The sequence below is a fragment of the Halomicrococcus pelagicus genome (genome assembly GCF_050954125.1).
Window position 1 is genome coordinate 277591 of sequence record NZ_JBPBWC010000002.1, and the last position, 52675, is coordinate 330265.

Annotated in this window: 61 protein-coding genes and 2 tRNA genes (2 of these 63 running past the window's edge); 38 read left to right on the forward strand and 25 right to left on the reverse strand. The window is 67.5% G+C overall.

All coding sequences use genetic code 11. The features are described 5' to 3' along the window. Nucleotides 1-1232, reverse strand: the start of a protein-coding gene (gene carB / locus ACRYA2_RS06105) for a carbamoyl-phosphate synthase large subunit (RefSeq protein ID WP_433625318.1). The gene continues 1954 nt to the left of window position 1, outside the view; the window shows 1232 of its 3186 coding nt (coding positions 1-1232); the start codon lies at nt 1230-1232; its stop codon lies beyond the left edge, outside the window. A gap of 255 nt (nt 1233-1487) precedes the next feature. On the opposite strand from carB, the gene larC reads away from it, so the two are divergent. Both larC and ACRYA2_RS06115 read left to right on the forward strand, forming a co-directional pair. After that, nucleotides 1488-2927, forward strand: coding sequence for a nickel pincer cofactor biosynthesis protein LarC (larC, locus tag ACRYA2_RS06110; protein ID WP_433625321.1), 1440 nt, complete (start codon nt 1488-1490; stop codon nt 2925-2927). A 25-nt stretch (nt 2928-2952) separates the two neighbouring features. Beyond that, on the forward strand, nt 2953-3177 hold the full coding sequence (locus tag ACRYA2_RS06115; protein WP_433625324.1) for a hypothetical protein: 225 nt from the start codon (nt 2953-2955) through the stop codon (nt 3175-3177). Between the two features lie 22 nt (nt 3178-3199). On the opposite strand, the gene ACRYA2_RS06120 is transcribed toward ACRYA2_RS06115, so the two are convergent. Next, complete coding sequence (locus ACRYA2_RS06120) at nt 3200-3979, reverse strand: hypothetical protein (protein ID WP_433625327.1); 780 nt, start codon at nt 3977-3979, stop codon at nt 3200-3202. Nucleotides 3980-4177: 198 nt separating this feature from the next. Here ACRYA2_RS06120 and ACRYA2_RS06125 point away from each other — a divergent pair, with 198 nt between their 5' ends. Next, on the forward strand, nt 4178-5488 hold the full coding sequence (locus ACRYA2_RS06125) for a cytochrome P450 (RefSeq protein ID WP_433625330.1): 1311 nt from the start codon (nt 4178-4180) through the stop codon (nt 5486-5488). Nucleotides 5489-5504: 16 nt separating this feature from the next. On the opposite strand, the gene ACRYA2_RS06130 is transcribed toward ACRYA2_RS06125, so the two are convergent. Next, nucleotides 5505-6545 carry a lysylphosphatidylglycerol synthase transmembrane domain-containing protein gene (locus ACRYA2_RS06130; RefSeq protein WP_433625333.1) on the reverse strand — a complete coding sequence of 347 codons (1041 nt, stop codon included), beginning with the start codon at nt 6543-6545 and terminating at the stop codon, nt 5505-5507. A gap of 80 nt (nt 6546-6625) precedes the next feature. Between ACRYA2_RS06130 and thiL the strand changes: the two genes are divergently transcribed. Then, a complete protein-coding gene (gene thiL / locus ACRYA2_RS06135; RefSeq protein WP_433625336.1) occupies nt 6626-7504 on the forward strand; it encodes a thiamine-phosphate kinase in 879 nt (292 codons plus the stop codon). Between the two features lie 12 nt (nt 7505-7516). On the opposite strand, the gene ACRYA2_RS06140 is transcribed toward thiL, so the two are convergent. From ACRYA2_RS06140 to ACRYA2_RS06155, 4 genes are all read right to left on the reverse strand, one after another. Next, nucleotides 7517-8638, reverse strand: coding sequence for a site-2 protease family protein (locus ACRYA2_RS06140; RefSeq protein WP_433625339.1), 1122 nt, complete (start codon nt 8636-8638; stop codon nt 7517-7519). A gap of 104 nt (nt 8639-8742) precedes the next feature. Further along, nucleotides 8743-9696, reverse strand: coding sequence for an AEC family transporter (locus ACRYA2_RS06145; protein ID WP_433625342.1), 954 nt, complete (start codon nt 9694-9696; stop codon nt 8743-8745). Nucleotides 9697-9976: 280 nt separating this feature from the next. Beyond that, entirely contained in the window at nt 9977-10210 is a 234-nt protein-coding gene (locus tag ACRYA2_RS06150) for a DUF7123 family protein (protein ID WP_433625345.1), read from the reverse strand. Nucleotides 10211-10573: 363 nt separating this feature from the next. Further along, nucleotides 10574-11365, reverse strand: a complete 792-nt coding sequence (locus ACRYA2_RS06155; protein WP_433625348.1) for a molybdopterin synthase — start codon at nt 11363-11365, stop codon at nt 10574-10576. A gap of 158 nt (nt 11366-11523) precedes the next feature. On the opposite strand from ACRYA2_RS06155, the gene pyrH reads away from it, so the two are divergent. The 5 genes from pyrH (at nt 11524) to ACRYA2_RS06180 (ending at nt 16594) form a co-directional block, all read left to right on the forward strand. After that, complete coding sequence (gene pyrH / locus ACRYA2_RS06160) at nt 11524-12249, forward strand: UMP kinase (protein WP_433625351.1); 726 nt, start codon at nt 11524-11526, stop codon at nt 12247-12249. Next, nucleotides 12246-14075 carry a lysine--tRNA ligase gene (gene lysS / locus ACRYA2_RS06165; protein WP_433625354.1) on the forward strand — a complete coding sequence of 610 codons (1830 nt, stop codon included), beginning with the start codon at nt 12246-12248 and terminating at the stop codon, nt 14073-14075. Before pyrH ends, lysS begins: the two co-directional genes overlap by 4 nt. A 118-nt stretch (nt 14076-14193) precedes the next feature. Beyond that, nucleotides 14194-14829 (forward strand): DUF1405 domain-containing protein, encoded by a 636-nt coding sequence (locus ACRYA2_RS06170; RefSeq protein WP_433625356.1) that lies wholly within the window; start codon nt 14194-14196, stop codon nt 14827-14829. Nucleotides 14830-14934: 105 nt separating this feature from the next. Beyond that, on the forward strand, nt 14935-15807 hold the full coding sequence (locus tag ACRYA2_RS06175; protein WP_433625359.1) for a DUF7096 domain-containing protein: 873 nt from the start codon (nt 14935-14937) through the stop codon (nt 15805-15807). A 49-nt stretch (nt 15808-15856) separates the two neighbouring features. Beyond that, nucleotides 15857-16594, forward strand: a complete 738-nt coding sequence (locus tag ACRYA2_RS06180; protein WP_433625362.1) for an ArsR/SmtB family transcription factor — start codon at nt 15857-15859, stop codon at nt 16592-16594. 1 nt (nt 16595) lies between these two features. On the opposite strand, the gene ACRYA2_RS06185 is transcribed toward ACRYA2_RS06180, so the two are convergent. Beyond that, nucleotides 16596-17072 carry a hypothetical protein gene (locus tag ACRYA2_RS06185; RefSeq protein WP_433625365.1) on the reverse strand — a complete coding sequence of 159 codons (477 nt, stop codon included), beginning with the start codon at nt 17070-17072 and terminating at the stop codon, nt 16596-16598. A 140-nt stretch (nt 17073-17212) separates the two neighbouring features. Here ACRYA2_RS06185 and ACRYA2_RS06190 point away from each other — a divergent pair, with 140 nt between their 5' ends. The 4 genes from ACRYA2_RS06190 to ACRYA2_RS06205 all read left to right on the forward strand — a co-directional run bounded on the left by ACRYA2_RS06190 (nt 17213) and on the right by ACRYA2_RS06205 (nt 19626). Further along, entirely contained in the window at nt 17213-17482 is a 270-nt protein-coding gene (locus ACRYA2_RS06190; RefSeq protein WP_433625368.1) for a DUF5808 domain-containing protein, read from the forward strand. 104 nt (nt 17483-17586) lie between these two features. Next, on the forward strand, nt 17587-18129 hold the full coding sequence (locus ACRYA2_RS06195; RefSeq protein WP_433625371.1) for an XTP/dITP diphosphatase: 543 nt from the start codon (nt 17587-17589) through the stop codon (nt 18127-18129). A gap of 133 nt (nt 18130-18262) precedes the next feature. Next, nucleotides 18263-18415 (forward strand): hypothetical protein, encoded by a 153-nt coding sequence (locus ACRYA2_RS06200; RefSeq protein WP_433625373.1) that lies wholly within the window; start codon nt 18263-18265, stop codon nt 18413-18415. Continuing rightward, a complete protein-coding gene (locus ACRYA2_RS06205) occupies nt 18412-19626 on the forward strand; it encodes a polysaccharide deacetylase family protein (protein ID WP_433625375.1) in 1215 nt (404 codons plus the stop codon). The genes ACRYA2_RS06200 and ACRYA2_RS06205 overlap by 4 nt, the downstream gene beginning before the upstream one ends. A gap of 25 nt (nt 19627-19651) precedes the next feature. Here ACRYA2_RS06205 and ACRYA2_RS06210 read toward each other — a convergent pair whose 3' ends face one another. After that, on the reverse strand, nt 19652-20122 hold the full coding sequence (locus tag ACRYA2_RS06210; protein WP_433625378.1) for a DUF7384 family protein: 471 nt from the start codon (nt 20120-20122) through the stop codon (nt 19652-19654). A gap of 222 nt (nt 20123-20344) precedes the next feature. Between ACRYA2_RS06210 and ACRYA2_RS06215 the strand changes: the two genes are divergently transcribed. The 3 genes from ACRYA2_RS06215 to ACRYA2_RS06225 all read left to right on the forward strand — a co-directional run bounded on the left by ACRYA2_RS06215 (nt 20345) and on the right by ACRYA2_RS06225 (nt 24727). Further along, complete coding sequence (locus ACRYA2_RS06215) at nt 20345-22276, forward strand: PGF-CTERM sorting domain-containing protein (protein WP_433625381.1); 1932 nt, start codon at nt 20345-20347, stop codon at nt 22274-22276. A 255-nt stretch (nt 22277-22531) separates the two neighbouring features. Next, on the forward strand, nt 22532-22846 hold the full coding sequence (locus tag ACRYA2_RS06220) for a hypothetical protein (RefSeq protein WP_433625383.1): 315 nt from the start codon (nt 22532-22534) through the stop codon (nt 22844-22846). A 78-nt stretch (nt 22847-22924) separates the two neighbouring features. Beyond that, nucleotides 22925-24727 carry a site-2 protease family protein gene (locus ACRYA2_RS06225; protein ID WP_433625386.1) on the forward strand — a complete coding sequence of 601 codons (1803 nt, stop codon included), beginning with the start codon at nt 22925-22927 and terminating at the stop codon, nt 24725-24727. Here ACRYA2_RS06225 and ACRYA2_RS06230 read toward each other — a convergent pair whose 3' ends face one another. Next, nucleotides 24728-25243: a PadR family transcriptional regulator gene (locus tag ACRYA2_RS06230; protein ID WP_113276892.1), complete on the reverse strand. Its 516-nt coding sequence runs from the start codon at nt 25241-25243 to the stop codon at nt 24728-24730. It lies immediately after the preceding gene. A 259-nt stretch (nt 25244-25502) separates the two neighbouring features. Between ACRYA2_RS06230 and ACRYA2_RS06235 the strand changes: the two genes are divergently transcribed. Continuing rightward, on the forward strand, nt 25503-25952 hold the full coding sequence (locus ACRYA2_RS06235; protein WP_433625389.1) for a DUF7575 domain-containing protein: 450 nt from the start codon (nt 25503-25505) through the stop codon (nt 25950-25952). Here the strand turns inward: ACRYA2_RS06235 and ACRYA2_RS06240 are convergent. Both ACRYA2_RS06240 and ACRYA2_RS06245 read right to left on the reverse strand, forming a co-directional pair. After that, entirely contained in the window at nt 25939-27150 is a 1212-nt protein-coding gene (locus ACRYA2_RS06240) for a 3-dehydroquinate synthase II (RefSeq protein WP_433625392.1), read from the reverse strand. The genes ACRYA2_RS06235 and ACRYA2_RS06240 overlap by 14 nt on opposite strands. A gap of 97 nt (nt 27151-27247) precedes the next feature. Continuing rightward, complete coding sequence (locus ACRYA2_RS06245; protein WP_433625395.1) at nt 27248-27589, reverse strand: DUF7573 domain-containing protein; 342 nt, start codon at nt 27587-27589, stop codon at nt 27248-27250. A gap of 72 nt (nt 27590-27661) precedes the next feature. Here ACRYA2_RS06245 and ACRYA2_RS06250 point away from each other — a divergent pair, with 72 nt between their 5' ends. Next, nucleotides 27662-27868 (forward strand): DUF8024 family protein, encoded by a 207-nt coding sequence (locus ACRYA2_RS06250; protein ID WP_433625398.1) that lies wholly within the window; start codon nt 27662-27664, stop codon nt 27866-27868. Here the strand turns inward: ACRYA2_RS06250 and ACRYA2_RS06255 are convergent. From ACRYA2_RS06255 to ACRYA2_RS06265, 3 genes are all read right to left on the reverse strand, one after another. Next, on the reverse strand, nt 27822-28805 hold the full coding sequence (locus ACRYA2_RS06255) for a 5,10-methylenetetrahydromethanopterin reductase (RefSeq protein WP_433625400.1): 984 nt from the start codon (nt 28803-28805) through the stop codon (nt 27822-27824). The genes ACRYA2_RS06250 and ACRYA2_RS06255 overlap by 47 nt on opposite strands. Continuing rightward, entirely contained in the window at nt 28792-29553 is a 762-nt protein-coding gene (locus ACRYA2_RS06260) for a coenzyme F420-0:L-glutamate ligase (protein WP_433625403.1), read from the reverse strand. The genes ACRYA2_RS06255 and ACRYA2_RS06260 overlap by 14 nt, the downstream gene beginning before the upstream one ends. A gap of 111 nt (nt 29554-29664) precedes the next feature. After that, nucleotides 29665-30162, reverse strand: a complete 498-nt coding sequence (locus ACRYA2_RS06265; RefSeq protein ID WP_433625406.1) for a metallophosphoesterase family protein — start codon at nt 30160-30162, stop codon at nt 29665-29667. A 191-nt stretch (nt 30163-30353) separates the two neighbouring features. Here ACRYA2_RS06265 and ACRYA2_RS06270 point away from each other — a divergent pair, with 191 nt between their 5' ends. After that, on the forward strand, nt 30354-31577 hold the full coding sequence (locus ACRYA2_RS06270; RefSeq protein WP_433625409.1) for a putative manganese transporter: 1224 nt from the start codon (nt 30354-30356) through the stop codon (nt 31575-31577). Between the two features lie 102 nt (nt 31578-31679). Here ACRYA2_RS06270 and ACRYA2_RS06275 read toward each other — a convergent pair whose 3' ends face one another. Further along, nucleotides 31680-31814, reverse strand: coding sequence for a hypothetical protein (locus tag ACRYA2_RS06275; RefSeq protein WP_433625411.1), 135 nt, complete (start codon nt 31812-31814; stop codon nt 31680-31682). A 332-nt stretch (nt 31815-32146) separates the two neighbouring features. Here ACRYA2_RS06275 and ACRYA2_RS06280 point away from each other — a divergent pair. Both ACRYA2_RS06280 and ACRYA2_RS06285 read left to right on the forward strand, forming a co-directional pair. Beyond that, nucleotides 32147-32220 (forward strand) — tRNA-Phe (locus ACRYA2_RS06280). Between the two features lie 319 nt (nt 32221-32539). Continuing rightward, on the forward strand, nt 32540-33253 hold the full coding sequence (locus ACRYA2_RS06285; protein ID WP_433625414.1) for a hypothetical protein: 714 nt from the start codon (nt 32540-32542) through the stop codon (nt 33251-33253). A gap of 227 nt (nt 33254-33480) precedes the next feature. On the opposite strand, the gene ACRYA2_RS06290 is transcribed toward ACRYA2_RS06285, so the two are convergent. Next, nucleotides 33481-34626, reverse strand: a complete 1146-nt coding sequence (locus ACRYA2_RS06290; RefSeq protein ID WP_433625417.1) for an MBL fold metallo-hydrolase — start codon at nt 34624-34626, stop codon at nt 33481-33483. A gap of 317 nt (nt 34627-34943) precedes the next feature. Between ACRYA2_RS06290 and ACRYA2_RS06295 the strand changes: the two genes are divergently transcribed. The 5 genes from ACRYA2_RS06295 to ACRYA2_RS06315 all read left to right on the forward strand — a co-directional run bounded on the left by ACRYA2_RS06295 (nt 34944) and on the right by ACRYA2_RS06315 (nt 38626). After that, nucleotides 34944-35384 carry a luciferase domain-containing protein gene (locus ACRYA2_RS06295; protein WP_433625420.1) on the forward strand — a complete coding sequence of 147 codons (441 nt, stop codon included), beginning with the start codon at nt 34944-34946 and terminating at the stop codon, nt 35382-35384. Nucleotides 35385-35542: 158 nt separating this feature from the next. Next, entirely contained in the window at nt 35543-37069 is a 1527-nt protein-coding gene (locus ACRYA2_RS06300) for a lipase maturation factor family protein (RefSeq protein ID WP_433625423.1), read from the forward strand. A gap of 66 nt (nt 37070-37135) precedes the next feature. Then, nucleotides 37136-37810, forward strand: coding sequence for a hypothetical protein (locus ACRYA2_RS06305; protein ID WP_433625426.1), 675 nt, complete (start codon nt 37136-37138; stop codon nt 37808-37810). A 207-nt stretch (nt 37811-38017) separates the two neighbouring features. Continuing rightward, nucleotides 38018-38212, forward strand: a complete 195-nt coding sequence (locus ACRYA2_RS06310) for a cold-shock protein (RefSeq protein ID WP_113276881.1) — start codon at nt 38018-38020, stop codon at nt 38210-38212. 174 nt (nt 38213-38386) lie between these two features. Beyond that, on the forward strand, nt 38387-38626 hold the full coding sequence (locus tag ACRYA2_RS06315) for an aldehyde dehydrogenase family protein (RefSeq protein WP_433625429.1): 240 nt from the start codon (nt 38387-38389) through the stop codon (nt 38624-38626). A gap of 55 nt (nt 38627-38681) precedes the next feature. On the opposite strand, the gene ACRYA2_RS06320 is transcribed toward ACRYA2_RS06315, so the two are convergent. Continuing rightward, nucleotides 38682-40076: a metallophosphoesterase gene (locus ACRYA2_RS06320; protein WP_433625431.1), complete on the reverse strand. Its 1395-nt coding sequence runs from the start codon at nt 40074-40076 to the stop codon at nt 38682-38684. Between the two features lie 111 nt (nt 40077-40187). Between ACRYA2_RS06320 and ACRYA2_RS06325 the strand changes: the two genes are divergently transcribed. After that, nucleotides 40188-40598 (forward strand): RDD family protein, encoded by a 411-nt coding sequence (locus ACRYA2_RS06325; RefSeq protein ID WP_433625434.1) that lies wholly within the window; start codon nt 40188-40190, stop codon nt 40596-40598. Between the two features lie 144 nt (nt 40599-40742). Further along, nucleotides 40743-41135: a 30S ribosomal protein S6e gene (locus ACRYA2_RS06330; RefSeq protein ID WP_433625437.1), complete on the forward strand. Its 393-nt coding sequence runs from the start codon at nt 40743-40745 to the stop codon at nt 41133-41135. Nucleotides 41136-41172: 37 nt separating this feature from the next. Here ACRYA2_RS06330 and ACRYA2_RS06335 read toward each other — a convergent pair whose 3' ends face one another. Next, entirely contained in the window at nt 41173-41628 is a 456-nt protein-coding gene (locus ACRYA2_RS06335; protein ID WP_433625439.1) for a universal stress protein, read from the reverse strand. 255 nt (nt 41629-41883) lie between these two features. On the opposite strand from ACRYA2_RS06335, the gene ACRYA2_RS06340 reads away from it, so the two are divergent. Together ACRYA2_RS06340 and ACRYA2_RS06345 are read left to right on the forward strand one after the other, a co-directional pair. Beyond that, a complete protein-coding gene (locus ACRYA2_RS06340) occupies nt 41884-42243 on the forward strand; it encodes a dihydroneopterin aldolase family protein (protein WP_433625441.1) in 360 nt (119 codons plus the stop codon). A 109-nt stretch (nt 42244-42352) separates the two neighbouring features. After that, the gene (locus ACRYA2_RS06345) at nt 42353-42838 is read left to right on the forward strand and encodes a DUF5790 family protein (protein WP_433625444.1); all 486 of its coding nucleotides are present in this window, start codon (nt 42353-42355) and stop codon (nt 42836-42838) included. Here the strand turns inward: ACRYA2_RS06345 and ACRYA2_RS06350 are convergent, their stop codons facing one another. Then, nucleotides 42839-43576 carry a creatininase family protein gene (locus tag ACRYA2_RS06350; RefSeq protein WP_433625446.1) on the reverse strand — a complete coding sequence of 246 codons (738 nt, stop codon included), beginning with the start codon at nt 43574-43576 and terminating at the stop codon, nt 42839-42841. A gap of 197 nt (nt 43577-43773) precedes the next feature. On the opposite strand from ACRYA2_RS06350, the gene ACRYA2_RS06355 reads away from it, so the two are divergent. Next, a complete protein-coding gene (locus tag ACRYA2_RS06355; RefSeq protein WP_113276872.1) occupies nt 43774-44382 on the forward strand; it encodes a translation initiation factor IF-2 subunit beta in 609 nt (202 codons plus the stop codon). 16 nt (nt 44383-44398) lie between these two features. Here the strand turns inward: ACRYA2_RS06355 and ACRYA2_RS06360 are convergent, their stop codons facing one another. Next, nucleotides 44399-44626 (reverse strand): DUF7860 family protein, encoded by a 228-nt coding sequence (locus ACRYA2_RS06360; protein WP_433625448.1) that lies wholly within the window; start codon nt 44624-44626, stop codon nt 44399-44401. A 97-nt stretch (nt 44627-44723) separates the two neighbouring features. Here ACRYA2_RS06360 and ACRYA2_RS06365 point away from each other — a divergent pair, with 97 nt between their 5' ends. Both ACRYA2_RS06365 and azf read left to right on the forward strand, forming a co-directional pair. Beyond that, entirely contained in the window at nt 44724-44942 is a 219-nt protein-coding gene (locus tag ACRYA2_RS06365) for a DUF8151 family protein (protein ID WP_433625451.1), read from the forward strand. Nucleotides 44943-44992: 50 nt separating this feature from the next. Continuing rightward, the gene (gene azf, locus ACRYA2_RS06370) at nt 44993-45742 is read left to right on the forward strand and encodes an NAD-dependent glucose-6-phosphate dehydrogenase Azf (RefSeq protein ID WP_433625454.1); all 750 of its coding nucleotides are present in this window, start codon (nt 44993-44995) and stop codon (nt 45740-45742) included. A gap of 112 nt (nt 45743-45854) precedes the next feature. Here the strand turns inward: azf and ACRYA2_RS06375 are convergent, their stop codons facing one another. The 3 genes from ACRYA2_RS06375 to ACRYA2_RS06385 form a co-directional block, all read right to left on the reverse strand. After that, nucleotides 45855-47030 (reverse strand): sensor histidine kinase, encoded by a 1176-nt coding sequence (locus ACRYA2_RS06375; protein ID WP_433625457.1) that lies wholly within the window; start codon nt 47028-47030, stop codon nt 45855-45857. Between the two features lie 122 nt (nt 47031-47152). Continuing rightward, entirely contained in the window at nt 47153-47770 is a 618-nt protein-coding gene (locus tag ACRYA2_RS06380) for a DUF309 domain-containing protein (RefSeq protein WP_433625459.1), read from the reverse strand. Nucleotides 47771-48280: 510 nt separating this feature from the next. Further along, a tRNA-Arg gene (locus ACRYA2_RS06385) sits at nt 48281-48353 on the reverse strand. 123 nt (nt 48354-48476) lie between these two features. Between ACRYA2_RS06385 and ACRYA2_RS06390 the strand changes: the two genes are divergently transcribed. From ACRYA2_RS06390 to ACRYA2_RS06400, 3 genes are all read left to right on the forward strand, one after another. Beyond that, nucleotides 48477-49079 carry a hypothetical protein gene (locus ACRYA2_RS06390; RefSeq protein WP_433625461.1) on the forward strand — a complete coding sequence of 201 codons (603 nt, stop codon included), beginning with the start codon at nt 48477-48479 and terminating at the stop codon, nt 49077-49079. Between the two features lie 91 nt (nt 49080-49170). Continuing rightward, nucleotides 49171-49839 carry an NADPH-dependent F420 reductase gene (gene npdG, locus ACRYA2_RS06395; RefSeq protein ID WP_433625464.1) on the forward strand — a complete coding sequence of 223 codons (669 nt, stop codon included), beginning with the start codon at nt 49171-49173 and terminating at the stop codon, nt 49837-49839. Between the two features lie 134 nt (nt 49840-49973). Continuing rightward, the gene (locus tag ACRYA2_RS06400; protein ID WP_433625467.1) at nt 49974-50420 is read left to right on the forward strand and encodes a metal-dependent transcriptional regulator; all 447 of its coding nucleotides are present in this window, start codon (nt 49974-49976) and stop codon (nt 50418-50420) included. Here ACRYA2_RS06400 and ACRYA2_RS06405 read toward each other — a convergent pair. Then, nucleotides 50417-50830 carry a DUF5809 family protein gene (locus ACRYA2_RS06405; RefSeq protein WP_433625469.1) on the reverse strand — a complete coding sequence of 138 codons (414 nt, stop codon included), beginning with the start codon at nt 50828-50830 and terminating at the stop codon, nt 50417-50419. The two genes, ACRYA2_RS06400 and ACRYA2_RS06405, sit on opposite strands and share 4 nt — an antisense overlap. Before the next feature lie 127 nt (nt 50831-50957). On the opposite strand from ACRYA2_RS06405, the gene ACRYA2_RS06410 reads away from it, so the two are divergent. Together ACRYA2_RS06410 and ACRYA2_RS06415 are read left to right on the forward strand one after the other, a co-directional pair. Further along, entirely contained in the window at nt 50958-51281 is a 324-nt protein-coding gene (locus ACRYA2_RS06410; RefSeq protein WP_433625471.1) for a DUF5789 family protein, read from the forward strand. Nucleotides 51282-51478: 197 nt separating this feature from the next. Then, on the forward strand, nt 51479-52675 hold the 5' portion of the coding sequence (locus tag ACRYA2_RS06415) for an alpha,alpha-trehalose-phosphate synthase (UDP-forming) (RefSeq protein WP_433625473.1). It continues 306 nt past the right edge of the window; only the first 1197 of its 1503 coding nucleotides appear in the window; the start codon lies at nt 51479-51481; its stop codon lies off the right edge, out of view.

Below are 52675 nucleotides of genomic sequence, written 5' to 3' on the forward strand. Positions count from 1 at the left end.
AGGCTCTCCTCGAACGTGCGACCGATGGCCATCGCCTCGCCCGTCGACTTCATCGCGGTGCCGAGTTCGAACTCCGTGTCCGGGAACTTGTCCTTCGGCCAGCGCGGCACCTTCGTCACCACGTAGTCGATTGCGGGCTCGAAGGCGGCGGTCGTCTCGCCCGTTATCTCGTTCTCTATCTCGTGGAGGCGCTTGCCGAGCGCGACCTTCGCCGTGACGCGAGCGATGGGGTAGCCCGTCGCCTTCGACGCGAGGGCGGACGAGCGGGAGACGCGGGGGTTCACCTCGACCACCCTGTACTCGCCGCCGGGCGTGCCGTCGTCGCGCCACGCGAACTGGATGTTACAGCCGCCCTGGATGCCGAGGTCCCGGATGACCTCCAGCGCCGCGTCGCGCATCTCCTGGTGGCCGTCGTCGGGGATGACCTGACTGGGCGTGACGACCGTCGACTCGCCGGTGTGGATGCCCATCGGGTCGATGTTCTCCATGTTGCAGATGATGATACAGGAGTCGTCGGCGTCCCGCATCACCTCGTACTCCAGTTCGACCCACCCCGAGATGGACTCGGTGACCAGCACCTCGTCGTTGCGCGAGAGGCGCAGGCCCTTCCGCACGCGCTCTTTCAGCTCCTCCATCTCGTGGACGACGCCCGACCCAGACCCGCCGAGGGTGTAGGTGGTGCGGGCGATGACCGGCAGGCCGCCGACCTCCTCGACCGCCGCCTCGACGCGCTCGGCCAGGTCGTCCTCGGTCAGTTCCGTCGCCACCTCGTCCTCGTCGAGCGTGATGGTCGTCGAGCTCGCGACGGGCTGGCCGAGGTCGTGCATCCGCTGACGGAACAGGTCGCGGTCCTCCGTGGCGTAGATGGTGTCCAGGGGCGTGCCCATGATGTCGACGTCGTACTCGTCCAGCACGCCCTCCTCGGAGAGCTCCGCGGTGACGTTCAGTCCGGTCTGGCCGCCCAGACCGGCGATGACGCCGTCCGGGCGCTCCTCGCGGATTATCTCGGCGATGGCGTCCGTGGTGATGGGTTCGATGTACACCTCGTCGGCCATCTCCGGGTCGGTCATGATGGTCGCCGGGTTGGAGTTCACCAGGACGACCCGCGCCCCCTCCTCCTGGAGCGCTCGGCAGGCCTGTGCGCCCGAATAGTCGAACTCGGCGGCCTGTCCAATCTGTATCGGTCCGCTCCCGATGAGTAGAATCGTACGGTCCTCGGCTTCCTCACTCATGGCTCGTTGTCCGTACTCAGTTCGTACATCGTAATAAGGGCCACGAAAGATTACGAGTAGCGAAACGGAATTTCGAATTTCGGAAGCACGCCGGAGACGACGTGCCAGGGGCGTCTCGCGCGCTCGGCGCGCGGAAGACGGCCTCGCCCGGCCGTCCCCGCCGGACTGCCGTCACCGCCGGGTCCCGTCCGCGATTTCGCCCGGACGACGCCCGTCTTCGTGGGCTTTTTCGCGGTCGGGACCGCCCGGTAGCACATGGAGACTCTCGCGTTCGACGGGCGGATGGGGGCCAGCGGCGACATGATTCTGGCCGCGCTGCTCGACGCCGGTGCCGACCGCGACGCGCTCGCGCCGGTCGAGGACGCGCTCGACGTGGAGTACGCCACCGAGCGCGTCGTGAAGAACGGCATCGCCGCGACCGGCGCGTCGGTGCTGCTGACGGACGGGGACGCCGACGGCGACGGTTCCGACGAGGAGACAGGAGACCGCCACGACGGCCACTCCCACGACGAAGACGGACACAACCACTCCCACGACCACCCGGGCGACGGCCACGGTCACTCCCACGGCCACCGAGAAGGCCACGGTCACTCCCACGGCCACCGAGAAGGCCACGGTCACTCCCACGACCACGACCACCGGCATGCGGAGGGGTCGGGGCCGGAGCGCACGTACCGGGAGGTGATCGAACTGGTCGAGTCGATGGGTCTCGATGCGAGCGTCGACGCCGACGCGAAGGCCGTCTTCCGGATTCTCGGCGAAGCGGAGGCGAGCGTCCACGACACCGACCTCGAATCGACGCACTTCCACGAGGTGGGCGCGGACGACGCCGTCGCCGACGTGGTCGGCGCTGCGCTCCTGTTCGACGACCTCGACGTGGAGCGGGTGGTGACCACGCCGCTGTCGACCGGCGGCGGCGCGGTCGAGATGAGCCACGGCACCTACCCCGTTCCGGCCCCCGCGGTGGTCGAGATCGCGGCGGAGGCCGACTGGTCGCTGCGGGGCGGCCCGGTCGACGCGGAACTGCTGACGCCTACGGGTGCGGCCGTCCTCGCCCACTTCGCGGAGGGCGTCGAGGTGCTGCCGACGCTCGACGTGACGGCGTCGGGCTACGGGGCCGGCGGCTACTCGTTCCCCGAGCATCCAAACGTGCTCCGGGTGCTCGCCGGGGAGCGCGCGGCCCACGGCGGCGCGAACCGAACGAGCGACGAGGCGACGAACCGGGGCCGACTGGTCCGCGACGACGTGACCGTCCTGGAGACGAACCTGGACGACGCGCCGCCGGAGGTGCTGGGCGGCCTCCAGGAGACCCTCGCGGACGCGGGCGCGCGAGACGTTTCGGTCGTTCCCGCGACGATGAAGAAGTCCCGACCCGGCCACCTCGTGAAGGTCATCGTCAAGCCGGAGGACGCCGAGCGCGTCGCCCGGCGGCTCGCCGAGGAGACGGGAACCCTCGGTGTGCGCGAGTCGGGGGCGACCCACCGCTGGATAGCCGAGCGCGAGATGCACACCGTGACGGTCGACGCGGCGGACGAGGAGTACGCGGTGGACGTGAAGGTCGCGAGCGACGACGCCGGGGCGGTCTACGACGTGAGCGCCGAGTTCGACGACGCACTCGCGGTCGCGACGGAGACGGGGGTGCCGGTGCGCGAGGTGATGCGCCGCGCCGAGGACGCCGTTCGGGCAAACCTATAATTTTTCGCACGACTAACCGCCAACCATGGTCCTCGTGCGCGTCCAGTGCCCCTACGACGGCTGTAAAGGGATGGGGGAGTTCGAGACCGACCCCGAGAGCGAGGTGGTCGCCCGCGAGCGGGGCCACGTCGAACTCACGCAGTTCCAGAAGGTCGGCAAACAGCTCCTGTCCGGGGCTATCGTCAAGGAAGAGCACCTCCGGTGTCCCGCCGACGACCACCACCGGTTCACCGTGCTCGTGGAGCTGTGAGTCGCGTCGAGCGCCGCCACCGTCAGTTCCCCGAGCGCCCGTCGCCGCGGTGTTCGTCCAGCGCCTCCTCGATGGTCAACTCGCCGGCTGCGACGCGGCGCGCCAGCTCCTCGTCGATTTCGCGGTTGTCCGGCGAGCGCTCGCGCGACCGGCGCTGGATGACCCCGAGTTCGCCCGCGGTCGGCTCCACGTCGCGCTCCTCGACCGTCTCGCCTTCCAGTCGCGCGATGTTGACCGCCGCGAGCACGTCGCCCATCCCGCGCGCGCCGGTGCCGAGGTACGGCGTCGTCCCCGTCTCGTCGACGAGTTCGACCGTCACGTCCTCCAGGTCCTGGACGATTCTCGCGCTCTGGAGGCGCGCGCCGTCGCCCACGCGGACGACGGGGTCGACGGCGTCGGCCACCTCCTCGCGGATGGTCGCGACGGCGTCAGCGAGCGGGACGTGGAACGCCGCGACCACCACGTCGCCCGAGAGGACGGCGATGCCGGGTCGTGTCCCAGGGTCGACGCCGACGACGATCCTGCCCTCGCCGCTCCGGAGCAGCGCCAGCGCCTCCTCGACCGCCCGGCGCGGGCTGTCGGGGTCGCCGACGACCACCTCGTAGTCGGTCGGGTCGGCCGCCCCCGCGCCGTCGCCAGTGGACTCGTCGCCGACGTCGTCGTCCGCGGACGTGACGAGGACGCGGGTCCCCTCCGGCAGGTCGTCACCCGGTTCGACGGTGGTGAAGTTCACGCCGCGGTCCCGCAGTTCATTGACCACCCCGTGGTACAGTTCGAAGTCTTCCGTGGCGACGACTATCACGACGCGGGGGTTCGGTGGCGTCCTACAAAGCCGCGGCGATTGCCGGAACCGACCCGCGAATCGGGCAGCCGAGCCCGGTACGCTCCCGGTTCGACCGCCCTGGCGCGTCGGGCCGGTCGGCGACCCGTGAACAGCCGCGGTCGAGCACCCCGACAGGATGGGCGGGAACTCTAAGCCGAACGAACACGAACGAAGCGTATGGCAAATCGGGTACCCTCGGGGCCGCCCGGCCTGCCGGTGGTCGGGACGAGCCTCCAGTACGCCGACGACCCGCTGGGGTTCATGGAGCGGGCCGCACGCGAGTTCGGCGACGTGGCGTCGATAGACGTCTACGGCCAGGAGGTCTACCAGGTCGTCGATCCGGACGCCGTCCGGCGCGTGCTGGTCGAGAACGCGGACGACTACCGGAAGCCGACGTTCGGCGAGGACGAGGGGTTGGCCGGCCTGCTCGGCGACGGCCTGCTGACGAGCAACGGCGACGTCTGGCGGCGCCAGCGTAGCGCGCTCCAGCCGGCCTTCTTCGGCGAGCGACTGAACGCCTACGCGGACGAGATGGTCGCGAACGCCGAGCGCACGGGCGCGTCCTGGTCGGACGGTGACGTCCTCGACGTGCACGCCGAGATGTCCGAGCTAACGCTCCGAATCGTCGTCGAGACGCTGCTCGGCGTCGAACTCGACGGAATGGAGCGCGTCGTCCGAGACGCGCTGTTGAACGTCGGCGAACGGTTCCGGCCGGGGCCGCAGGCGTTCGTCCCCGAGGAGGTGCCGACGCCGCGGAACCTGCAGTACCGGCGCTCGGTGCAGCGGCTGGAGCGCGTGCTCCGGGAACTGCGCCGCCAGCACGAGGGTCGCGAGGGCGACGACGTGCTCGCCATCCTCCTGCGGATGCGCGACCAAGACGAGGTCGACGAGGACATGCTCCGCGACGAGATGATGACGATGCTGCTCGCCGGTCACGACACGACGGCGCTGACGCTCACCTACGTCTGGTGGCTCGTCGCCGACAACCCGGCGGTCGAGCGGAAGTTCCACGAGGAGGTGGACGCGCTGGACGGCCCGCCGACCGCCGCCGACCTCGCGGAACTGGACTACCTGGAGAAAATCGTGACGGAGGCGATGCGGCTCTACCCGCCGGCGTACGTCGTCTACCGCGAGGCCACGGTGGACGACGAACTCGCGGGGTTCCGGATTCCCCAGGGGAGCGTCGTCTCCATGCCCCAGTGGGTCGTCCACCGCGACCGCCGCTGGTTCGACGACCCCGAGACGTTCCGGCCGGAGCGCTGGACCGACGAGTTCCGCCGCGACCTTCCGCCGTTCGCGTACTTCCCGTTCGGCGGCGGGCCGCGCAAGTGCATCGGCGACGGGTTCGCGATGCGCGAGGCGAAACTCGTCCTCGCGACGCTCGGCCGGCGCTACGAACTCGACCGCGTCACCGAAGACGTCGACCTCGTGCCGCTGGTGACCCTGCACCCCGACGGCCCCGTCGAGATGCGCGTGACGGAGCGCTGACCGGGCCCGACGGAACTCAGTCGCCGTTGGCGTTGTCGGCCTCCAGCATCGCCGTGGAGACGCCGCCGATGGCCACCGGGAGCCAGTAGGTCGCCGCGCGGTGGATGAACGCGGCCGCGGCCGCCATCGCGCCCGAGATGCCCGCGATGGGACCGAGCAGGAAGACGAGCGCCGCCTCGACCCCGCCGAGGCCGCCCGGGAGCGGCGTCACGCCCGCCATGCTCACGATGGGGACGACGAACAGGACCGCCGCGAACGGGACGACGACGCCGAGCGCGTACAGCGAGAGCCACAGCGACGTCGCCGACAGGAGCCAGCCCAGCGCCGAGAAGAGGAGGGCGAGCAGGAGACTCCGGCGGTCCGACGCCACGCGCTCGATGGCGCGGAAGAAGCCGCGAACGCGCCGCCGGACGGCGTCGTGGGTCGTCGGCGTTATCCGGGGAACCGCGCGGGCGAGCGCGCCGACGACCGGGACGACGGCGCTCGCCACGCCCGCCTCCACGCGGTCGCGCGAGCGCCACAGCAGCGTCGCCGAGAGGGGGACCGCGAGGGCCAGGGTGACGACGGCGAGCGCGACGAACTCTATCTGTAGCCTGTCACCGATGGCGAGCACGGTGGCGTAGTAGACCACGCCGACGAGTCCGAACGAGATGGAGGGGACGAAGTTGATGGAGTCGACGCTGGCGATAGCCGCCAGCCCCGTCTCGTACTCCGCGTCGGTGACCCGGGAGATGAGCAGGGCGCTGAACGGTTCGCCGCCGGCCTGTCCGAACGGCGTGATGTTATTGGCGAAGGTCGCGCCGGCGTAGAGCATGAACGCCCGGACCGGAGAGACGGAGACGCCCAGCGCGGAGAGGACGGTCCGTAGCGCCATCGCCCAGGAGGCCAGCCACGCCAGCGCGACGACGCCGACGAGCGCGACCAGTCTGGTGTCGGCCATCGCGAGTTTGCCCAGTACCTGGTCGATACCGACGACGGCGGCTACGGCGAACAGGACGACGATAGCGGCGACGAACCCGACTACTATCGTCCGAACGTCACCCAGGTCGAGACGCATCAGTTCGGGGCATCTCGGGCGGAGCGCTTGAACCCAGCGAAGACCGGTCGGCTTTTCTCCGGGCGCGAGAGAGTCGACGTATGGACGAGCGGGCGGCGCTGAAACTGCTGGCCGAGGAACTCGACGACGCCGGCGACGACGCCGCGGTCGTCGACGGGCAGGTCGTCACCACCGACATGCTCCACGAGACGACCGACTTCCCGGCGGGGACCACCCGGTACACCGCCGGGTGGCGCGCCGTCGGCGCGTCGCTGTCGGACGTGGCCGCGATGGGCGCGTCGGCGACCGCGGCGGTCGCGGTGTACGCCGCGCCCGCGTTCGACGCCGACGAACTCCGGGACTTCGTCGCCGGAGCGCGAGAGGTCTGCGAGACGGTCGACGCGCGCTACGTCGGCGGCGACCTCGACACGCTCGACGAGTTCACCGCGACGACGACCGCGCTCGGCCGGACCGACGACCCCGTCGCTCGCTCCGGCGCCACCGCCGGGGACGCGCTCTGTGTCACCGGAACGCTGGGGCGGAGCGCGGCGGCCCTCAGACTGTTCGAGCGCGGCGACCACGCGCGCGCCAACGACCTGTTCCGGTTCGAACCGCGAGTCGCCGCCGGTCGCGCGCTCGCACCGCACGCCACGGCGATGATGGACTCGAGCGACGGACTGGCGCGGTCGGTCCACCAGCTGGCCGAGGCGAGCGACTGCGGGTTCGCGCTGGACGGCGACGCGATTCCAGTGGCCGAGAGCGTCCGCGAGGTCGCCGACGACGACGCGGACGAGCGCGAGCTCTCGACGTTCTTCGGCGAGGACTTCGAACTCGTCGTCACCGTCCCGGAGGAGTCGGTCGTCGACGCGCGCGACGCGTCGCCGGTGCCGCTGACCGTCGTCGGCGAAGCGGTCGAGGAGGACATCGAGATGGACGGCGACCCCCTGTCGGACCGGGGGTACACCCACGGCAGAGACTGAGGACGGCAGCTCTCAGGAGATTATCTGTATCGGCGTCGGCGTGAAACAGAGGAGCCCGAGGACGAACGTGACCACGCCCAGCAGCTTCCGCCGGAGGTCGAGTTCGTCGTCGTCGATGGGGGTCGCCGGGCCGACGTAGGCGAAGAACATCGAGAGGAATCCCCAGATGACCCACAGCACCGTCGCGTTGCTCACGTCGAGCACGTAGAAGACGTACGCCGCGAGGCCGAAGAGGACGGCGGGGACGAGCGCGGCGATACTCTCCTGGCGCTTGCCGAGTATCGCCCGCACGATGTGGCCGCCGTCCAGCTGGCCGACGGGGATGAGGTTGAGGAAGGTGACGAACATCCCGACCCAGCCGCCGATGACGACCGGGTTGATGGACTTGGTCGGGTCCCCGTACGTGAGCCGTTCGCCCATCAGCGCCGCAATGCCTTTCAGCAGCGGCGGGTAGCCGAACTTCACCTGCACCACGTTGGGGCCGTTCAGCAGTTGCTGGGAGGCCGTCACCGGCTCCAGCGTCAGACCGATGGCGGTGACGACGACCGTCGCCACGAGGCCGGCCAGCGGACCGGCGACGCCGATGTCGAACAGCGCCTTGCGGTCCGGCATCTGACCCTTCATCCGGATGACCGCGCCCATCGTCCCGATGAGCGTCGGCATGGGGATGAAGTACGGCAGCGTCGCGTCGACGCCGTGGTAGCGACTCATCACGTAGTGACCGAGCTCGTGGGTTCCCAGGACGCCCATCACGGCGAGCGTGAACGGCCACGCCTGCTGGAGCGCCGACAGCGGATTCGCGACGGGGTCGACGTGGTACCACGACGCCCCGGCGAAGAGCGTCGACAGCACCGTGGCGACGAAGAGCAGGACGTTCTTCCAGGGGACGCCGTCCGGTCCGAGGTCGACCGGTTCGGCGACGATGACGTACTCGCCCATCCGCGTCGTCAGCGTCGCCTCGTAGCCCGATTCGCGGAAAAGCGGCCAGATGGTCTTCATGAGACGGTCCTGGGGGACCAGGGGCTCGCCGTAGTAGATCAACTGGTCTCCCTCCCGCTGTACGTCGTACACCCGGAACACCGATTCCAGGCGGTGGAGCGGAGGACCGGCTTCGGGCGGCTCGGTCGAAGCCATTCGCTCGTATTACGAAGCGAACCCGTATAAACCCCTAGACGACGGTGCTCTTTGCGGCGGTGTCGGTCCGCCCGCGCGACCTCGGGTCGCACCTGCGCTGGCGGTCAGACGACGGCCCCGGACTTGAGGACGGCGATGAGCAGCGTGAGGATCGGCACGCTGGCCAGGGTGCTGGCGAAGATGGCCGTGCTGACGTACTCGGGCCCGGAGAGTCCGGTCTCGGGACCGGAGTCGTACTCGATGGTGAGGATGAGCGGCGTGACCGCCGCCGGCATCGCGCATTCGAGGACGAACACGCGCGCGACGGTGTCGTCGGCGAACCCGAGCGCGAGGACGACGCCCACCGCGACGACGGGCGCGACGACGAGCTTCATTGCGTTCGAGACGCCGACGCGGGCGACCGCAGCGCCGGAGTCGGTGTTCGCGAGCTGGATGCCGAGCAGCAACAGCATCACCGGAATGGCGGCGTCGCCGGTGAGTTGCAGCGTCTCCATGGCCGCCGAGTTCTCGGACGGGACGACGCCGAGAACGCGAACTAGACCCGCCGCGAGCACGGCGTAGACGAGCGGGAGCTTGAACACCTCGCGAATCGCTCCGAACCCGGAGGTGTCGTCGCCGCGCGACGCGAGGTAGACGCCCACGGTGTACATGAGCACCGACTGGACGGCGATGTAGAGGATGGCCGTACTCCGACCGACCGCGCCGAACGCGAACTGCGAGAGGGGGATGCCGTAGTTACCGGCGTTGGCGAACGTGCTCGTCAACACGAGCGCGCCGAGCGTCGGTTCGGACTCGCCGAGGAGGCGACCGGCGAACTCGGCGAGCACGACCATGGCCAGCGTGAACGCGACGACGGCCGCGGCCAGCGTGACCGCCGTCTCGCCGTCGATGGACGTGGTCATGAGGCTGTGGAACACCAGCGCGGGCGTGAGCACGTATATCGTGACGGTCCCCAGTCCGCCGACGTCGATGTCGCGGAGAGAGCCGAGCAGGAAGCCGACCGCCGCGACCGACAGAACGGGAACGATGGCGTTGGTCAGCGCAGATAGCAGCGACACGCGTGGACAGAAACGACGGGAACCTACAAAGGCATCGACCGACGGCGACGAGAATCGACCGCAGGCGGTCGGTCGGGAACGCTAGACGGTGGCAAGGGGGAAACCACCGACGGGTGAAGCGGCGGCGGGCCGCGTGCCGGAAGGGGACGGGGAGGGTGGTCGAAGCGGGCGGTCGGGGAGGCTGGTCGGGAAGGCCGGACGGGGGCGGGCGACGGGGAGACTCCGAAAGCGAGGGCTCGGATCGGGGACCGGTTGCCCTGGATCAGGCCGGAGCCACGCGCTAGGTGGTCGCGCTCGTGTACGACCACTTCTCGACCTCGAGCTCCGCGCAGTCTTTCAGCTTCACCATCAGCGCACCGATCTCCTTCGCGGAGAGACCGACTTCGTCGGCGATGAACTTGCTCTTGAAGTACATCTCGCCGTCGCTGGCTTTCTCGCACAGGTACTGTTTCAGGCGTTCCTCTTTGCTCTCCGGTTCAGGGCTTTCAGTGGCGGTCTGCGAGGTTGCGCTCATGTTCTGACTCCATCACCCCCTTTGCCTCGGGGGATGTTATAAAGAAAGGAAGCTTCGGGTCGTTTCGGACCGCTTTCGCCACTTTCGGCCGAAAAGAGACGTAAATCAGAGTAAAAACGACGTTTTATGGACTTTTCTACGAGCGTTAAAAAGTTCAAAAACCGCCACTCTCCTTTTGTTTCCCAGAATATTCTCCGGATTTCAATCCGGGACGAAAAGGACCGAAGTAGTCGCGTTTCCCACGGCTTCGTCCGGGGTCGACCGCGGGACGCGACCGAGTCGACGACGAGCGGAACGTTCGAGGGAACGAGTCGTCCCCGGTCACGGCGAAGACGGGGCGACGAGACCGGAGACAGAGGGGCCTCAGGACCGCTTGTGGACCCAGAACTCCTCGTCGGTCGTCACTTCCTTCTTGAACAGCGGGACTTCCGCCTTGAGCCGGTCGATGCCGTCCTCGACGGTGCGAAAGGCCTCTTCGCGGTGACCTGCGAGGACGACGACGAACACGATGTCCTCGCCCGCTTCGACGACGCCGGTCCGGTGGTGCAAGAGCACCTCGAAGACGCCGTCGCGCGCTTCGAGTTCCTCGCGTATCGCGGCCATGCGTTCGTCCGCGACGCTTTCGTACTTCTGGAACTCGAGGTACTCCGTCGGGTCGTCGTCCGGACCGTCTTTCGCGCGGACGCGCCCGGTGAACGTCGCGATGGCTCCGGAGCGGTCGGCGTCCGGGGAGGATTTCGCACGTTCGACCAGTGACTCCAGGGTCTCGTACGGTTCGACGGCGTCGAGCGCGTCGCTGACGCCGTCGAGGTCGAGCGCGTCGGCGTCGGTCGCGTCGACGAGCACCTCGCCCGCTGGGTCGGCGTCACCGAGCGCGACCTGCGGCACTCGCGCGCCGGGGAAGTCCACGACGACGGCGTAGTCGTGGTCGGGAGCGAGGTCGTCGAGAACCTGGGGGAGGTCGCGTCTACCGCCGCGAGCCCGCCACTGGTCCGCCCGGAGTTCGACGGCGGTGCTTGCGGTCTCGGCAGACGCGTCCGTCGCGTCGACCGCTCCGCGTTCGACGGTTGCGACCCGGCCCGCGTCCCCGAGACGAGCGGCGAGACGGTCGCCGACGCGGTCCGCGCCGGGACCGCAGACGCCCACTATCTGCATGGGCGCAGAGATGGTCGGAAGGGGCTTTTAGCCTTCGGTCGGGACCGGAATCGGCGTCGATTGCGCCCGTCGAACGGCCGACGAGAACGCGGACGGCGGCCGCGTCGCCCCCGAAGTTGAGAACGCTTAAGGCCGCGTCCGGGTAATTCCGCGATAGCATGAAGGTGGTCGTCTCCATTGGCGGTAGCGTGCTCGCGCCAGATCTCGACTCTCGACGCGTTCGCGAGCACGCCGCCGTCATCGAGTCACTTGCTGAGGAGGGGTGTACTATCGGCGCCGTCGTCGGGGGCGGGGGCGTCGCCCGCGATTACATCGGGACCGCCCGGGAACTCGGTGCGAACGAGATAGAACTGGACGACATCGGCATCGACGTTACGCGGTTGAACGCCCGCCTGCTCATCGCGGCGCTCGGCGAACGGGCCGCCCCGAGCCCCGCCGAAACGTACGAGGAGGCCGGGACCGCCATGCACCGCGGCGACGTCGCCATCATGGGCGGCGTGATGCCCGGGCAGACGACCGACGCCGTCAGCGCCGCGCTCGCGGAGTACACGAACGCCGACCTGCTCGTCTACGCGACGAGCGTCCCCGGCGTGTTCAGCGACGACCCCAACGAGGTAGACGACGCCACGAAGTTCGACGAACTGTCGGCGAGCGAACTCGTGGACGTCATCGCCGACCTGGAGATGAACGCCGGGAGTTCCGCACCCGTCGACCTCCTCGCCGCGAAACTCATCGAGCGCTCGGGCGTTCGCACCATCGTCCTCGACGGCACCGAACCGGGGCGCATCGGCGACGCCGTCCGCCGGGGGGACCACGGCGGCACCGACATCATCCCGACGGGCGCGGACGACGAGATGAACTACTGGGTGACAGAGGAGCTATGAGCGACGAGCAGGCCAGCCGCGAACCGCACCCCGACGACGACCCCTACCTCCTCCAGGAGGCCGACGGGCACGCCTTCTGGGCCGAGTCGGTCGCCGACCGAATCCTGGAGCGACTGGCAGACGACCCCGACCGGAGCGACGACCCCGTCGTCATCAAGGGCGGCATCTCGCCGTCCGGCGTCCCGCACCTCGGCAACATGAACGAAATCGTGCGGGGCTACTTCGTCGCGGAAGCGCTTCGCGACCGCGGCCGGGAGGTCCGGCAGGTGTTCACCGCCGACGACCGCGACCCGCTCCGGAAGGTACCCCGGAAACTCGCCGACCTCGACGGCAACGTCGTCGATCTGGGCGATGTGAACGCCGGTGCGCTGGGTCGGAACCTCGGCAAGCCCTACACGGTGATTCCGGACCCCTTCGGCTGCTGTGACTCCTACGGCGACCACTTCTCGAACCTCATCGAGCGCAGCGCGGAACTGCTCGGCATCCCCGTCGAGATGGTCTCGAACACGGAGCTGTACGAGTCCGGCGAGTTCGAGGACGTCACTCGCTACGTTCTGGAACACCGCGAGGAGGCTCGCGAGGTGCTCTCGGCCTACCAAGACAAGGTGGACGAGGAGTACGTCCCGTTCAACCCCATCTGTGGGGAGTGTGGCAAGATAACCGAGACGGTGACCGCGGTCCATCCCGACGAGGGCACCGTCGACTACGTCTGCACGGACATGGAGGCCGGCGACCGGACCATCGAGGGCTGCGGCCACGAGGGAACCGCGACGCTTCGGGAGGGGAAGCTCCCGTGGCGGTTCGAGTGGCCCGCCCAGTGGCGGGTGCTCGGCGTCGACTTCGAGCCGTTCGGCAAGGACCACGCCGAGGGCTCGTGGCCCTCCGGTTCGGACGTCGCGCGGAACGTCTTTGGGGACGTCCCGCCGACGCCGATGGCCTACGAGTGGTTCACGCTCGAAGGCGAACCGTTCTCCTCCTCGGGCGGTCACGTCGTCATGGTCCAGGACGTGCTCGAAACCATCGAGCCGGAGGTCCTCCGGTACTTCTTCACGAAGGACCCGAGCAAGGCCCGGGACTTCAGCGTCGAACACCTGGAGTTCCTCGTCGACGAGTTCGACGAGTTCGAGCAGGTCTACTTCGGCGAGCGCGACGCAGTCGAGGCGACCAGTGACGACGAGGAGACGACGAGAGCCGAGGACGTGGCCGACGCCGCCTACCCGGCGGTCGCCCGCCCGACCGTCGCCGCGCGGTTCGACGCGGGCGGCGACCCGATTCCGACGCCGGACCGCGACAGCGTCCCCCTCGCCGACCACGACGAACGGGCCCGGTACGACGATGTCGTCGACGAGACGTTCGTGGACCGCGTCCGACTCCCCTACACGTTCGCCGCCGTGCTCGGGATGACCGACGACCCCGACCTCCGCGAGGACATCGCCCGCCGCGAGGGCCACCTCGCCGACGACGACCCCGACTGGGCGGTCGAGTACGCCCTCGGCCGCGTCGAACGCGCCAGCGAGTGGGCCGACCGCACCGACAACGCCTACAACTACGACCTGAAGCGCACCGAGATGCCCGACGTCGAACTCGACGCCGAGACGGAGGCGGCGCTGGACGAACTCGCCGACTTCATCGCGGACGGTCACGACCCCGAGGCGGTCCAGGGCGAGATCTACGAGACGGCGAAGCGTCACGACATCGACGTCGGCGACTTCTTCGCCACCGGTTACCGGCTCTTCTTCGACGAGGAGACGGGGCCGAAACTCGGGCCGTTCCTGGCCAGCCTCGACCGCCAGTTCGTCCTCCGACGGCTCCGTCGCGAGGGATAGCCGGCGAACGGCGAACGGTTAACGGCGTCGCGGACGCGGGCGAACCGCACTCGAAGGGGCCGACTCCCGGCCGACTCGTTGCAGTAGACATTTGGTCGTGCTCTGCGCGACACCGACCATGGGGATTCCGGAGCGATACGCGCGTTACTACCTGGAGAACGCGCCGAGCCTCGTCTGGCTGCTCGTCGTCAACGCCGCCGCCATCCTCGTCGGCATTCGGTTCTACGTCGAGACGATGCCGGCGGTGCCGACGTTCCTCTGGCCGCTGTACGCCGACTCGCCGACCGCGCTCGCCCTCGTGGCAGCGTCGCTGGTGACGCTGCTCCCGAACCTCGGGAACCGACTCGACGAGGCACCGCAGAACCGGCCGCTCGCGTACCTCCACACCATCGCCTTCGTCTGGCTGGTGAAGATGGGCCTCTGGACGTTCCTCGCGCTCAACCTCGGATTCCCGGCGTACTTCGGGCCGCCGTGGGACCCCGCGGCGGTGTGGGACTACTGGGGAATCCTCCTCACCCACCTGGCGTTCGTCGCGGAGGCGTACCTCGTCCCGCACTACGGAACGACGACCCGGGGAGCGCTGGCGGCGGCGCTCGCTCTCGCGCTCGTCAACGACGTACTCGACTACTGGTTCGGGTTTCATCCGCCGCTGCGCTACGACCCCGGCCCGCTGCTCGTGGCGGCGACCGTTGCACTGTCGGTGCTGGCCGTCGTCGCCGCGGACCGTTCGCTCGACCGATTACACCGACCCTGACCGGGTTTTAAACGCTTAGCGCTGCTCTCAGCGCTTCGATTCGGCATGTAAACGGAACGAACGAATGTCCGTTTTTTTAAGGAACGGCTGGGTAACGCCGTAGTGATGAACTCCGCTCGAGCCGTCCTGCTGGCGGCGATTGCCATCTGTGGGGCATTCGTCGCGGCGGTGCCCACCGCCGCAGGGCCGACGCCCTCCACGCCCTCCGACGACTTGCGGTCGTTCGAAACGAACGACCAGTCGCTCCAGACGGACGACCGGTCGCTCCAGAAGAACGCCACCAACGATTCGCTCGGAACAGAGATATCGTCGTTCATGCAGGCCAGTTCCACCGAGACGCAGGGTGCGGTCGAGACCGGCATGTGGGTCGCCCGGTTCAACGCGACCGACAATCGGTCGGCCAGACAGAAACTCGTCAGGAGCCAGGTCGACGACCTCGGACGGAAACTCGACACCCTCCAGGAGGAAAAGCAGGCCATCATCGACGCCTACCAGAACGGGAAGATAGATGAACTCCAGTACCGTGCACAGATGAGCGGCGTCGTCAGTCGCATACAGGCTATCCAGCAGGCGATCAACGAAACCGAGCCGAGAGCGCGAACCGTCGGCGCGGAGGTCCAGGCGGTCAGTCGCCTCGAAAACCGCGCCTCGTCGGTGATAGGACCGAAAGCGGCGGCGGTCGCCGGATCGGTCGGCAGCGTCGACGTTCCGGCCGACAACAACTCTACCGGAAACGGGACCGGCGTCGGCCAGGGGAACGGTAATGGGAACGGCGTCGTCTCGGGGAACGAGACCGACGTCGGTCCCGGCAACGATACGGACGTGGGGCCGGGGAACGGCGCGAACGGGTCCGGCAACGACAGCGAACCGGGGACCGGCGTCGGAACGGGCGACGGACAGGGGAACGGGGGCGTGACCCTGCTTTCGACGGGTGAGGAGGTCATCGTCACCGCCGTCGCGGCCAGACCGGTCGTCTGAACGGCGAGAGACACCCTTTTCAGTTCACGCGACTAAACCCCGGACGTGAATGGATTCCGCTGCGCTGCTCGACATCCTCGGTAACGAAAATCGCAGACGCATCCTGCGACTGCTCTCGCACAAGCCCTGCTACGTTACGGAGATAAGCGACTACCTCGGCGTCAGCCCCAAGGCGGTCATCGACCACCTCCGCAAGCTGGAGGAGGCAGGGCTGGTCGAGAGCCGGACCGACGATCAGCGCCGCAAGTACTTCCACATCTCCCGGAACCTGCGCCTGGAGGTGGACGTCTCCCCCTACGAGTTCGGGATGAAGAGCGCCTATCCCGCCAGCGCCAGCCTCGACGTGAGCGCCTGCCGGTATCTCTCGCTGGAGGTCGAGACGGACGGCAACGGCGACGAGGTGATAGTGAACGAACAGGGAGCGTGCGAAGAGACGGCGACCGCTTCCGACGGCGCGCTGGACGACGAGAACGTCGACGAAATCGCGGTTCTCGCGGAACAGCTCAACTGCCTGGAGGAGCTCAAAGGCGAGCTGTCGCTCGCTCAGCGGTGGGTCCACGGACGCATCACGGACGTGCTCGATTCGCTCTCCGAGGCGGTCGACGGCGACGACGAGGGGCACCTCCGGGCCGAGATACTGGCCGCGCTCGCCGCCGGCGCGGAGACGATATCGGAGGTCAGCGAGGAAGTGCGAGCGCCGGACCACGTCGTCGAACGCCAGCTCTCCGGCATGGCCGACCAGGGCGTCGTCGAACGCGACGGCGACCGATGGGCGCTGTCGGCGTAGCTCAGATATCTCGGGTGAGGCCGTCGCGCAGGTCGCCGCCGAAGTACGCGCCGAGACCGCCGGCGAGCAGACCCGCGCCGACGCCGACGGCGGCTATTGGCAATCCGCCGACCACCATCCACGCCAGATTCTGGAGCAGGAACCCGAGTCCGCCAGCGACCGCACCGCCGGCGGCGGTCTCGAGGATGCGCGAGTCGCTGGTAACGGCGCCGAGGAGGAACGACGCGAGAAACACCGCGACGAAGCCGGTGACGTCACCGACCAGCGGGACGAGCGTACCGCCGAAGAATATCGCTACCGACGACACCACGGCCGCGACGAGGAAGTAGCGCGGCGAGAAGACGTCGACGGCCCGCTGCTTGGCGCGGGCACGGAAGCCCCGACCGGACGACTCGCCGGCCGACCGCTCGGTCGACTCCCCGTCGCCGAGCAGCTCCTCGACGTCGTCGGTCTCTCGCGTCCGACTGCGCTGTGGCATGTCGAAGCGTTGGTCTCCGGGCGTAATGGGCCTTTCCCCGGGCACGGGCAGCGCAGCACGGCGGAACGCAGGTCGGGTAACGGTCGGCGGACGACCGCGTGCCCCAAACGCTATGGTCGGGGCGGACAAACCCGTATCGCATGTCCGACAAGGAAACTGCCGGAACGATCTTCGGCGTCCCGTACAACTTCGAGCGACCCAGCGTCGGCCGGATGCTGTCAGCCTACTGGCAGCCCGGCGAGGGGATGCTCGTCGAGAAACCGTTCGGGGTCGGCTACACGCTCAACCTCGCCAACTGGCGGTCGTGGATAATCCTGGTCGTCGCCGGCGTCCTCTACTGGCACGAGAACAAGGGCGAAGAGCGCACCGTCGAGGACGAACCGGTCGAAGTCATCGTCGACGACGACTGACCGGTCGACGGGCACACCGACTCGATCACGCGTTCGGGATTCCGACGCGACCGCGAGCGGGCCGAACCAACGGCTATTTCCTCCGCGCACGCCACGCCTCGCACATGATTCGGTTCGTCACCGGCAACGAGGGGAAGGTCCGCGAGGCCCGGGAGTACCTCGACGACGACGTCGAGCAGGTCGAGTACGACTACACCGAGATACAGAGCGACGACCTCGCCGCCATCGCCGTCCACGGCGCGGAGGAGGCGTTCGCGGAGACGGGCGGCGAAGACCCCGTCGTCGTCGACGACGCCGGCCTGTTCGTCGACGCGCTCGGCGGGTTCCCCGGTCCGTACTCTGCGTACGTCGAGGACACTCTCGGCGTCGAGCGCGTCTGGCGACTCGCCGAGCGAGAGGAGAACCGCCGCGCGCGGTTCCGCGGCGTCGTCGTCTACCACGACGGCGAGCGCACGGAGACGTTCGAGGGCGCGGTCCCCGGCCGCATCGTCGCGCCGCGCGGCGACGGGGGGTTCGGCTACGACCCCATCTTCGAACACGAGGGCCAGACGCTCGCGGAGATGAGCACCGAGGAGAAAAACGCCGTCTCCCACCGGGGACGCGCGCTGGCGAAGTTCGCCGACTGGCTGGCGGAGCGAGAGGAGTGAGCGGTCCGGATTCTCGGGGGTACCGCGGAGTTCGCGTCGCCTACCGGCCGGCGACGAGCGAGAAGGCGCCGCGTACGCGCGGCGTAGCACGCTCGTAACAAGTTAAGTGCGAGTTGTCGCCGCGGACGAACCGATGCGACTCTCGGAATCCAGTCTCACCGGCGACGAGCGAGCACCGAACGCGGCCCTCGACGCCGACGGCACCGTGGTCGAGTACCCGAAACCAGACGCGACGCGGACGCTGCGACCGTCGTCGAACGAGGCTCCGGAGGAGTGGTCGGCGTGAGCGACGAGACACTCGCCACGACGCGACGCGGTGCGCTCCGGGCGGGCCTGACCGCCGCCACCGGCGCGACGCTCGTCGCGGGGTCGGCGGTCGCCGCCGACACGAACGGGAAGGTGGTGTTCACCTACGACGACGGTCCCGTCGAGGACTACACGCACACCTACCGGAAGGCCCACCGCAAGGAGGGCGTACCGGGATGTTCGGCGGTACCCTCCACGTACGTCGGGAACGACGGCACTCTCGACGCGGCGCGACTCCGCGAACTCGAAGACGAGGGGTGGGAGATAATGTCCCACTCCGTTCACCACCGCGCGCTGGGGGACATCACGGTCACGCGCGACGTCGCCCCCGACGACCGGCGACTCTACGTGAAGACCAACCACCACGGCGACCGGCCGGGCGACGACCTCTTCGTCACCGACGGGAGCGCGTCGACGACCGTGACGGTCGCCGGGAAGGGAGAAGACGAGCGAGGCGAGTTCGTGAAGCTCCGGGGGCCCGTCGGGCGGTCGTTCGCGGCCGACGACGGCGTGATCGAGCGGTACACCGACGAGATACTGCGCAGTGCGCTCGGCGACTCGAAGGCGCAACTCGAGGACCTCGGCGTGACCGTCACGAACATCGTGATGCCGTACGGCGGGTACGGCGCACGAACGCAGGAACTCGCCGGGGAGTACTACACGGCCGTCGCGAACGGCGGCCTCGCCATCGGCGGTCGAGCGCAGGTACACCGACCCGACGACGTCACGCTCCCGCACCTCTCGCGCGCCATGTTCCGGCGCGGGAAGATGACGAAAGCCGACCTCGGGGCGTTTCTCGACCGCGTCGTGGACGCCGACGGCCTCGGCATTCTCGGCGGCCACAGCTGGTGGCAGGAGCGGCTCCCGCCAGAGCGGGTCCGGATGGCCATCCGGATGGCGAAAGACCGCGACCTCGACGTCGTCACGCTCCGCGAGGCGCTCGACGACCTCGGCGTCACCGGAACGAAGCGGGAGACGACCCAGACGACCCAAACGTCCCAGACGACGCGGCGGACGACGCAGAAGACGACGGGGAAGACAGGCACCGGGACGAACGGCTTCCCGGCGAACGGCGAGACGAGCGACGACCCCCCGACGTCGAGCACGGGGCAGCCGGGGTTCGGCTGGCTCGCGGCGCTGGGCGGCGTCGGCGGCGCGGCCGCGCTCCGGCGGTGGCGAGGAGGCCGCTGACGGCCGTTCCCGTCGCCGGCGTGCGCTACTCCCGCGCGTCCCGGTCGGGTCCGGGGTACTCTCCGCCGACGACCGCCCGATAGAGGCTCTCGGCGTCGAACAGCGCGGCGAAGCCGTCGGGGCGCTTGACGCTCAGCGAGACGCGGCCCTGGAGCGACGCTCCGGTCTTCGCGCTCCTGAGGGAGTCGTCGTAGGAGAGGACATGGGCGGCGTCGCCGGCGTAGGCGCTGGCGAGCGCGGGATGGTCCCCGGGCGAGTGCTCGACGCGGACCCGCAGGTCCTCCACCTTCGCTCGCCAGTCGGCGGCGAGGTCGTCGTCGGCCAGTTCTCGCACGACGTACTCGGCGTCGTCCAGCAGGGGGTCGCTGGCGACGAGTTCCACCCACGAGTGGCGACGGACGACGTCCAGCGCGCGTCGGGCGTCTTCCCCGACGAGGAGGTCCGCCGCGAGCACGTCGGCGTCGGCGACGACGCGGGCAGGATTCGTGTCAGTCATCGCGGCGCTCCGCGAGCACTTCGCGGACGGTCGGTACGTCTGTGGCGTGCCGGGCGGCCCTGTCGAACAGTTCGTCCCAGGTCATACCCGTTTCGTCGTCCCACAGCGTGAAAAGCCGTCTGGGGACCATGATAATCCGACTGGTAGGAAGAAATGCGATACCGCCTAGCAAATAACCGCCGTAACCAAATAATTTTATCATAACACTTCTACGAGGTGTCTATGAGTCGGAGAAAAACAGTGTCCACTATCCTCGCGGTGATGCAGGTACTGGTCCTGCTCATCGCACCGGTGGCAGCCACGGCGCCCACCGGACAGTCCATCGACGGTACAGCACTGCAGACGGAAGACGGCGAAGTCCGTACCGCAGACACCATCTACGTGCGCGAGAACGGCGCCGCCGTACTCGCCTACAACGAGTCCAGCACGTCGGAGGGAACCGGCCAGATCGGCGTGAACATGACGTCGGGTCTCGTTCACCTGCTGGTCGCCACGGAGACGGACTCCGCTTCCGACGTGTCCGGCCAGGGGAGCGTCGTCATGACGCCGGACAGCATCGCCGGCAACGGGTCGCTGGCCATGCCCCAGCCGGACACCCTGCAGAGCCTCTCGCTTTCGGCCTCCGGCGTCCAGAACGAGAAGCGGGCGAAGATGGACGCCACGCTGACGGCGACGATAGACCGTCGAGGGTCGACCGCGGCGTTCTCGTCGGCGCACACCGACGGCCACGTCACGATGGACGCCAACAGCTTCAGCACGTCGGGAACGGCGACCGTGAAGACCGCCATGCCCATGGGCTCCGACACGTCCCTCAGCTACGCCATCGAGGAGACCGCGAACGGCTACGTGCTGGACGGCAAGCGTAGCGGAACCGTCCGCTCCTACCAGCGCGACGAGTGGAGCTCTCGCTCCGCGGCCAAAGCCCACCTGCGTTCGCAGTACGCCCGGGCCGCCGAGAACATCGGCGGGTCGGCCCAGGTCACCATCGACCACTACGACTACAGCGAGGACGGCGAGTCCGCCACCGTCGACGTGGAGTACACCGTCCAGTACTCGGGCGTCAAGGACGGCGTCGCCCGGGCACTGATCCAGCAACTCGCCCAGTCCAGCGAGGTCGACCTGAGCCAGTCGGAAGCCCGCACCGTCGCGTCGAAGGTCAAGAAGCTCGAAATCGACCACGTCCGGTTCGCGATGTCCCAGCGGGAGAACGAGATGAACGTCGAATGGGACGCGAAGGTCGAGAACTACGACGGTGCGCTGTTCGCCGCGCTCGAAATCGCCAAGAACGTCGACAGCGAACAGTCGGGGCTGCAGAAGAAAGACGTCCAGCGCCTGAAGAAGACCCTGCAGGCTCAGCAGTCCGCGAACCTCCAGCAGAAGGTTACGTGGACGGCCGACCTGTCCTCGACCGGGTCCGGAACGGCGGCCGTCGACGCCGAAGTCCACTACCGGACGAAAATCTGGGACGCGTACGTGGGCGCGCTGAAGGAGAAAGACGTCACGGTCGGCTCGTCGTCGTTCGAGATGACGGCGAACTCCGACGGTGACGAGATGACCGCGGAGGCGTCGTTCGAACTGAACCAGCAGAAGATGATTTCGCTCGCCGTCGACTCGGCCGTGACGTCGCTCGACCCCACCGCGGACGGTCAGACGATGCGGCTTCTGAAGGCCTTCCAGAATAGCGAGTTCAAGAAGGCCAAGATGAGCGCCAACGTGAAGAAGGGGACCGTGACCGTCGAGGCAGGCGCGAAGTTCGACAACATCTCCGCCATGCGCGACGCGTTCGCCGGTCGCTACGGCGGCGCCGAAATCGCCGCCATCGCGGGACGGTCGAACGAGGACACGTCGACGACCTACGTCTACGTGAAAGACCTCGTCGGCGAGAACGCGACGAAGTCGGACGTGAAAGCGCTCGCCGTGGCGAACGACGACACCGAGGTCCTCATGCCCGGCGAGTGGGACCGCGAGTTCCCCTCGATGGACCAGAAGAGCGTCGCCGGATATCTCGGCGTCCAGTACCAGAGCAAGAGCGGAAATGGTAACAACGCGACCGACGGGAACACGACCGCGACGACCACGTCGACCGACGGTCAGCCCGGATTCGGTCTCGCCGTCACGCTCGCCGGCGTCGCACTGCTCGCTCGCCGCGACTGAGCGTTCGAACCCCGATTTTTCGCGCTATTTCGCGTTCGACGACCGACGTCGATAGCGACCTCGCCGGCGTCGAAATCCGGGGAGAGACGAGAACCGACGCGAGCGGTGTCGGACCGCCGGCAGAGTTAACATATGCGAGAGACATGATTCGATTACCGTCCTCCTAACAACTGCATAATAAAGTGGTTGACAGCAGAACTGGGAGGCGCACGGTCTTGCTGGCAGTCGCGTCAGCAATTCAATGGTGATACTACAATGGCCCTGATCGAACTCAATCTGGAGAAGCCGGCACTGAAACGAACCGAACGCGGCGAATCGAACGAGTCGAGCGAGCCGTCCGTCCCCGAAGAGAGCACGGCCACCGACGCCGTCGACGTGACCGAAGAGGTCGAGTCCGAGGTCGACGAGTCCGAGGAGAGCGGCGGCAGCGTCATCGGAAAGCTCGTCCGTCGCGTCGTTGTCCTCGGCGGTATCGTCGCGGGCGCCTTCGCGTTCAAGAAGTTCCGCGGTCGCAAGGGCGGCGACGCCGAGCAGCAGGAAATCGAAGAAGACTGGCAGACTGCCGAGTAACCCCGCTCGTCCGTTCACTGAATTCTTTTCCAGCCCGTTCCCCAACGCCTTTGAGCGGCGCGAACCTTCGTTCGACCGATGAATACGCTCGTGTGGGTGCTCGTCGGACTGGTGGTCTACTGGGGTGCCCTCATCGCGCTCCGGACCAACGGCGTGTTGCCCGCCTATATCGGCACGCAGGGGCCGATACTGACAGTCCACACTCAACGTGGCAAGCAACTGCTGGAACGTCTCGCCCGCCCGAAACGGCTCTGGCGGGCGTGGGGGAACTTCGGTCTCGGCATCGCGCTCGTCGTGATGGCGAGCGTCTTTCTCCTGCTCGTGGTGCAGGCCGTCGCCGTGCTACAGAACCCGCCGCAGCCGACGGCTGTCACCCAGCCGCGGAACGTGCTCGTCATACCAGGCGTGAACGACTTTCTGCCGCTGTCGGTCGCGCCGGAGATACTGCTCGGGCTACTGGTCGGTCTCGTCGTTCACGAGGGAGGCCACGGCCTGTTCTGCCGCGTCGAGGACATCGAGATCGAGTCGATGGGACTGGCGCTGCTCGCGTTCCTCCCCATCGGCGCCTTCGTCGAACCGGACGAGGAGAACCGCCGCGAGGCGGACCGGGGGAGCCAGAGCAGGATGTTCGCAGCGGGCGTGACGAACAACTTCGCCGTCACGCTCCTCGCGTTCGCACTACTGTTCGGTCCCGTGGTCGGCGCTATCGGGGTCGCGCCCGGTGCCGCCGTCGGCGGCGTGTTCCCGAACTCGGCGGCCGACGACGCCGACGTCCAGCGCGGCGACCGCATCGTCGCCGTCAACGGGACGAACGTGACTAGCAACGCCGACCTCGAGGACGCGCTGGCGGAGGTCGACAGCCGGACCGTCTCGGTCACGGTCGACGACGGCGAGCGGACGCAGAAGAAGGTCATCGAGCGGTCGCTGCTGATCACGGGGATGGTCGAGACCTCGCCGTTCGCGAGGTTCGGGACGAACCGGACGATAACCGCGGTCAACGGCACTGACGTTCACACCGGGGAGGAACTGAACCGGGCGCTCTCGAACCGCACCGTGGCCACCCTTCGCATCGCGAACGGGACGACCGTGACCGGACCGATCGGTGCGCTGTCGACGGTCCAGAAGGACGGGGCACTGGCGAACGACACGTCGCTGACCCCGGGCGACACCGTCGTCGTCACGGCGATCGACGGCGAGCGAGTCACCAACCGGAGCGACCTGACGACCGTGCTCGACGGCTACCGGCCGGGTCAGACGATCGACATCGAGGCGTACGTCGTCGAGGACGGGAGCTACCGCCAGGCGAACTACACGGTGGAACTCGGCGGCAGCGGCGAGGACGCGCTCGTCGGCATCCGCGTCGCCCCAGGCGTCTCCGGCGTCACGACCAGTAGCTTCGGGACGAGGCTCTACCCCGCCTCGACGTTCAAGACGCTGCTCGGCGGCGGGTCCCTCTCTGAGTTCGGTGGCGGGGGCGGCCCGGTGGCGTCGTTCCTGATGGGCGTCGCCGGGACGCTGCTGCTGCCGTTCGCCAGCCTCTCGACCCCGCTCGGATACAACTTCGCCGGCTTCGTCGCCTGGAACAGCAACTTCTTCCTGGTCGAGGGGCCGCTCGCGGCGCTCGACGGGGGCGTCTTCCTGTTGGCAAACGCGCTGTTCTGGACCGGCTGGATAAACCTCAACCTCGGCTTCTTCAACTGCATCCCGGCGTTCCCGCTCGACGGGGGACACATCCTCCGGATGAGCGCCGAGGCGGTCGTCTCCCGGCTCCCGACCAGCCAGCCCCGGCAGGTGACGACGGCCATCACGACGGCCGTGGGGCTGGTGATGCTGACCAGTCTCGTGCTGATGCTGTTCGGGCCGCGCCTGCTGGCAGGCTAGCTACTCCTCGACGCCCGTTCGCTCGTAGAACTCCTCGGGCGTGTCGGGGATGCGCTCGAATTCGTCGAAGTCGCGCTCGTGGTGACGAATCATCTGTTCGACGATCCACGAGCTGAAGGTCTCGTCGAACTGCCACTCGTCCTCCGGACAGTCCACCTCGAACCGCTCGTCGGTCGCGAACGCGACGTAGACGTGGTAGAATCCCAGGATGACGTCGGCGAACTCGCGGGCCTTCTCCCCGCTCTCTCGCCGCTTCTCCGTCAGTTCGTCGGCCCCCTCGTCGGTCAGTTCGAAGTACTTGCGGTCGGGTTCGTCCTCGCGCTCGATGCGCTCGGCCCAGCCCTTCTCCTCGAACTTGTAGAGGATGGGGTAGACGGAGCCGTACGACGGCTCCCAGTGCCCGCCGCTTATGTCCTGTATCTCCTTCAGGATCTCGTAGCCGTACCTCGGTTTCTCGTCCAGAAGTTCGAGCACCAGGTACGATATCAGGCCTCTCGGCGGGCCACTCTTCCGCATCGAGTGGGGATTTAAGTCGTGATTTTGAAAGGGTTTCGGTCGTGGCGGTTCGCTGCCGGTTAATACCAACGGCGTCACACGTCGAACGCGATGCGGCGGGACGGCGAGTCGAGATGCCGTCGTCCGACAGACCTGCCGAACGTCCGCCCGAACGCCGTCGAACGACGCCGTCGTGGCCGCCTGGTCGAGGGCGTCGAAATATCGGAGTGGCGGGAGCGGTAAGAAGCATTTAACTCGCAGGGGTCGCTAGCACTCGACAGTGACAAACGCTCGGAAACGCCCGTGGCTGGCAGCCGTGTTCGCGTTCGTCTACCCCGGCCTGGGCCACGTCTACCTGCGCGAGTGGCTCCGTGCGCTCCTCTGGTTCGGCTTCGCCGTCACCACGGCACTCGTGGTCATCCCGGAGTCGACCTTCCAGGCGGTGGAGTCCGGCGGGATGCAGGCGTATCTCGACGCGACCCGTGGCCTCGGTCTGAACGTCGTCCTCCCCATCCTCGCGGTGCAGGCGGTCAACATCGTCGACGCCTACTGGACCGCGAAGCAGGGTAACCGCTCGCTCGCCGCGGCCACGGGCGCGTCCGCCGACGCGGTGACGGCGAAGTGCCCGGAGTGCGGTCGCGAGGTGGACGAGGAACTGGACTTCTGTCAGTGGTGTACCGCGCGACTCGACGAAGAACCCTCGCCGAACGAGAGCTCTACTTCTCGATGATGCTCTCCTCGACCGCCTCGCCGAAGTGGCGAGCGCCCTGCTCGCGGTAGACGCGGAGTTCGTCTCCGACTTCGAGGTCCGTGACGGCGGTCCGGCCGTCCCGCGTGGCGACCTTGATGGTCTCTGCGTTCTGCAGCAGCGTTTCCACGCGGTCGCCGTCCTCGGTCTCGACCTCAATGCGGAACATCGGTCGCTTCTCTATCTTCACCCGTCCGACGACCGCCTCGCGGGTGTTGCCGTCCGTGTCGACGACCTGCACCTCGTCGCCGCTGGAGAGTTCGGCGAGGTACTTCGTCCCGCCGTCAGGCGTCCGGACGTAGGCGTGGACCGCACCCGCGTTCACCCGGAACGGCCGGGAGGCGACGTACGGCGACTCCGCGGTTTCGGCGTGGACGAAAAAGAGACCGCGCGACATCGACCCGACCAGCATCCCCTCGTCGCCGTCCATCAGGTTCCCCGTGTCGACGCAGACGCGGTCGGCGCTGCTCGTACGCTCGACGGTCCGAATCTCCGCCCACTCCAGGTCGAGCGTCTCGCGCTCGGCGTCGTCGCGGACCGCGACCGTGGCGCGAATTTCGTCCGGGTCGTCGCTGTCGAGCAGGACGGCGTCCGCGCCGATCTCCAGCGTCTCGAAGGCGGTCTTCGCCTCGTCGGCGCTGGTGACGCCGGCGACGAGTTCGGTCTCCTCGCCGATGCGCGCGATGAGGTTCTCCAGCGGGATGATGGTCCAGTCCTCGCCGACGACGACGGTGTACTCGGCGTCGTCGGCCGCCGCCTCCGCGAACGATTCGTACTCCTCGTCTTTGATGCGGACGTACGCGCCGTCCGCGCTGCCGCGCCGGAGCGTCGAGAGGTCGGCGGAACCGGAGAAGTCGGAGGGGAGGTCGACCGTTCCGTCGCCCTCGCCGTCCTTGCCGACGAACAGGGCGTCGGGGTCGGCGGAGCCGGATTCGGCGTCGCCGGCCTCGGCCTCGATGACGTCGACCTCGCCGTCGCCGTCGACGAACGCCGCGTCGTCGCCGCCGCTGCCGCGGAACGCCGCGACGTTCACGTCGCCCAGTTCACGGACGCGGGCCACGTCGCTCTCGTCCACGAGCACCCAGTCGACGCCCGCCTCCAGACCGGCGGTGATGCGTCGTCGTCGGGAATCCCAGTCGCCGACCTCGTCGTCGGCTTTCAACCACACGGAGCGTGTCATACTTCTACCGTGGAATCGGGGTGGCTTCAACGTGGCGGATACCGCAACGCGTCGGCAAAATTCGCGGGACAATCGGGCGGCGTCGACGTCCTTCCGACTACCAGTCCTTGCAGTCGGAACAGACCACGTCGTCGCCGTCGCGCCAGCGTCGCCGGACAGTCTCCCCGCAGCGCGCACAGGCCGCCCCGTCGGGCGACCAGGCGAACGACGTCGTCGCGGGGTCGGCGTCGACGGACGCGGATCCGGCGTCGGCGGTCGCGCTCTCGGAATCGAGCAACGCTGACGCCTCCTCGTCCGCGGGGTGGTCGGTCTCTCCGTCGGTCGTCGACCCCGCGTCCGTCGACGCGTCTGCCGACTCGTCGTCCCTCGGCCCGTCGTCTTCCGTCTCGTCGTCCGCGTCCGAGGCGTCGAAATCGGAGAGCGACGCGTCTCGTGACACGCGCACTCCTACGCAGTCCCGGGTCGTAAGCGTGACGGAGCAAACAAGTACCCGGAACCCGGACGTCTGGGTATGGCAGGACTCGTGCAGAACGTCATCGATATGGTGAACCTGTTCGGCGACGTGGCGGCGACGAACCCCCTCTCCGCACTGTTGTTGCTCGTCGGCGCGATACTCGTCGGCTTCTCGATGCTCGTGTTCGGCTATCTCAGCGTCGGCGGCGTGTTCTCCGCTATCGTTCCCGATAGCCCCGGTCGAGCGCCTCGGCAGCGAGGCTGACCGCCGCCTCGCGGTCCGGCCCGAGCGGCGACCCGACGACGAAACTGTCGACGTGTTCGAGCACCGCGGCCATCCTGTCGGCCACCGTCTCGGGCGTCCCGGCGACGCAGAACGCCTCTATCATCGCGGGCGTCACGGCCTCGAACGCCGCCGAGAACTCGCCGGCCTCGATGTGCTCGCCGATGTCGGCGGCGCGCTCTCGGTCCAGGTCGTGGCGGTCGAGCACCGGGTCCGGCGCGCCGCCGGCGATGAAAGCGACCGGTGGCCGGGCGGCCTCGCGGGCGGCGTCGCCGTCCTCGGCAACGCTGACGCTGGCGAAGGCGGCGACGTCGAACGCGCCGCGCTCGTCGGGACGCTCGGCTATCCCCTCCTCGATGCGGTCGCCGGCCCACGCGAAGTCCCGGGGGTGGGCGGCGTTGACGAGCACGCCGTCCGCGTGTTTCGCGCTCATCCGGAGCATGTGCGGTCCCTGCGCGCCGACGTACACCGGAATCTCGCCCACGTCGTAGTTCAGGGCCGCCTCGTTCGCGTCGAAGGTGCCGTCGTGGGTGACGCGCTCGCCGGCCCAGAGTCGCTTCCCCACCTTCATCGTCTCCAGCACGCGCCGCAGCGGACGGTCGCGCTCGACGCCGAGGTTCCGGAGCGTCGAGCGGTCGCCCGCCCCGAGGCCGCAGACGGCGCGGCCGTCGCTGACCTCGTCGAGCGTGGCCACGCGCGAGGCGAGCGCGACCGGATGAGTCTCGTAGGGGTTTGCGACGCCCAGTCCCACCCGCACGGCGTCGGTCGCCGCCGCGACCCGCGAGAGGGCGAGAATCGGGTCGCGGTTGTTGTAGTGGCTGCTGGCGAAGACGGCGTCGAACCCCTCGCTCTCGGCGCGCGCGCCGAGGGCGGCGAGGTCGTCGACGGGAATCTCGGGCGTGAGTTCAATGCCCCTCAAACTCCCACCCCCTGAGTGCCTGCCGGACGAAGTCGCCGTCGACCGACCGGTAGAGTTCGTCGCTGCCCTCGTGGTTGCCGAACGTCCAGTCGCGAACGACCACCACTGGCAGGCCGTCGTCGCCCTCGCCCGTGACGAGGTTCGCCGCGGCCGCGAGTTCGTCGACGACGGACTCAACCGTCACTTCGAGTTCGTGGCCGTCGCGGTCCGCTTCGCCGCGCCAGTCACGGCTCGCCGGCATCCCCGCCCAGCCGATGGCGACGCCGCGCTGACCGTGGCGGAACGGTCGTCCGCTGGTGTCGGTGACGACGACCGGCACGTCGACCGAGAGGCGGTCGCGGATGCGCTCGGCGCTCTCGCTCGGGCGCTCCGGGAGCAACAGGATGTCCGCGTCGCCGGTGTTCGAGCGGTCGATGCCGGCGTTGACGCCGACGTGGCCGAACCGCGTGGCAGTCAGCAGGAACGGTGCTTCCATGATGAGTTCCGTACTCTCTTCTAGCACTGCCTGGGCGAACCGGGGGTCTTTCTCCTCGCCGGAGACGTCCGCGAGCCGACTCGCTATCTCCTCGGCCCGCGGACTCGGCGGGAACGATGAGAGGTCGGCCGTCCGGCCCTCCGCTTTCGAGACGACGGTGCTCGCGACGACCACGACGTCGCCGGGTTCGAGGTCGACCTGCGCCTCGACGAGCGCCGCGAGGTCGTCGCCGGGTTCGACCTCCGGCAGTCCCGGTACCGGGAAGACGTTCATACCCCCCGTTGGTACGCAGGGCTAAAAACCCGCCCGAAACGCGCAAAGGTGGCGAGTTTCGCCGTCCGGGGAGACCGCCCCGCGTTCCGACGGGCGACGGCTCCGACCGGTTCACCCCTCGTGGGTCTGCACCGTCACCGCGCCGTCTTCGACGGTCGCGGTCATCATGGTCGCGCGGTCGGCGGGGGCCGCCCCGGTCGCGCTCCCCGGGTTCAGCAGGCGAACGCCGTCGACCCGCTCGTTCAGCATCTCGTGAGTGTGACCGGACACGCCGACCGCCGCGTCGCCGGCCTCCCGTCGGACCGTCTCGGCGACGCGTTCGCGGTAACCGCGGGCCGGGCCGGTGCCGTGCGTGACGACGAAGGTGACGCCCGCGACGTCGAGGGTCGCTATCTCCGGCAGGTCGAGCGCGGCGGGGTCGGTGTTGCCCGCGACGGCCGTGAGGTCACCGTCGGCGAGTTCCCGCACCGAGGCGAGGGCGTCCGCCGAGTCGAAATCGCCCGCGTGGACCACGTGGTCGGCCCGCCGGACCCGGGTGCGGGCCCAGTCGGGAATCCGGCGAGCGCGCGAGGGGACGTGGGTGTCGCTGACGAGCGCGAGTCGGGTCATGGTCGTCGTTTCGGTGCGCCGGAAGATAAGCGTTCGAGGGACGTCGGTCGCGCGCGACCACAGCCGGACCGCGGTCCAACAGCACCAAAAGGCATAATGTCCCCGGCCACAAACTCGCTTTTGATGCGTCTAAATCTTGGATTCGATAGCGTGCAGGAACTCGCCCGGCGACCGGGGCGAGGGTGGTTCGGATGATCGGACTCGAAGAAGCGGGGGAGATTCTCTTCTTCTCCCTTCGGGACGGATTCGTTCAGGTCAGCGCCTTCGTCGCCGTCACGGTCCTCCTGTTCAGCTACGTCCAGTACCGGTCGGGCGGTCGGCTCATCGAGGCGCTGGAGAACAACCGGAAACTCCAGCCCATCGCAGGGGGCCTGCTGGGTCTGACCCCGGGCTGTGGCGGGGCCATCGTCGCGATGCCGCTCTACATCCGGGGATCGATCAGCTTCGGGACGGTCGTCGCCACGCTCGCGGCCACGGCCGGCGACTCGGCGTTCGTCATCCTCGCGCTCGCGCCGGAAGCCGCCCTCTACGCGTACTCGATGGCGTTCGTCGCCGGCGTCGCGTTCGGCTACATGATCGACTTCTGGGGGATGGGCGTCGGTCGCGTCGACCGGGCGGTCGAGAACATCAGCCGGCCCGTGACCGACGGAGGGTTCACGACGACCAGCGTCGCCGACGGCGGGCCCAGCGTCCCGGAGTACGAACGGGGACCGGCCCAGTGCGACTGCGATCCAGCGAGCGGCGACTCGGTTCTGCTCACGAGAGTCAGCCACCTGGCGCACGTCACGTGGTGGGCGATGGCGGTCGCAGGTCTGGTCGCGGGCGTCGAGTACCTGCGCCGGGGTGCGCCCGAGGTCGCGCTGGAGTTCGCGCCGACGTTCGACGGCCTGTTCACCGTCGCCGGACTGACCGGCACCGTCCTCTCCTTCTACCTCTACTTCGTCGGTCGCAGGTACATCGGGACGGGCGAGACGGGGCGGGTTCGAGAGTCGTTCGCGGACGCGTACGACACGTTCCAGCACGCGGCGATGGAGACGAGCATGGTCACCGTCTGGGTCATCGCCGCCTACCTCGCGTACGAGTACGGGATGGTCGTCTTCGCGCTCGACATCCACGCGCTCGCCGCCGCCGCCGGCGTGCTCGCTCCCCTGGCCGGCGCGGGGCTCGGGCTCGTTCCGGGCTGTGCGCCACAGATCGTCTTCGCCACCATCTACGCCAACGGCGACATCCCGTTCTCCGCGCTGGCGGCGAACGCCATCAGCCAGGACGGCGACGCGCTGTTCCCGCTCGTGGCTATCGACGCGAAGGCGGCCATCATCGCGTCCATCTACACGACGATTCCGGCCGTCGTCGTCGGCGTCGGGCTCTATCACTTCTGGCCGTACGCCAGGTTCGGGTTCGGCGTCCTCGGGTAGGACACCGACCCGACGACAGGGGGGCCTGACGGGGCCGACTCGCGTTCGGGGAGAATCGTGTCGGGGTGAGACCACCGCGACCGGCGCCGTTCGCAGCCGCGGTTACGCTTTCTCGGAGGCGTCCACCCAACTGTCCGACCAGATCCAGGCGTCGCCGTTCTCCGTGTCGAACAGTTCGACGCCGCCGTCGACCTCGCGCTCGAGGCATTCACCCAGCCGTTTATTTTTCTCTTGCATCGTGGCTGAATCGCTGCGCTACATTGTGATAAGTTTTCTCCAAATTGTAGTTTTTATCAACATGTACGCTAAATGTACAGTGTGTGACGGATGGCTGACCCGGCGCGACGGTCACTCCCGGACCTGAAGCGTCGCGCCGCAGTCCGGGCACCGCTCGTCGGCGACCGTCACCTGCGCGTCACACTCGGGACAGAACTCCAGGTAGCAAGCGCGCTCTCCCATGCCACGTACTGGCACGGCGAGGCGGAAAGGGTTTGCGACGGGGGTGCCGTTCCGGTTCCGGCGGCGCATTTCGAAATCCTTTTTTGTACCATCCGCCTCGTATCGAGTGCGCCGCCTTAGCTCAGACTGGGAGAGCACTCGACTGAAGATCGAGCTGTCCCCGGTTCAAATCCGGGAGGCGGCATATTCTGAGGCTACGAACGAAGTGAGTAGCCGAAGAAACAACGTCGAGCGGATTCTGAACCCTGGAAGACGAGCGGAGCGAGTCTTCCTCCGGTTCAAATCCAGAAGGCAGCATACTTCTGTGGCCGACAATGCGAAAAGGCGAAACGAGTGAGCCGTCGGTCACGAATTTGCACCCGAATGGATTTGAACTAGACCGGAAGGGCACAGCGGAGGAGCACTTCCTGGCGTAGTTCATAATCGGGAGGCGGCATTCCTTTTCACCTCTTAGATGTCGGAAATCGGAACAGATATGACAACAGGACGAAATCATCGAGCGAATGAACCTCGGTCGGTTTCGCCACTACACGGACTGGCACCGCCACGTCAACGGGAAGCGGTACGACGCACCGGCGGACCCGTGGAAGTTACTGCCGGTGTCGCCCGACGACGTGACCTACTACAACGACGAACTGAGGCTCAACTGGGGACTCGGTAGAGTGCAGGGCGGCGACTGGGACGGGGAGGAGAACTGTCGTCCGTTTCGCGAAACGACGCTGTACCGGGGGCTCGAACAACGTTTCGAGGACGGACGCGACTGGGAGGAGACGGCGCTGTATCGGTGGGCAGAAGAGCAGTTCGAGAGCGGTGAGACGGTCCGGGGATACGAGAGCATGGCGGAGTTCCGGACCGTCAGATGCGAGTACATCGACGAGTTGTTCCGCAGAATCGACCGAGAGGGGTATCGACCGAACGAGGAAGCGGCACACGAGAAGGCTACCGACGACAACCCCTTCGAAGACGCCTACGCCAACCATCTGGAGCCGCTCGTGGTCATCGGACGGGATGGCGAGGTGTACTGGACGGAAGGCAATCACAGGTTCGCCATCGCGTCGATTCTGGACGTTGACGCGATTCCGGTGTACGTCCTCTGCAGACACGAGAACTGGCAAGCGGTCCGCGACCGGCTGCACGACACGCCACGCGAAGAACTCCCGTCGGAACTCGAAGCGTATCTCGGGCATCCGGACGTTCAGGACGTCCGTCCGGAGTAGACGTTCGGAATCATCGAGAACGTCGGCGACGGTTCGAGCGGAACTCGTCTCGCGAATTCGACATGAGAGCGACACGAGTCGCGCAGTCTCGTGCGAATCCGGAAGGCAAAGCTCCGTTTCCGCGTGATTTCCAATCGAGTGGTGTCGGCTACTCGTTCGAAAACGGTCATCTCAGGCTCTAGACCGAAAGCGAAGGGACGATACGACTCCCGAATCGGGAAAGCTACTTACGCCGCACAGTTGTTCGCGCCGGTCTCGAGTTTGGTCGCCTCCTGCCGACTGTCGACGCTCTCCTCACCGGTGTTGATGGCGATGACGGTCTCGTAGTTGCTGGGTTTCTCCGGGACGTTCTCGACCATCCGCTTGACGAACTCGTCCCGGTCCAGACCGAGGAGGTCGAGGCGCCGCTCGACCTCGTCGAGCGGAGCGGAGACCGGCTGCCCCGGCGACCCGTTCTCGAACCGGCCGTCGTTCGTGACGGTGACGTGGCCCGGGAGGACGGTGAGCTCGTCCGGCAGTTCGGTGATCGTATCGTGGAGCGTCTCGTACTCCATCTCCGCTCCTCTCTCCGCCTCCGCTTCGCCGAACTCGAGTTCGGTGCGACCGACCGAGTCGACGAAGAGGGCGTCGCCCGTCAGAATCGCCTCGTCGTCGACGCGGTAGTTCATCATCTCGGAGGTGTGTCCCGGTGCGGCGAGCGCCGTGATCTCCACGTCGCCGAGGCGGACGACGTCGCCGTCCTCGACGGGCTCGAACTCGTACTCGACGTCCCGGTCCTCCGCGCGGGCGCTGAGGTGGTACGGCACGTCGAGTCGGTCGGCCAGCTTTCGTCCGCCGGAGATGTGGTCGGCGTGGACGTGCGTGTCGAGCACGTGCGTTATTTCGACGTCGTGCTCGGCGGCGGCGACGATGTACTGTTCGACGTGCCGCGTCGGGTCGACGACCACCGCCTCGCCGGCGTCCGGGGACCCGACGAGGTAGCCGAGACATCCCTTCCCTCGTCGCTGGAACTGCATGATTCCGACGTCGTCGCCGGTGTCGATGCGGGCCTGCTCGTACAGGGAGTTCCAGTCGCGCATCCCGCCTTTCACGACCGAGACGTCGTCGTATCCGTTCGCGTCGAGTTCCGCGGCGAGGGAGGTCGACGTCGCGCCCTTGCCGCAGATGGTGACTACGGAACCGTCGTCGGCGATTTCGTCGATCTCTGCTTCCTGCTCGTCGCTGAGCGTCTCCGCCGGCCCGAACGGTACGTTCTCCGCGCCGGGGACGTGCCAGGACTCGTAGCTGTCCTCCGGGCGCGTGTCCACGATCGCGTCCGCTCGACCTTCGTCTATCTCGTTCGCGAGTTCGCGGGCAGTGATGGTCTCGAACATCTTTCACCCGGACATCGTCCCTCCTCACGGAAGAGGTCTTGTGCTTCAAATGCAAGGCCATGACGGGGGCGTCGTGGCCGATGCTGGAAGACGCCGGGGTGAGGCCGCGTTCGACAGAGGCAGAGGAGCCCGACCGCTACCAGCCGAACGGGTGGTTCGCGCTCTTTCCACTATCGAGACGATACCGAGACAAGCGAAGCCAACGCCGGTCGACAGCCTCGGGTGTCCGACCTCTCAGCCCGTACGGTTCGACGGCCGTTTTACGGACCGCTCGACGCTAGCGCGCAGATTTTGCTGCTACCCGTCGTAGTAGTGGCATGAGTGCTACGCAACGAGAGGGCCAGCGGACGGTCGAGCGACTCGTCGACGAGGTGTCGAACTGGCCACACGTGACGGCCGGTCAGCACCGGTTCGGCGGGACGGAGTTCCGCGTCGGACCGCGCGAGATCGGCCACGTGCACGCCTGGTGGATGCTCGACATCGCGTACCTCCGGAAGCTCAGGGACGTGCTGGTCGAGGAAGGGCAGACCCGGACCCACCACCTGCTCGCGGAATCGGGCTGGACCACCTACCACGTCGGTTCGGTCGACGACTACGACCACGCCCGGTGGTTGCTTCGGCTGTCGTACCTCTACCACGTCGGCGTGCTCCAGGGGACCCCCGCCGGGGAGGCAGAGCTGGCCGACGTCGACGTCGAGTCCGAACTGGACGAGATGGCCGTCAGTGACGCCGTCCGCGCGGCGTTCGAGCGTCGCTGACCGCGACGGAGAATCCATACCGCGAGGAGAGCCTTCGTCGTCGACGTCTCGGGGTGGACTCGACCAGGTCGCCACGTCGGCCTCGGCTCGGCGTGCGACGGGAAGACGGGGTTCGCTCTCGCCATCGTTTTGGGAACCGAACGACACGTGCCGGGTAGATGGTGCTCGGACCGTGGGACCCGGGACCGTACTGGTTCGCCAGATTCGCGCTCCTGAAAGGCGTCGGCGTCGTCTACCTGCTCGCGTTCCTCGTCGCCGCACGACAGTTCCGACCCCTCGCGGGCGAGGACGGTCTCCTCCCGCTGGGTGACTACGTCGACCACTCCCGTTTCCGCGACAGCCCCAGCCTCTTTCACTTCCTCGACGACGACACCGCCGTCGCCGCCGCCGGGTGGACGGGCGTCGCGCTGTCGGTGCTCGCCGTCGTCGGCGTGCCGGCCGTCTTCGGCGTCGTCGGCCACGCCGTCGTCTGGACCGCGCTGTGGGTGCTCTACCTCTCGTTCGTCAACGCCGGCCAGCGGTTCTACGGCTTCGGCTGGGAATCGATGCTGCTCGAGTCGGGGTTTCTCGCCATCTTCCTCGGCCCGGTAACCGTCGCCGCTCCAGTCGCCGTGACGTGGCTCTTCCGCTGGGTCCTCTTTCGCAACATGTTCGGCGCGGGCCTCATCAAGCTCCGCGGCGACGACTGCTGGCGCGACCTGACCTGCCTCGACTACCACTACGAGACGCAGCCGATGCCCAACCCCGTCAGCTGGTTCGCCCACCACCTGTCGGACCGCGTCCACCGGGTCGGCGTCGCCGTCAACCACGTCGCCGAACTCGCGATTCCGTTCCTCTACTTCGCGCCACAGCCGTTCGCCGCCGTCGCGGGCGTGGCCACCGTCCTCTTTCAGGCCTGGCTGATGGTCACCGGGAACTTCGCGTGGTTGAACGCGCTCACCCTCGTCCTCGCGTTCAGCACGTTCTCCGACCCGCTGGTCGCCGGCGTCCTGCCGGTCGACGTTCCCACTGCCGCGGTCGCGTCGCTCCCCGTCTCCTTTCAGGTCGCGGGCTGGCTGGTGGTCGCGGTCGTCGTCGCACTGAGCTACTACCCCGTCAAGAACATGGTGTCGTCCGAACAGGCGATGAACGCCGTGTTCGACCCGCTGCACCTCGTCAACACCTACGGCGCGTTCGGCTCCATCACCCGGACGCGTTACGAGATAATCGTTGAGGGGACCGACGACGCGACGGTCGGCCCCGACACCGAGTGGAAGCCGTACGCATTCCCGGGGAAGCCGGACGACCCCGAGCGCCGACCGCCGCAGGTCGCGCCGTACCATCACCGCCTGGGCTGGCAGCTCTGGTTCGCCGCGATGTCGCCGTCGCCGCGCCGCCATCCGTGGTTCGTCAACCTGCTGGCGAAACTGCTCGACGGCGACGACGGGGTCGAGTCGCTGCTCCGCGAGGACCCCTTCCCGGACGACCCGCCCGAACACGTCCGGGCGGTGCGCTACCGGTACGAGTTCACCACGCCCGAGGAGCGTTCCGAGACGGGGTGCTGGTGGAACCGCGAACGGGTCGGCACGTACTTCGGTCCCGTCTCGCGCGACGACGACCGGTTCCGGCGGACCCTCCGACGGTTGGGCTGGGACGCCCCGGAGCGCGAGGAGTCGGACCGGCGCGAGACGAGCGCGGCGGAGTGACCCCGAGGGAGACTCCTCTCGGAATTCGGACGAGTTAACTTCCACGTCTCGGAACTCCGAGACGACATGAACGCTGGCGTGATAGGTCTCGTGCACGGCGACTTCCAGGTCGTCGACTCGTTTTCGGACGCGGTCGTCGAGAGCGACCGCGAACTGGACCGCACCCTTGACGTGGAGCGCGTGTTCTCGCTCCCCTCCGGCGACGTGGCGTTCGAGGGGCGCGCGGCGGTCGAACGCCCGGCGGCCCGCGAGACGACCGAACTCGACTACGGCGAGATACGGGTCGAGGAGACCGACGCGACGGAGACGCTGGTCACGGAGTTCGTCGGCGTCCCCGGCGAGTTCGTCGTCGTCGGGAGCGGCGCGGGTACGTTCGCGTTCGACCTCGTCGGTCTCGATACCGACACCACGGTCGAGCGCGCGTCGCTCGACCTCGATGGCTTCCTCGCCGCCCGCGACGACGCGAACGCGTGGAAGGCCGGATTCCACGGCGGAGACGGCCGCGCCGAGAGCGGCCTTCTCCACGGCGACGACCTCCTGGCGGACGACGACCTCTCGGCGTTCGTGCGCGAGGCGCGGCTGAACCAGCTCGGGCTGGAGTACACCTACGACGGCCGCGAGCTGAAGATGACCGCCGCCGAGAGTGGCTACGTCGAGGTGCACCGGCCGACGGACTTCGACTCCGCGGCGTTCCTCGAGTACCTGCGCGCGGAGGTCGTGCCGCACCTGGACGACTCGTGAGCCGACGCCGGAGTCCGATATCGGCGTCGGGCCGCCGTACTCGTCGTCCGTCTCTGTCGTCGGCCCGACGCCGTAGCTCCGGCATGGTTCGCTACCGTCGGGTGAGAGGACGAGGCGGGCGGGGAGGCTGCCGCCGCGAACGCGTAGCCTCACGCCAACACGTCTCACAGAAGCGTTATATGGACTCCGCACTTCCGTACAAAAGCAATGGCAACAGGTACTGTCGACTTCTTTAACGACACTGGCGGTTACGGTTTCATCTCGACTGAGGACGCGGACGACGACGTTTTCTTCCACATGGAAGACATCGGCGGCCCCGACCTCGAAGAGGGCACGGATCTCGAGTTCGACATCGAGCAGGCCCCCAAAGGCCCGCGCGCGAAGAACGTCACCCGAGTCTAATCCGAACTATCGCGTAGGCACAGTCCTTCTGCGACCCGACTTTGCGACTTTTTCGGCCGCTACGCAACCAGACGAGTCACCCGTCCGTAGTCCCCGGTTCGGGCGACGGTAGTCGATTCCGTTCGGCCGCTTCCCTGCTCTTCAACCACTCGTCTATCCATACCCTAGCCACGAATGTCGGACGCAGCCTTCACCACCGACGGAGAGTGGAACGCCCTGTACGTCGACGGCGAGTGGGTCGACGCCGGCATGGTTCACATCAACGACCAGCCCATCAACGACGAACCGCACGTCCCGTTCGGTGGCGTGAAGTCGTCGGGAATGGGCCGGTACAACGGCGACGCCATCCTCGACGAACTCACGCAGGAGAAGTGGATATCGGTCCAGCGCGAGAAGCGCCAGTACCCGTTCTGAAGTCGCCCCGGAGAAATCGCGCCGGCGGCGCGGTTCCGGCGGGGAGACTGTCTCCCTATCGTCTCGTCCGGTCGCCGTCGGAGCGGGAGTCGACTGACTGCCGGTCGGCTGACCGCCCTGCGTCCGCTTCTCGAACCGCGCTCTCGGCGCGGTCGTCGGGCGACCACTCTATCGTCGTCCGCTCGGGAATCTCCGGGTCGGGCGGCCGTCGCTCGGCGAGCAGTCGCTGGAGCAACGAGAGTTCCCGCCGCGCATCCTTCTCGACGGTCTCGTACTCGACGAGGACGTCGCCCCCTCGCTCGCTGATCCGGAAGTAGTTCAGCCGGAACGACGGGCGATATATCGGCGGCAGGATGCCGATTCGCGGCTGCACGCGGTGGAGTCGCTTCAGCCACGTGCCGGTGTTGACGACGACGCGCTCGCCGAGCCACTTGAGGGAGGCGTGGTGGGTGTGACCGTAGACGAACACCGCCACGTCGGAGTGCTCGGCGAACACGTCGCGGGCCGCGTCGAGGTAGGCGGCGTCGCGTTCCTCGGCGACGGGGTCGGTCGCGAGGAGGTCGAACCGTTCGAGGGTCCGTTTCACGTCGCGGACGAGGAAGTAGAGCGGAATCGAGATGACAGTCAGGAGGACGACGACGGCGGCGTTGACGGCGAAGACGAACTCCACGAGGTCGCCGGCCAGTCCAAGCCGGCGCAGGAACGCCGTCGTCGCGTCGGTGACGAGTTGCGTTCCGAGGACGCCGCTCCCCTCCAGCAACAGGATGGCGAGATAGAGGACGCTCACGTTGAACAGGAGGAGGAACGGGAGGGCAGCGTACCGCAGAACGAGACTCATCTCCCGGTAGTAGTAGTTCGAGAGTATCCACATCGGAATCTCTTCGAGCGGCGTCATCGACTGGATATCCTTCAGCCAGTTGTACTTCCCGTGCCCCGAGAGCTGTCCGGCCTTGCTCGTGATATGCCGGTTCACGAAGTAGCCCAGCGGGTTCGCCCGCGGATTGCCGAAGTCCGGCATGCGGTTGTTCGGGTCCCGCTGCATCCCGTGTTCTATCCAGACGGTCCGTCCGGCGACCTCCCGCTCCAGCGAGAGCGCCGCGTCGAGCGTGACGTTGTACGCCGCGAGGCGTTCGACGTACGCCGAGTAGCCCGCGAGTTCCGCGTCGTGATTGCCCGGAATGAGCGTGATTTCGATTCGCTCGCCGGTCGCGCGCAACTGCTCGAAGAGGGCCGGATGGTTCTCAACGAGCAGGTCGAACTTCGCCAGCCCCTCGACTTCGGTGAACTCCCACAGTCCGAACGCGTCACCGAGGATAATCAGTTCGGCGTCCTCGTCGCGTTCTTCGAGCAGTTCGAGAAACGCCACGAACTCCGACTCGAACTCGGCCTCCTGTAACTGCTCGTCGCCGCCGACGTGAAGGTCGCTGACGAAGTAGTAGACCTCGGCCATGCTCCCCGGCAGACGGACGCCGGCCCGCTGGAAAGCAATTTCGGCGCGACGCTTCGCCGCCGGCAACGAAGTGACAGAAAGCTTATTCCGTCGGTCGAGTACGGCGTTCGTATGGCGGAACCGGTGATGGGGACCGAAAACGACGTCGTCGGCAGTCGCGTCGTCGCCTTCGTCCTCGACCACGTCGTCTCGTTCGTCGGCGCGGTCGCGCTCGGCGTGGCGTTCGCGCTACCGTTCGGGGAGGCCGGCATCTGGCTCGGCGTTCCGCTCGGGTTGTTCGGCTACTTCGTCGTCCTCGAAGGGCTGTTCGGACAGACGGTCGGCAAGAAACTGACGGGAGTCGTCGTGGTCAGACGCTCCGGCGAGCCGTGCGGGATGGGAGCGTCGGTCGTCCGAAACCTGCTTCGCCTGGTCGACGGCTTCCTGAGCTACGCCGTCGGACTGGTCGTCATGCTCCTCACCGACGACCGTCAGCGCATCGGTGACCTGGCCGCCGACACCGTCGTCGTTCGGGCGAGGTGACTTCTCCCCGCCGCTCCGACGACCGGAGGCGGTTCCCTCGGTTCGCCCCGCTGGTCCGCGTCGTCCCGTCCAGACCGAACGCGCGGGGTCGTGCTCGAAGCCAAAATCGTATTCCTTTTACCGAGCGCCCGCCACTTCCCCCGTATGGCAAACTTCCAGGTCGTCGTCGCGGATCCCGACTCCGGGACGACCTACCAGCGCGACATCGACGGACAGGACGCGAACCGCTTCCTCGGGAAGGAGATCGGCCAGTCGGTCGACGGCAGTGCGGTCGGCCTCGACGGGTACGAGGTCGAGATTACGGGCGGTTCCGACAACGCCGGCCGACCGATGCGAGACGACGTGAACGGGCCCGCGCTGAAGGAGATCATGCTGGAGGGCGGCACCGGCTTCAACCCGCGGCGCGACGGCGAGCGCAAGCGCGTCACCGTCCGCGGCAAGGAGGTCAGCGAGGAGGTCGAACAGCTCAACGTGAAGATCTCCGCGCGCGGCGACGAGTCCGTCGAGGACCTGCTCAGCGAGAGCGACGAGGAGTAACGCGTTTTCGTCCGGCGCTGTTCTCTCGACGACCCCATCACACCGACAGCACCGGCTGGCTCGCGTACAGCAGGACGTACTCGGCGGTTTTCTCCAGCACTTCGCCGGGTTCGCCGGTCAGCGGCTCGCGCGGGATGACGATGAAGTCCGCGTCCAGTTCGTCCGCCGAGTCGAGGACGGCGCTGCCGGGATGCTGGGTCTTCCGCCGCGTGGAGAAGCCGTACGCGATGGAGTTGCTGAGCGCGACGTCGTAGTCCTCGGCGATGCCGCGGGCAGTGTCGATGAACGACTCGGTGTCGACGACCACGTCGTCTTCCTCGACCGCGCCGGTTTCGATGGCTCGCGTCACTTCCTCGCCGAGCACGTACAGCGCGTGCACGTCGGCCCCGTACTTGTCGGCGACCGCGACCCCGTACTCGATGGCGGTCACGGACTCGTCGCTCCCGTCCACCGGAACGAGCACCGTGTTCGCATCGACTGGCGACTCACTCATGTGGGTGGGTGTGCGCGGAGGCGGACAAAAAGCCTTCTCCCGCAGTCGTCTCGGAGGCGGTCGAAGCGTCGGACGTTCGGCGGCTTCGAAAAGGGTGAACCGCAATTGGTATGATCGCGGTCCGGGTGCAACCTGCCCCGTCGGGGGCATAATGATAACTATTACCATGATACTTAGTGGTTTGCGTTCCTGCAATCTCTCGGGGTAGCACCAGCTATCGCTCGAACTTTGGTCCAGGACCGCGAGCCCTCCAGTGTGACGTCCGACACGAACGACTCCGAACCGGAGACGAGCGAAACGGCCTGTTTCGAGGCGGGCGTGAAGTTCGGCGCGCTGTACCACCAGTTCGCCGGGACGCCGGTCAGCCCCGACAGCGCCGCCAGTCTCGCACGCGCGATGGAGGAGAGCATCGAGAACCAGCCGTTCTGTCAGTCGGTGACCGTGGAGGTGCTGACGGAGAAACTCGAGGAGGAGATAGACCACGGTTACACAGAGCTGACGGGGCGGTTCATGGAGGTCGAGGTCGTCGTTGAGCAGGACGGCGTCGAGGTCGTCGCCGGCATGGCGATGGAGGACGGCTATCCGCTGATGGAGGTCGAGTCGGTGCGGGAGTGACCGGTTCGAACCGGACCCCGAATTTTCGCCGGGTAGCGGCCCGCCCCCGGGTAGTTACACTTTCAGTTTCGGGCTTGGCTTTAAAGTACGTCCCGTCCAAGTGACGTGTATGAGTCAATCAACGTTCGACGACGAACTGTTCGGCGAAGCGGCCAGCGAGGTCCGCGAGGACGTCGAAAGGCACCTCGCGGCCGCCCGCGAGGAACTCCCGGACCCCGACGCCGTCTGGGAGGTGAACGCCGACAACACGCTCGGCACGCTCAACGCCCTCCGGTCGGCGCTGGACGCCGGCGACGCCGCCGACCACCTCCGGGACGCGAAGAAGTGGTACGCGATGGGCGAGCGCGCCGACGCCTTCGAGGACGCCGCCGACCTCGAGGCCGAAATCGAGACGCTCGACGGGGCCGTCGAGGACGTCAAGTCCGCCCGCGAGCAGGTCGGCGAACTGGCGAGCACGGTGCCGAGCCTGAAGAGCGCGCTGGAGGACCTCGACGCCGAGGCCGAGGAGGCGGCGGACGGGACCGACGAGACCGAAGACGACGAGGAGAGTGAGACGGCGAGCGACGCCGCCGAGGCGGAGGAAGACGAGGAGTAACTACCGGTGGTCGGGTCGGCCGACGTCCCGAGATTCGACCGCGTCGAGTAGCTTCGCCAGCGACTCGCCGGCCAGTTCCAGCAGTTCTTCGCCGCGCGCGTCGTCGCCCGCCGCCGGGTCGCCGACGACGCCGTTCTCCGTGAACTCCGCGCTGTCGTAGGCCAGGTTGGCGTACGAGACCCACTCGCCCCAGCCGTCGCTCGCGCCCTCGCGGGCCGCCTCGACTCTGTCCTCGCGAACGAGGTCCGGATGGACGTGGCGCAACAGCGCGGTTTCGAGCGGGCCGGCGTGACCCATGTCGCTGCTGTGGTCGCCGACCGCCTCGAACCAGGTGAACGGGACAGCGTAGGCGTCGTCGTGGCGCGTGACGGTTCCCGCCACCTCGCGCAGCGCCGCCACGTTACCGCCGTGGCCGTTGACGAGTACCACGCGGTCCCAGCCGTGGTGGGCGAGGCTGTCCACCGTCTCACGGACGTACCGCCGGAAGGTGTCCTCGCTCACCCACAGCGTCCCCGCGAACTGGCGGTGTTCCTCGCTCACCGTAACCGTCACGGGCGGCGCGACGACCACCTCGCCATCGTACCGCTCCGCACCGGCGTCCGCCACCGCCTCGGCGTTCAGCGAATCGGTCGAGAGCGGTGCGTGCGGACCGTGCTGTTCCGTGCTCCCGACCGGCAGCAGCGCGAGGTCGGTGTCCGCGTCGTCGGCGTCCGTCCACGTCGCGTCCGAGAGGTGCATACGCGTCGGGAGTGGCGGCATCGCCTTGTATGCGACGCCTCTCCGGTCGCCCGACACCGGACCCTGGAACCTCACGTCGCCCGACCCCCGGGTCGAACACGCTGCGATGCGGCCTGTACGGACCGTACTACCGGCCAGCGTGGCGAAACGCCGTACGAGAGAGGAAGGCCTTTCAGTGCAGGGACCGTTACAGGGATATGGATTACGACACAGCTCTCGACCGCGGCCTCGACGCGGTCCCCGAACTCGACGCCGACGACGAGCGATTCTCCTACCCGACCGCGACCGTCCAGAAGGACGGGTCGTTCACGCGACTGACCAACCTGGACGACATCGCGGACACCCTCTCGCGAGACCCCGAGCACGTCCACAGCGCACTCCAGCGCCAGCTGGGGACCAGCGGGACGCTCGACGAGGGCCGCGCACGCTACAGCGGGAGCTTCTCGACGCGGGACTTCGACGCGGCGCTCGACGCCTACGTCGACGAGTTCGTCCTCTGCTCGGAGTGTGGCCTGCCGGACACCCGCCTCGTGCGCGAGAACCGCAACCTGATGCTGCGCTGTGACGCCTGCGGTGCGTTCCGCCCCGTAACCAAGCGGAGCAACGCCCAGCAGCACCGCCAGCGCGAGTCGGTGGAGGAGGGCGACACCTACGAGGTCGAGATCACCGGCACGGGCCGGAAGGGCGACGGCGTCGCCGAGCGCGGCAAGTACACCATCTTCGTCTCCGGCGCGCGCGAGGGCGAGACCGTGACCGCCTACATCGAGAGCGTGAACGGCGACCTCGCGTTCGCCCGCCGGGTGTGAGAATCCGCTATATCGGTCACTCCGTCAGCGGGAGCAGGATGCCGAACACGAACGGCGAGAAGAGCATTGCGAGGATGCCGATCGCTTCCATGTCGGTGAACGGCATCGTCTCCCAGCCGGGCAGCGTGCCGTAGAGGGACGTCCCGACGATTTCGCCGAGCGCGCCGACCGCGAGCAACGACAGGCCGAGCAGGAACCCGTACTTCGTGAACGTCGGATAGTCGATGTCTCCGTAGCGACCCATGTACGATTCGTTAACGCGGACGAATAAAACGGTTGAGGGTTCGGACGATTCGCCGTCCGACGAAAGCTACTTGCGTCGGCAGCGCCGACCGGGAGGCATGTACGAGTCGCTGCTCGAAGTCGGAACGGTCCTGCTGTACGCCGCCGGGTCGCTTCTGTTGACCGGCGTCGGACTGATAGCGGAGTACGACAGCTTCCTGAACGCCACGTCCGGTGACCTGACGATGGCGGTGTGGTTCGCGTTCATGGGCACCGTCGCGCTCGTCGCGGGCGCGAACCTCGCGTACGACAAGGTCCTCGAGCCGAAGCTCTCCTGACCCGCCGAAACCGTGTCCTTCTTATCAGTCGTTTGCCTTCCTTCACCTGAATGGACGACCCCGTCCTGCTTACGGGTTCAGAGGGCCGCGTCGGGTCGGCGATACTCTCCGACCTCTCGGAGTCGTACGACTGGCGGCTGCTGGACCGCGAACCGCCGGCGGAGGAGCGGCCACACGAGTTCTACGTCGCGGACATCAACGACGAGGCCGCCGTCCGCGAGGCGGCCGAGGACGTCGGCGCCATCGTCCACCTCGCGGGCGACCCGCGACCGGAAGCGCCGTGGAACAGCGTCCTCCAGAACAACATCGACGGGACGCGGACGCTCCTCGAAGTCGCCGCCGACGTCGGCGTCGAGAAGGTCGTCTTCGCCTCCTCGAACCACGCCGTCGGCTCCTACGAGACCGACGAGCGCACGCCGGACCTCTACCGCCCTCACGACGAGTTCCGTCTCGACGGCAGCGAACTCCCGCGCCCCAGCAACCTCTACGGGGTGAGCAAGGCGACCGGCGAGATTCTCGGCCGGTACTACCACGACGAGTACGGCTTCTCCTTCGCCGCGGTCCGCATCGGCAACCTGACGAAAGGTCACCCGCCGAAGGACTACGAACGCGGGCAGGCGATGTGGCTCTCCTACCGCGACTGCGCGCACCTGTTCGACCGCTGTCTACAGGCCGACTACGACTACGAGATCGTCTACGGCATCTCGGATAACGACCGCAAGTACTACTCCCTCGAGCGCGCGCGGGAAGTGCTGGGCTACGACCCCCAGGACAACTCCGCCGAGTACAGCGACGAGTAGCTGCCCCGTATCTTTCTCCGCAGGCTGAAGAGTAATTTATCTAGACGTGAGTAGAGTGCACACTCACCCCTTGTGCTCGGTCAGCGGTAATCTGTCAATCACTACTCGACAGTCACGCCTCACTCACGCACTGTACGCCCTCGAACTCGAAGCGTGCCCCGCCATCGTCGCTCTCTACGAGACGCCAGTCCCACTCGTAGGTGTTGGCCAGTTCGGCCACGAACGTGAGTCCCAGGCCGGTGCCGTTCACCTCAGTGGTGTAGCCCGCCTGGAACACCTGTCCGCGCTTCTCTTCGGAGATGCCAGACCCATCGTCCGCGACGTAGAATCCCGTGGGAAGGTCGCCGACGTGGATGGTTACGTCAGAGCTACCGTGTTCCACAGCGTTCGTGAACAGATTATCGAGGAAATGCTGGACGTGGACCGGGTCGGCCTCGATGGCCTGGTCGGTTTCGACCACGAGGTCCGCCTCGTCGGTGGCCACAGTATCCCACGCCTCGGTGGCGGCGTCGGCCAACTCGACTGCCTCCCGGTCGATGTTCACGTCCGTCCTGCGCGCGATGACGAGCAAGATGTCGATGAGCTCTTCGATGCGGTCGAACGATTCCGTGATGTAGTCGACCGCGTCTGGGGCCGTCTCCGCTGGCAGTTCGTTGCAGTACATCTGGCCAATCGTGAGGGGATTGCGGAGTTCGTGGGCGAGCAAGCTGGCGAACGATTCGAGCCGGTCGTTCTGGCGCTGGCGATCGAGTTCGGAACTCACCCAGTTGCTGAGTAGCTCGACGAACGTCACGTCCCAGTCGGAAAACTCCTCGCTCCGTGGCTCCATGCCGTAGAAACAGAACGTCCCATAGATATCGCCGTCCACGGTCACTGGTGCACCGAGGTAACAAGAGATACCCCACGTCGGGTCCGCTAACTCCGGGGCCTCCGCCTCGACGTCCTTCAGGACGAGGGTCTGTTCGGTTTCGACGACGTGTGCGCAGTTCGGTAATTCCGCAAGCGGCACGGTGAACCCCGACTGGAGGTCGACATCGTCTGGCACGTCGACTGTCTCGAAGATGTACTGGTCGGCGTCTTGGTGAACGCGGGAAACCGTCGCGTAGTCCGTTCCGATTGCCTCCCGAACGACCTGCAGGAGTTCCTCGATCTGCTGGGAGAACGACCGGTCGGGGTCCGCGATGATTTTGTAGGCGCGGCGCATGGCGCGCTCGCGCGACCGGAGTCGATGGGCCTCCGCCGTTGAGGCGTCCGCAGGTGAACTGTCTGGCTCTTTCTGGTCGCTCATTGGGGACAGTCAACCGGTCAAGTTACATAAATTGAGTGGAGAAGTGTGACGAGAGATACGCATCACGTATTGGCCATAACAGTTCCTCGAATTACGGGAGAGAAGAACGCCGGAGGTCGGCGTCACTCGAACAGACCCTCGACGTCGCGCTCGCGATGCTCGCGCTTGCCGACGTGGTCGCGGAGGCGCTGGAAGACGATGCCGCGGTTGGCCTCGTCGCGCGCGAAGTCCATGACGAGCGTGACGAACGGACTGGTCGTCCGGCCGTCCTCCAGGTCGGCGCGGCCGAACTCCCGGGCGCGCTCGACGACGGTTTCGTCGTATGCGTACTCCTCCGCAAGCACCTCGGCCGCCACGCCGGCCGCCGGGAACTCCAGGTCCTCGGGCATGACGGTCGCTCCCCCGTGGGTCAGCGCGGGCGGACGGACGCGCTCGACGTGCTCCGGGTCGGCGGCGACGGCGCGGAGGTACGCTCGCACCGTGCCGACGTTCACGTCCCGGTGGTCCGGCGGCAGGTCGGCGAGGTACGCTGCGCCGCTCTCGGCGAGACCGTGGACGCCCGCCCAGTTGTCGCCGTAGGCGTGATGGACGGCTGCGGTGAACTGGATGAGTCCGTGGAGAAATCGCTCGTCGTCGATTCCGCGGTCGAGGTCGAGCCAGCGATCCTCCCAGGCGTCGTGGGCGGCGTGGTACTCGCCCGCGTTGAAGATGGCGATGCCGGCCCGGAGGTGTGTCTCCATGCGAAGTCGTACTCGCCGCGGCGAGAAACCCCTTGGGGAGCGACGGCGACGACCGCCGGCGGCCGACGCCTGCGGCTATCTGACGAACGGACGAAAGAGCGAACGAATCAGGCGCGAAGCTTCTTGGCGGCCCACTTCTTGAAGTCCTGTGCGAACAGTCGGTAGTTGACGATTTTACTCATACACGAGTTAATATTCGAGCGGTGCGTAAAAGCCCTACGGTCGAAGACAGGTTTGACTTGCCACACCGTGACAGACCGACGGCGGCGACGACTCCTCTCGTCGACGAAGTCCCGTCGAAGGCTATTTCAAGCCGTATCGAAGGAAAATAGGCGAGGGCGTTCCGTGCGCCGTCGACGGCAAGGACGCCACCGAGGCAGGATCCGATATCTGACACTACCGGCGAATCTGTCAGGGTCGTACGTTACGTGAGGCCCGACCGGTCACGGCGGGCCGGTCAAGAGGCGAGGGAGAGAAGCGACGCTGCTGGTCGTCTGGTTTCGGCAGAAACGTCCTGACGGAGATTTGAACTCCGGTCCCTGGCTCCGCAAGCCAAGAGGATAGTCCACTACCCTATCAGGACTCATCTCCACGTATGGCGGTTCTGGTTATAGGGCTTGCGATGTGGGTGCGCCGTGTGTGGGTAACTCAAATCGCTACTTTCGCTACCGCGAGCGTTATGGGAAAACCTGCCGTCTCGCCACGTATGCGGCGACGAGAAGTACTGAAACGAACCGGTGCGGCGGTAAGCGTCGGTCTGCTCGGGGGCTGTCTCGACCGCTACCGTAGCGCGCCGGCTGGCAGCGACCCCGACGGAGGCACCGATACGACCGACGACCCCGGGACCGGCGAGGGGACGTCGGGAACGACCGACGGGGACGCCCCCGAACTGACGGACCGCTCGCTCGAACTGGTCGACGCGGGCTGTGGAGACCCCGACGGCCGGGCGTCGGTCCGGTTCCGGCGGTCGGCCGGCACCGTGGTCGTCGACGGAACGATAAGCGCAGACGACCCCTGTCACGTCGCCCGGATCGTCGGGACGGAACTGGACCCGAAGACCGGCGAGTTCACGGTCCGGGTCGAGACGGAGGTGAGGCAGACGACCGGGACGACCGCCTGCGTCCAGTGCGTCGGCGCTATCGAGTACCGCGCCACGTTCGCGTTCGACGGCGGGCTTCCGGAGTCGGTGTCCGTCGTCCATCGCGGCGTCGACGGCGCGACGACCGTGACGATGGCGGAGTCCGGCACGAAAACGAGGTCAGCGACGACCGAATCGGAGACGGCGACGGGGTCGGCCACGACGGAGTAGCGGTCGCGTTCGAGGAGGCGTCGAGCCGCCGGAGCGTGGGCGAGAACGCCGGTTTCGCAGAACTTAACCTCGTACCGGAAGACTCCCCGGTATGCGAATCGCACTGCTGGGCGGTACCGGCGACATCGGTCAGGGACTCGCGCTGCGATGGGCCTACGACACCAACCACGAGGTCGTCATCGGCTCGCGCGACCCGGAGAAAGCCCGCGAGAAAGCCAACGAGTACGAGACGGAGCTGTCGAGCGTGGGCGTCGACCGCTCGATAAATGGCTTCGCCAACGAGATGGCGGCCGACCGCGCCGACGTAGTCGTCCTCGCGGTTCCACCGTACTACGCCCGCGACACCGTCGAGAGCGTGGCGGACCGCCTCGACGACGTGGACGTGCTGGTCACCCCCGCGGTGGGGATGGACCGCGACGAGGACGGCTTCCACTACGAACCGCCGAGCGCCGGTAGCGTCACGGAACTCGTGGCCGGCGCCGTCCCCGAGGACGTCCCGGTCGTCGGCGCGTTCCACAACCTCTCGGCGGACCGACTCGCGAACCTCGAACTCGAACTGGAACAGGACACGCTGCTCGTCGCCGACGACGGGGACGCGAAGGAGACGGTGCGGATGCTCGCGGAGGGCATCGAGGGGCTGCGCGCGCTCGACGCGGGCGGGCTGGCCAACGCCGCCGAGGTCGAGAGCGTGACGCCGCTGCTCATCAACATCGCGCTCAACAACGAAGGGATGCACGACGTCGGCGTCACGTTCGAGTAGCGCCGGCCGACGAGCGGACGGCGAGACGCGTCCTCCGTCTGCAGCACCGAGCAAAGCGAACGCGCGAGGACGCCCGACGACGTAAAGAGGTGGGAGCAGATACTTATGCGGCCCGCGCGTAATGGGCTCCAACTATGACGGAGGTTTCGGCGAGCGTCGGACGGTATCTCGGCTACATCCACCTCGTCTCCGCCGAGACCGGGCGTCCCGTGAAGACCGGTGAACTGGCCGACGCGCTGGACGTGCAGGCCGCCAGCGTCACCGAGATGCTTGCGACGCTGGAGGAACGGGGGCTCGCGGTCTACGAGAAGTACGAGGGAGCGACGCTCACGGGCGAGGGCGAGCGTCTCGCCCGGGAGCAACTGTGGAAACACTGCGTCGCCGAGAACTTCCTCGCGGACGACCTCGCGCTGGACGACCCCGGAGAAGCCCAGGAGATCGGTCACGCCCTCTCGGACGAGGTGGCCGCGAGCCTGCGCGAACGCATCGACCACCCCTGCGACGGGCAGTGTAGCGCACCCGACCAGGAGTACAGCGAGTGCTCCAACGAGGTGCAGACCGACCTCTCCCGCGACGATTAGTCGAGCAGATCGCGGTACACCTTTCCGAACGCCTGACGCTGGAGCGTCGCCACGGCAGCGCGCTCGCGGTCGTGGTAGGTCGCGGCGACGACCGTCTCGGCGGCGGGGGCGACGTGCCATGCGACGTGCTCGACGTTCCGGCTCCCCTCCTCGCTCACCTCGTACTCCGGGGGCACGGCGTCCTCGAACTCGTCCCTCGTTCCCGTCCGCACTTCGAGCAGCGACGCGAACAGCGCGTCGCGGGCGGTCTCGACCACGTCGCCCGTCACGCGCTCGTCGTACTCCGCGCGGTCGAACCGCATCGCCTTCGCCGTCTCCTTGACGACCGTCTGGGCCGCCGGGCCGACCTGTTCGTACCGCTCGCGCGCCGCCGCCTCGTCGTCCGGCGAGAGCAATCCGTGCGTCTCCATGGCCGGGCGTTCTCGCGCCGGCGACTACTGGTTTTCGTCTCCCGTTCACCGGGCCAGTCGCCACGAATCGCACCGCGGGAACTGCTCGGCCAGAAGGATTTACCCGCAGTCGAACGTCGTTTCACCCATGACAGATGACGAAGAGCCGGAACGCGAAATGGGAGTCCAGCTCGGGGACCTGAGCGACGAACTGGAGAGCGTGGACTATCCGGTGTCGGCCGACGAACTCGTCTCGGAGTACGGCGACCGCGAGATCGAGTACGGGGGCGGGTCGGAGACGCTCGAATCCGCGCTCGGTCCGCTGAACGAGGACTACGAGTCGGCCGACGAGGTCGAGCAGTCCATCCTCAACATGGTCGGGAGCGAGGCCGTCGGTCGCCAGAACTACACCGACCGCGGTGCCGGACACCACTCCGACGGCAAAGAGGACCCCGACGCCGAATCGTTCTGAGGCCTCCTTTCTCGACCGGTAAGCGCGGCATTCGACCGCTAGCCGGAGCCCGATATCTCGGTAATCGCCCCTTGCCACCGTTCAGACCGTGCGAACAGAGATGAACGAGCGACTGCCTTATTCGGTGCAGCGAGGAATCACCTGTAACAGATGAGGGGTGAACACGGATCCGGGGAGCTCCCCGTATATCCGCCGCTATGACAGGGAACGCACCGACGACCGAACAGGTGTCGTCCTTGCTCGACGACCGTGACCTAGTGGTCGTATCGAATCGGGAACCGTACAGTCACGAGTACGAGGACGGCGAGGTGACCGTCAGCCGACCCGCGGGCGGACTCACGTCGGCGCTCGACCCGGTGATGCAGTCCGTCGGCGGTACCTGGGTCGCGTGGGGAAGCGGCGACGCGGACCACGCGGTCACCGACGAGGGCGGCCGGGTGGGCGTGCCGCCAGAGTCGCCCGCCTACACGCTCCGGCGCGTCCCGCTGTCCGACGAGCGCGTCGAGGGCTACTACTACGGCTACAGCAACCAGGTGCTGTGGCCGGTCTGTCACCTCGACACCGCGAAGGTGAACGCTCGCGAGGAGTTCTGGCAGCAGTACCGGGAGGCGAACCGAGCGTTCGCCGACGCCGTCTGCGGAGAGGCCGGCGACGACCCAGTGGTGTGGTTCCAGGACTACCACCTCGCGCTCGCTCCACGGTTCGTGAAGGCGAACCGGCCGGACGCGTTCTGCATGCAGTTCTGGCACATCCCGTGGCCGTCCCGAGACGTCTTCCGAGCCTGCCCGCAGTACGAGCGACTGCTGGAGGGGCTGCTCGGCAACGACCTCGTCGGCGTCCACACCGACGCCTACTGCCGGAACTTCCTCGACTGCGCGGCGGCGCTGCCGGGAGCGACCGTCGACCGGGCGACCCGGAGCGTCGTCTACGACGGCCACCGGACGTTCGTCCGACCGTTCCCGCTCGGCGTGGACGCCGATCACCACCGCGACCTCGCTCGCTCCGACGCCGCGAGCAGGTTCTGGCGCGAGTTCGGCGACCGCCACGGCCTCGCCGACGTCGCCGTCGCGCTCGGCGTCGAACGCCTCGACTACACGAAAGGCATCCCGGAGCGACTCGCGGCGCTCGAACGGCTCTGGGAGACGCGCCCGGCGTGGCGGGGCGAACTCACCTACGTCCAGAAGGCGAGCGTGAGCCGCGGCGAGATTCCGGCCTACCAGCGCCTCCAGGAACGGGTGCGGTCGGAGGTCGAGCGCATCAACGACCGCTTCGCCACGGACGACTGGCAGCCGGTGGTGTACGTCGAGGACCACCTCCCCCAGACCGGCCTCGCCGCGCTGTACCGCGAGGCGGACCTCTGTCTCGTCAGCGCGCTCCGGGACGGCATGAACCTC

What these genes read in the sequence shown, in the direction of transcription:
- ACRYA2_RS06325 (WP_433625434.1), top strand. Translation starts at nt 40,188, where the DNA reads ATGGCGGAACCGGTGATGGGGACCGAAAACGACGTCGTCGGCAGTCGC.
- ACRYA2_RS06240 (WP_433625392.1), bottom strand. Translation starts at nt 27,150, where the DNA reads ATGACACGCTCCGTGTGGTTGAAAGCCGACGACGAGGTCGGCGACTGG.
- ACRYA2_RS06290 (WP_433625417.1), bottom strand. Translation starts at nt 34,626, where the DNA reads ATGTTCGAGACCATCACTGCCCGCGAACTCGCGAACGAGATAGACGAA.
- ACRYA2_RS06265 (WP_433625406.1), bottom strand. Translation starts at nt 30,162, where the DNA reads ATGACCCGACTCGCGCTCGTCAGCGACACCCACGTCCCCTCGCGCGCT.
- ACRYA2_RS06140 (WP_433625339.1), bottom strand. Translation starts at nt 8,638, where the DNA reads ATGGCTTCGACCGAGCCGCCCGAAGCCGGTCCTCCGCTCCACCGCCTG.
- ACRYA2_RS06405 (WP_433625469.1), bottom strand. Translation starts at nt 50,830, where the DNA reads ATGGAGACGCACGGATTGCTCTCGCCGGACGACGAGGCGGCGGCGCGC.
- ACRYA2_RS06305 (WP_433625426.1), top strand. Translation starts at nt 37,136, where the DNA reads ATGAACGCTGGCGTGATAGGTCTCGTGCACGGCGACTTCCAGGTCGTC.
- ACRYA2_RS06300 (WP_433625423.1), top strand. Translation starts at nt 35,543, where the DNA reads ATGGTGCTCGGACCGTGGGACCCGGGACCGTACTGGTTCGCCAGATTC.
- lysS (WP_433625354.1), top strand. Translation starts at nt 12,246, where the DNA reads ATGAGCGACGAGCAGGCCAGCCGCGAACCGCACCCCGACGACGACCCC.
- ACRYA2_RS06365 (WP_433625451.1), top strand. Translation starts at nt 44,724, where the DNA reads ATGTACGAGTCGCTGCTCGAAGTCGGAACGGTCCTGCTGTACGCCGCC.
- ACRYA2_RS06285 (WP_433625414.1), top strand. Translation starts at nt 32,540, where the DNA reads ATGAACCTCGGTCGGTTTCGCCACTACACGGACTGGCACCGCCACGTC.
- ACRYA2_RS06150 (WP_433625345.1), bottom strand. Translation starts at nt 10,210, where the DNA reads ATGAGCGCAACCTCGCAGACCGCCACTGAAAGCCCTGAACCGGAGAGC.
- ACRYA2_RS06155 (WP_433625348.1), bottom strand. Translation starts at nt 11,365, where the DNA reads ATGCAGATAGTGGGCGTCTGCGGTCCCGGCGCGGACCGCGTCGGCGAC.
- ACRYA2_RS06275 (WP_433625411.1), bottom strand. Translation starts at nt 31,814, where the DNA reads ATGCAAGAGAAAAATAAACGGCTGGGTGAATGCCTCGAGCGCGAGGTC.
- ACRYA2_RS06185 (WP_433625365.1), bottom strand. Translation starts at nt 17,072, where the DNA reads ATGCCACAGCGCAGTCGGACGCGAGAGACCGACGACGTCGAGGAGCTG.
- ACRYA2_RS06215 (WP_433625381.1), top strand. Translation starts at nt 20,345, where the DNA reads ATGAGTCGGAGAAAAACAGTGTCCACTATCCTCGCGGTGATGCAGGTA.
- ACRYA2_RS06410 (WP_433625471.1), top strand. Translation starts at nt 50,958, where the DNA reads ATGACAGATGACGAAGAGCCGGAACGCGAAATGGGAGTCCAGCTCGGG.
- ACRYA2_RS06355 (WP_113276872.1), top strand. Translation starts at nt 43,774, where the DNA reads ATGGATTACGACACAGCTCTCGACCGCGGCCTCGACGCGGTCCCCGAA.
- ACRYA2_RS06345 (WP_433625444.1), top strand. Translation starts at nt 42,353, where the DNA reads ATGAGTCAATCAACGTTCGACGACGAACTGTTCGGCGAAGCGGCCAGC.
- ACRYA2_RS06335 (WP_433625439.1), bottom strand. Translation starts at nt 41,628, where the DNA reads ATGAGTGAGTCGCCAGTCGATGCGAACACGGTGCTCGTTCCGGTGGAC.
- ACRYA2_RS06270 (WP_433625409.1), top strand. Translation starts at nt 30,354, where the DNA reads ATGATCGGACTCGAAGAAGCGGGGGAGATTCTCTTCTTCTCCCTTCGG.
- ACRYA2_RS06400 (WP_433625467.1), top strand. Translation starts at nt 49,974, where the DNA reads ATGACGGAGGTTTCGGCGAGCGTCGGACGGTATCTCGGCTACATCCAC.
- ACRYA2_RS06310 (WP_113276881.1), top strand. Translation starts at nt 38,018, where the DNA reads ATGGCAACAGGTACTGTCGACTTCTTTAACGACACTGGCGGTTACGGT.
- ACRYA2_RS06180 (WP_433625362.1), top strand. Translation starts at nt 15,857, where the DNA reads ATGGATTCCGCTGCGCTGCTCGACATCCTCGGTAACGAAAATCGCAGA.
- ACRYA2_RS06170 (WP_433625356.1), top strand. Translation starts at nt 14,194, where the DNA reads ATGGGGATTCCGGAGCGATACGCGCGTTACTACCTGGAGAACGCGCCG.
- ACRYA2_RS06210 (WP_433625378.1), bottom strand. Translation starts at nt 20,122, where the DNA reads ATGACTGACACGAATCCTGCCCGCGTCGTCGCCGACGCCGACGTGCTC.
- ACRYA2_RS06380 (WP_433625459.1), bottom strand. Translation starts at nt 47,770, where the DNA reads ATGGAGACACACCTCCGGGCCGGCATCGCCATCTTCAACGCGGGCGAG.
- ACRYA2_RS06130 (WP_433625333.1), bottom strand. Translation starts at nt 6,545, where the DNA reads ATGCGTCTCGACCTGGGTGACGTTCGGACGATAGTAGTCGGGTTCGTC.
- ACRYA2_RS06125 (WP_433625330.1), top strand. Translation starts at nt 4,178, where the DNA reads ATGGCAAATCGGGTACCCTCGGGGCCGCCCGGCCTGCCGGTGGTCGGG.
- ACRYA2_RS06360 (WP_433625448.1), bottom strand. Translation starts at nt 44,626, where the DNA reads ATGGGTCGCTACGGAGACATCGACTATCCGACGTTCACGAAGTACGGG.
- ACRYA2_RS06260 (WP_433625403.1), bottom strand. Translation starts at nt 29,553, where the DNA reads ATGAACGTCTTCCCGGTACCGGGACTGCCGGAGGTCGAACCCGGCGAC.
- larC (WP_433625321.1), top strand. Translation starts at nt 1,488, where the DNA reads ATGGAGACTCTCGCGTTCGACGGGCGGATGGGGGCCAGCGGCGACATG.
- ACRYA2_RS06350 (WP_433625446.1), bottom strand. Translation starts at nt 43,576, where the DNA reads ATGCACCTCTCGGACGCGACGTGGACGGACGCCGACGACGCGGACACC.
- ACRYA2_RS06250 (WP_433625398.1), top strand. Translation starts at nt 27,662, where the DNA reads ATGGCAGGACTCGTGCAGAACGTCATCGATATGGTGAACCTGTTCGGC.
- ACRYA2_RS06220 (WP_433625383.1), top strand. Translation starts at nt 22,532, where the DNA reads ATGGCCCTGATCGAACTCAATCTGGAGAAGCCGGCACTGAAACGAACC.
- ACRYA2_RS06230 (WP_113276892.1), bottom strand. Translation starts at nt 25,243, where the DNA reads ATGCGGAAGAGTGGCCCGCCGAGAGGCCTGATATCGTACCTGGTGCTC.
- pyrH (WP_433625351.1), top strand. Translation starts at nt 11,524, where the DNA reads ATGAAGGTGGTCGTCTCCATTGGCGGTAGCGTGCTCGCGCCAGATCTC.
- ACRYA2_RS06200 (WP_433625373.1), top strand. Translation starts at nt 18,263, where the DNA reads ATGCGACTCTCGGAATCCAGTCTCACCGGCGACGAGCGAGCACCGAAC.
- ACRYA2_RS06330 (WP_433625437.1), top strand. Translation starts at nt 40,743, where the DNA reads ATGGCAAACTTCCAGGTCGTCGTCGCGGATCCCGACTCCGGGACGACC.
- ACRYA2_RS06115 (WP_433625324.1), top strand. Translation starts at nt 2,953, where the DNA reads ATGGTCCTCGTGCGCGTCCAGTGCCCCTACGACGGCTGTAAAGGGATG.
- ACRYA2_RS06390 (WP_433625461.1), top strand. Translation starts at nt 48,477, where the DNA reads ATGCGGCGACGAGAAGTACTGAAACGAACCGGTGCGGCGGTAAGCGTC.
- ACRYA2_RS06320 (WP_433625431.1), bottom strand. Translation starts at nt 40,076, where the DNA reads ATGGCCGAGGTCTACTACTTCGTCAGCGACCTTCACGTCGGCGGCGAC.
- ACRYA2_RS06295 (WP_433625420.1), top strand. Translation starts at nt 34,944, where the DNA reads ATGAGTGCTACGCAACGAGAGGGCCAGCGGACGGTCGAGCGACTCGTC.
- ACRYA2_RS06225 (WP_433625386.1), top strand. Translation starts at nt 22,925, where the DNA reads ATGAATACGCTCGTGTGGGTGCTCGTCGGACTGGTGGTCTACTGGGGT.
- ACRYA2_RS06315 (WP_433625429.1), top strand. Translation starts at nt 38,387, where the DNA reads ATGTCGGACGCAGCCTTCACCACCGACGGAGAGTGGAACGCCCTGTAC.
- thiL (WP_433625336.1), top strand. Translation starts at nt 6,626, where the DNA reads ATGGACGAGCGGGCGGCGCTGAAACTGCTGGCCGAGGAACTCGACGAC.
- ACRYA2_RS06190 (WP_433625368.1), top strand. Translation starts at nt 17,213, where the DNA reads ATGTCCGACAAGGAAACTGCCGGAACGATCTTCGGCGTCCCGTACAAC.
- ACRYA2_RS06375 (WP_433625457.1), bottom strand. Translation starts at nt 47,030, where the DNA reads ATGAGCGACCAGAAAGAGCCAGACAGTTCACCTGCGGACGCCTCAACG.
- npdG (WP_433625464.1), top strand. Translation starts at nt 49,171, where the DNA reads ATGCGAATCGCACTGCTGGGCGGTACCGGCGACATCGGTCAGGGACTC.
- ACRYA2_RS06175 (WP_433625359.1), top strand. Translation starts at nt 14,935, where the DNA reads ATGAACTCCGCTCGAGCCGTCCTGCTGGCGGCGATTGCCATCTGTGGG.
- azf (WP_433625454.1), top strand. Translation starts at nt 44,993, where the DNA reads ATGGACGACCCCGTCCTGCTTACGGGTTCAGAGGGCCGCGTCGGGTCG.
- ACRYA2_RS06195 (WP_433625371.1), top strand. Translation starts at nt 17,587, where the DNA reads ATGATTCGGTTCGTCACCGGCAACGAGGGGAAGGTCCGCGAGGCCCGG.